Annotated in this window: 51 protein-coding genes, 4 tRNA genes and 1 pseudogene (1 of these 56 running past the window's edge); 32 read left to right on the top strand and 24 right to left on the bottom strand. The window is 48.3% G+C overall.

Features of this window, described 5'->3' with window-relative positions; all coding sequences use genetic code 11:
• From HXW94_RS01945 to HXW94_RS01930, 4 genes are all read right to left on the bottom strand, one after another.
• On the bottom strand, positions 1–83 hold the beginning of the coding sequence (locus HXW94_RS01945) for a potassium channel family protein (protein WP_178365214.1). The gene continues 580 nt to the left of window position 1, outside the view; 83 of the gene's 663 nt are visible here — the first part of the coding sequence; it begins with the start codon at positions 81–83; its stop codon lies beyond the left edge, outside the window.
• Positions 84–97: 14 nt separating this feature from the next.
• Positions 98–1483, bottom strand: coding sequence for a TrkH family potassium uptake protein (locus HXW94_RS01940; RefSeq protein ID WP_178365213.1), 1386 nt, complete (start codon positions 1481–1483; stop codon positions 98–100).
• Between the two features lie 21 nt (positions 1484–1504).
• Positions 1505–1903, bottom strand: coding sequence for an acyl-CoA thioester hydrolase YciA (gene yciA / locus HXW94_RS01935; protein WP_178365212.1), 399 nt, complete (start codon positions 1901–1903; stop codon positions 1505–1507).
• A 77-nt stretch (positions 1904–1980) separates the two neighbouring features.
• A complete protein-coding gene (locus HXW94_RS01930) occupies positions 1981–2214 on the bottom strand; it encodes a hypothetical protein (RefSeq protein WP_246293693.1) in 234 nt (77 codons plus the stop codon).
• A 213-nt stretch (positions 2215–2427) separates the two neighbouring features.
• On the opposite strand from HXW94_RS01930, the gene HXW94_RS01925 reads away from it, so the two are divergent.
• Both HXW94_RS01925 and HXW94_RS01920 read left to right on the top strand, forming a co-directional pair.
• Positions 2428–3849 (top strand): glycine--tRNA ligase, encoded by a 1422-nt coding sequence (locus tag HXW94_RS01925; protein WP_178365211.1) that lies wholly within the window; start codon positions 2428–2430, stop codon positions 3847–3849.
• Between the two features lie 11 nt (positions 3850–3860).
• Complete coding sequence (locus HXW94_RS01920; protein ID WP_178365210.1) at positions 3861–4400, top strand: gamma carbonic anhydrase family protein; 540 nt, start codon at positions 3861–3863, stop codon at positions 4398–4400.
• 148 nt (positions 4401–4548) lie between these two features.
• On the opposite strand, the gene HXW94_RS01915 is transcribed toward HXW94_RS01920, so the two are convergent.
• The 3 genes from HXW94_RS01915 to HXW94_RS01905 form a co-directional block, all read right to left on the bottom strand.
• Positions 4549–5373 carry a CoB--CoM heterodisulfide reductase iron-sulfur subunit B family protein gene (locus HXW94_RS01915; RefSeq protein ID WP_178365209.1) on the bottom strand — a complete coding sequence of 275 codons (825 nt, stop codon included), beginning with the start codon at positions 5371–5373 and terminating at the stop codon, positions 4549–4551.
• Positions 5370–7073, bottom strand: a complete 1704-nt coding sequence (locus HXW94_RS01910) for a 4Fe-4S dicluster domain-containing protein (RefSeq protein WP_178365208.1) — start codon at positions 7071–7073, stop codon at positions 5370–5372. Before HXW94_RS01910 ends, HXW94_RS01915 begins: the two co-directional genes overlap by 4 nt.
• Positions 7074–7221: 148 nt before the next feature.
• Positions 7222–8481 carry a phospholipase A gene (locus HXW94_RS01905; RefSeq protein ID WP_178365207.1) on the bottom strand — a complete coding sequence of 420 codons (1260 nt, stop codon included), beginning with the start codon at positions 8479–8481 and terminating at the stop codon, positions 7222–7224.
• Between the two features lie 115 nt (positions 8482–8596).
• On the opposite strand from HXW94_RS01905, the gene HXW94_RS01900 reads away from it, so the two are divergent.
• Positions 8597–9523, top strand: coding sequence for an HpcH/HpaI aldolase/citrate lyase family protein (locus HXW94_RS01900; RefSeq protein WP_178365206.1), 927 nt, complete (start codon positions 8597–8599; stop codon positions 9521–9523).
• Positions 9524–9594: 71 nt separating this feature from the next.
• On the opposite strand, the gene HXW94_RS01895 is transcribed toward HXW94_RS01900, so the two are convergent.
• The 8 genes and pseudogenes from HXW94_RS01895 to HXW94_RS01860 all read right to left on the bottom strand — a co-directional run bounded on the left by HXW94_RS01895 (position 9595) and on the right by HXW94_RS01860 (position 16034).
• Positions 9595–10761, bottom strand: coding sequence for an MFS transporter (locus HXW94_RS01895; protein WP_246293692.1), 1167 nt, complete (start codon positions 10759–10761; stop codon positions 9595–9597).
• 77 nt (positions 10762–10838) lie between these two features.
• A complete protein-coding gene (iscB, locus tag HXW94_RS01890; RefSeq protein WP_281357786.1) occupies positions 10839–12011 on the bottom strand; it encodes an RNA-guided endonuclease IscB in 1173 nt (390 codons plus the stop codon).
• Between the two features lie 425 nt (positions 12012–12436).
• Positions 12437–12532: pseudogene (locus HXW94_RS01885) on the bottom strand (DUF4277 domain-containing protein); the annotation flags it as partial.
• A gap of 60 nt (positions 12533–12592) precedes the next feature.
• Positions 12593–12814 carry a hypothetical protein gene (locus tag HXW94_RS01880; RefSeq protein WP_178365205.1) on the bottom strand — a complete coding sequence of 74 codons (222 nt, stop codon included), beginning with the start codon at positions 12812–12814 and terminating at the stop codon, positions 12593–12595.
• Entirely contained in the window at positions 12811–13497 is a 687-nt protein-coding gene (locus HXW94_RS01875; protein WP_178365204.1) for a DUF4276 family protein, read from the bottom strand. The genes HXW94_RS01880 and HXW94_RS01875 overlap by 4 nt, the downstream gene beginning before the upstream one ends.
• Positions 13490–14623: an AAA family ATPase gene (locus HXW94_RS01870; RefSeq protein WP_178365203.1), complete on the bottom strand. Its 1134-nt coding sequence runs from the start codon at positions 14621–14623 to the stop codon at positions 13490–13492. Before HXW94_RS01870 ends, HXW94_RS01875 begins: the two co-directional genes overlap by 8 nt.
• A gap of 560 nt (positions 14624–15183) precedes the next feature.
• Positions 15184–15281: transfer RNA gene (locus HXW94_RS01865), tRNA-Sec, on the bottom strand.
• 102 nt (positions 15282–15383) lie between these two features.
• Complete coding sequence (locus HXW94_RS01860; RefSeq protein ID WP_178365202.1) at positions 15384–16034, bottom strand: 5' nucleotidase, NT5C type; 651 nt, start codon at positions 16032–16034, stop codon at positions 15384–15386.
• 340 nt (positions 16035–16374) lie between these two features.
• Between HXW94_RS01860 and HXW94_RS01855 the strand changes: the two genes are divergently transcribed.
• The 8 genes from HXW94_RS01855 to HXW94_RS01820 all read left to right on the top strand — a co-directional run bounded on the left by HXW94_RS01855 (position 16375) and on the right by HXW94_RS01820 (position 22106).
• Positions 16375–17775 (top strand): ATP-binding cassette domain-containing protein, encoded by a 1401-nt coding sequence (locus HXW94_RS01855; RefSeq protein ID WP_178365201.1) that lies wholly within the window; start codon positions 16375–16377, stop codon positions 17773–17775.
• Between the two features lie 108 nt (positions 17776–17883).
• Entirely contained in the window at positions 17884–18240 is a 357-nt protein-coding gene (locus HXW94_RS01850) for a cytochrome c3 family protein (protein WP_178365200.1), read from the top strand.
• 46 nt (positions 18241–18286) lie between these two features.
• Positions 18287–18865 (top strand): lipid-binding SYLF domain-containing protein, encoded by a 579-nt coding sequence (locus tag HXW94_RS01845; protein WP_178365199.1) that lies wholly within the window; start codon positions 18287–18289, stop codon positions 18863–18865.
• A 46-nt stretch (positions 18866–18911) separates the two neighbouring features.
• Positions 18912–19037 (top strand): LexA family protein, encoded by a 126-nt coding sequence (locus HXW94_RS19765; RefSeq protein ID WP_281357785.1) that lies wholly within the window; start codon positions 18912–18914, stop codon positions 19035–19037.
• Positions 19038–19041: 4 nt separating this feature from the next.
• Entirely contained in the window at positions 19042–19836 is a 795-nt protein-coding gene (locus HXW94_RS01835; RefSeq protein WP_178365198.1) for a DUF72 domain-containing protein, read from the top strand.
• A 616-nt stretch (positions 19837–20452) separates the two neighbouring features.
• Positions 20453–21748 carry an ammonium transporter gene (locus HXW94_RS01830; RefSeq protein WP_178365197.1) on the top strand — a complete coding sequence of 432 codons (1296 nt, stop codon included), beginning with the start codon at positions 20453–20455 and terminating at the stop codon, positions 21746–21748.
• Positions 21749–21926: 178 nt separating this feature from the next.
• Positions 21927–22002 (top strand) — tRNA-Phe (locus tag HXW94_RS01825).
• A gap of 26 nt (positions 22003–22028) precedes the next feature.
• Positions 22029–22106 (top strand) — tRNA-Glu (locus HXW94_RS01820).
• A 276-nt stretch (positions 22107–22382) separates the two neighbouring features.
• On the opposite strand, the gene qmoC is transcribed toward HXW94_RS01820, so the two are convergent.
• The 5 genes from qmoC to aprB all read right to left on the bottom strand — a co-directional run bounded on the left by qmoC (position 22383) and on the right by aprB (position 29988).
• A complete protein-coding gene (qmoC, locus tag HXW94_RS01815) occupies positions 22383–23588 on the bottom strand; it encodes a quinone-interacting membrane-bound oxidoreductase complex subunit QmoC (RefSeq protein WP_178365196.1) in 1206 nt (401 codons plus the stop codon).
• A gap of 33 nt (positions 23589–23621) precedes the next feature.
• Complete coding sequence (locus tag HXW94_RS01810) at positions 23622–25958, bottom strand: FAD-dependent oxidoreductase (protein WP_178365195.1); 2337 nt, start codon at positions 25956–25958, stop codon at positions 23622–23624.
• Positions 25959–25964: 6 nt separating this feature from the next.
• Positions 25965–27236, bottom strand: a complete 1272-nt coding sequence (locus HXW94_RS01805; RefSeq protein ID WP_178365194.1) for a CoB--CoM heterodisulfide reductase iron-sulfur subunit A family protein — start codon at positions 27234–27236, stop codon at positions 25965–25967.
• A 301-nt stretch (positions 27237–27537) separates the two neighbouring features.
• A complete protein-coding gene (gene aprA, locus HXW94_RS01800) occupies positions 27538–29499 on the bottom strand; it encodes an adenylyl-sulfate reductase subunit alpha (protein WP_178365193.1) in 1962 nt (653 codons plus the stop codon).
• Positions 29500–29550: 51 nt separating this feature from the next.
• The gene (gene aprB, locus HXW94_RS01795) at positions 29551–29988 is read right to left on the bottom strand and encodes an adenylyl-sulfate reductase subunit beta (RefSeq protein ID WP_178365192.1); all 438 of its coding nucleotides are present in this window, start codon (positions 29986–29988) and stop codon (positions 29551–29553) included.
• Positions 29989–30552: 564 nt separating this feature from the next.
• On the opposite strand from aprB, the gene HXW94_RS01790 reads away from it, so the two are divergent.
• The 3 genes from HXW94_RS01790 to HXW94_RS01780 all read left to right on the top strand — a co-directional run bounded on the left by HXW94_RS01790 (position 30553) and on the right by HXW94_RS01780 (position 33264).
• Complete coding sequence (locus HXW94_RS01790) at positions 30553–31296, top strand: YkgJ family cysteine cluster protein (protein WP_178365191.1); 744 nt, start codon at positions 30553–30555, stop codon at positions 31294–31296.
• Positions 31297–31301: 5 nt separating this feature from the next.
• Positions 31302–32120, top strand: coding sequence for an SDR family NAD(P)-dependent oxidoreductase (locus HXW94_RS01785; RefSeq protein ID WP_178365190.1), 819 nt, complete (start codon positions 31302–31304; stop codon positions 32118–32120).
• Positions 32121–32352: 232 nt separating this feature from the next.
• Positions 32353–33264, top strand: a complete 912-nt coding sequence (locus tag HXW94_RS01780; protein WP_246293691.1) for a LysR substrate-binding domain-containing protein — start codon at positions 32353–32355, stop codon at positions 33262–33264.
• On the opposite strand, the gene HXW94_RS01775 is transcribed toward HXW94_RS01780, so the two are convergent.
• Together HXW94_RS01775 and HXW94_RS01770 are read right to left on the bottom strand one after the other, a co-directional pair.
• Positions 33265–33858 carry a YkgJ family cysteine cluster protein gene (locus tag HXW94_RS01775; RefSeq protein ID WP_178365189.1) on the bottom strand — a complete coding sequence of 198 codons (594 nt, stop codon included), beginning with the start codon at positions 33856–33858 and terminating at the stop codon, positions 33265–33267.
• A 5-nt stretch (positions 33859–33863) separates the two neighbouring features.
• A complete protein-coding gene (locus HXW94_RS01770) occupies positions 33864–34952 on the bottom strand; it encodes a deoxyguanosinetriphosphate triphosphohydrolase (RefSeq protein WP_178365188.1) in 1089 nt (362 codons plus the stop codon).
• Between the two features lie 74 nt (positions 34953–35026).
• Here HXW94_RS01770 and HXW94_RS01765 point away from each other — a divergent pair, with 74 nt between their 5' ends.
• From HXW94_RS01765 to HXW94_RS01680, 18 genes are all read left to right on the top strand, one after another.
• Positions 35027–35551, top strand: a complete 525-nt coding sequence (locus HXW94_RS01765; RefSeq protein ID WP_178365187.1) for a nucleoside deaminase — start codon at positions 35027–35029, stop codon at positions 35549–35551.
• A 124-nt stretch (positions 35552–35675) separates the two neighbouring features.
• Complete coding sequence (gene infC / locus HXW94_RS01760; protein ID WP_178365186.1) at positions 35676–36218, top strand: translation initiation factor IF-3; 543 nt, start codon at positions 35676–35678, stop codon at positions 36216–36218.
• A 288-nt stretch (positions 36219–36506) separates the two neighbouring features.
• A complete protein-coding gene (gene rpmI, locus HXW94_RS01755) occupies positions 36507–36704 on the top strand; it encodes a 50S ribosomal protein L35 (protein ID WP_178365185.1) in 198 nt (65 codons plus the stop codon).
• 84 nt (positions 36705–36788) lie between these two features.
• Positions 36789–37142, top strand: coding sequence for a 50S ribosomal protein L20 (rplT, locus tag HXW94_RS01750; RefSeq protein ID WP_178365184.1), 354 nt, complete (start codon positions 36789–36791; stop codon positions 37140–37142).
• 20 nt (positions 37143–37162) lie between these two features.
• Positions 37163–38170: a phenylalanine--tRNA ligase subunit alpha gene (gene pheS / locus HXW94_RS01745; protein WP_178365183.1), complete on the top strand. Its 1008-nt coding sequence runs from the start codon at positions 37163–37165 to the stop codon at positions 38168–38170.
• A 2-nt stretch (positions 38171–38172) separates the two neighbouring features.
• The gene (gene pheT, locus HXW94_RS01740; RefSeq protein WP_178365182.1) at positions 38173–40623 is read left to right on the top strand and encodes a phenylalanine--tRNA ligase subunit beta; all 2451 of its coding nucleotides are present in this window, start codon (positions 38173–38175) and stop codon (positions 40621–40623) included.
• 91 nt (positions 40624–40714) lie between these two features.
• A tRNA-Gly gene (locus HXW94_RS01735) sits at positions 40715–40790 on the top strand.
• 156 nt (positions 40791–40946) lie between these two features.
• The gene (locus HXW94_RS01730; RefSeq protein WP_246293690.1) at positions 40947–41423 is read left to right on the top strand and encodes a ribosome maturation factor RimP; all 477 of its coding nucleotides are present in this window, start codon (positions 40947–40949) and stop codon (positions 41421–41423) included.
• Between the two features lie 17 nt (positions 41424–41440).
• Positions 41441–42814, top strand: coding sequence for a transcription termination factor NusA (gene nusA, locus HXW94_RS01725; RefSeq protein ID WP_178365181.1), 1374 nt, complete (start codon positions 41441–41443; stop codon positions 42812–42814).
• 72 nt (positions 42815–42886) lie between these two features.
• The gene (gene infB / locus HXW94_RS01720; protein ID WP_178365180.1) at positions 42887–45871 is read left to right on the top strand and encodes a translation initiation factor IF-2; all 2985 of its coding nucleotides are present in this window, start codon (positions 42887–42889) and stop codon (positions 45869–45871) included.
• Between the two features lie 12 nt (positions 45872–45883).
• Positions 45884–46294 carry a 30S ribosome-binding factor RbfA gene (gene rbfA / locus HXW94_RS01715; protein ID WP_178365179.1) on the top strand — a complete coding sequence of 137 codons (411 nt, stop codon included), beginning with the start codon at positions 45884–45886 and terminating at the stop codon, positions 46292–46294.
• A complete protein-coding gene (gene truB, locus HXW94_RS01710) occupies positions 46291–47244 on the top strand; it encodes a tRNA pseudouridine(55) synthase TruB (RefSeq protein ID WP_178365178.1) in 954 nt (317 codons plus the stop codon). Before rbfA ends, truB begins: the two co-directional genes overlap by 4 nt.
• A gap of 152 nt (positions 47245–47396) precedes the next feature.
• Entirely contained in the window at positions 47397–47666 is a 270-nt protein-coding gene (gene rpsO / locus HXW94_RS01705; RefSeq protein ID WP_178365177.1) for a 30S ribosomal protein S15, read from the top strand.
• Between the two features lie 355 nt (positions 47667–48021).
• Positions 48022–50124 carry a polyribonucleotide nucleotidyltransferase gene (gene pnp, locus HXW94_RS01700; RefSeq protein WP_178365176.1) on the top strand — a complete coding sequence of 701 codons (2103 nt, stop codon included), beginning with the start codon at positions 48022–48024 and terminating at the stop codon, positions 50122–50124.
• Positions 50102–50890, top strand: coding sequence for an MBL fold metallo-hydrolase (locus HXW94_RS01695; protein WP_178365175.1), 789 nt, complete (start codon positions 50102–50104; stop codon positions 50888–50890). Before pnp ends, HXW94_RS01695 begins: the two co-directional genes overlap by 23 nt.
• Before the next feature lie 85 nt (positions 50891–50975).
• Positions 50976–52424, top strand: coding sequence for an efflux transporter outer membrane subunit (locus HXW94_RS01690; RefSeq protein WP_178365174.1), 1449 nt, complete (start codon positions 50976–50978; stop codon positions 52422–52424).
• A gap of 3 nt (positions 52425–52427) precedes the next feature.
• A complete protein-coding gene (locus tag HXW94_RS01685; protein WP_178365173.1) occupies positions 52428–53612 on the top strand; it encodes an efflux RND transporter periplasmic adaptor subunit in 1185 nt (394 codons plus the stop codon).
• Entirely contained in the window at positions 53612–56719 is a 3108-nt protein-coding gene (locus HXW94_RS01680; protein ID WP_178365172.1) for an efflux RND transporter permease subunit, read from the top strand. The genes HXW94_RS01685 and HXW94_RS01680 overlap by 1 nt, the downstream gene beginning before the upstream one ends.
• Positions 56720–56814: 95 nt before the next feature.
• Here HXW94_RS01680 and HXW94_RS01675 read toward each other — a convergent pair whose 3' ends face one another.
• Together HXW94_RS01675 and HXW94_RS20265 are read right to left on the bottom strand one after the other, a co-directional pair.
• On the bottom strand, positions 56815–57120 hold the full coding sequence (locus HXW94_RS01675; RefSeq protein ID WP_425484207.1) for a trimeric intracellular cation channel family protein: 306 nt from the start codon (positions 57118–57120) through the stop codon (positions 56815–56817).
• The gene (locus tag HXW94_RS20265; RefSeq protein WP_425484206.1) at positions 57054–57422 is read right to left on the bottom strand and encodes a trimeric intracellular cation channel family protein; all 369 of its coding nucleotides are present in this window, start codon (positions 57420–57422) and stop codon (positions 57054–57056) included. The genes HXW94_RS01675 and HXW94_RS20265 overlap by 67 nt, the downstream gene beginning before the upstream one ends.
• Positions 57423–57671: the final 249 nt, after the last annotated feature.

The following is a 57671-nucleotide window of genomic DNA, read 5'->3' as shown; positions in this document are numbered from 1 at the left end:
ATGACATCATGACCCTTGCGGTATAAATCGGTGGCCAGGTAAAATCCGAAATTTCCCAGACCGATAATCAGAAACTGTTTCATATATAAATCTTTTTTCAACCGATCATTATATTTTCTCGGGCATAGGAAAATTTACTTGGTTTACTTTTTCTGCTTACTGCAATGGCAATACCCATAGGGCCTAAGCGCCCGATGAACATGGTACATATAATAATCAGTTTGCCAAGCCCTGAAAATCCGGGCGTAATACCAGTAGACAGCCCCACTGTGCCAAAGGCACTGACCACTTCATAAAGAATTTCAAGAAAGGAACCCCGGGTCAGATGGTGGGAGACTCCGCCGATTTCCGTTTGCTGGAGCAGCACCGCGCTGATGATAATTACCAGCATACTGATGAGAATCAGGCTCACCGCCTTTGATATACCGGCATCAGATATCCTGCGGTAAAAAATATGGGGATGTTCCTGTCCCCGGAATCTGGAATATCCCAGGATGGCGATGGCGGATATCGTCGTTACCTTGACCCCGCCGCCACAGGAGCCGGGGGCTGTGCCTACAAACATCAGAAGCATGCTGATAAAAAGCGTTTCATTGGCCAGACCGCCGATGTCAAGGGTATTGAATCCGGCTGTACGGGTATTCACGGCCTGGAAAAAAGAGGCCAGAAATTTGGTGTGCAGGGGCAGGTCATTAAGTGTGTTGGACCATTCCAGGACAAAAAACAGCAGCGTGCTGCCCGCCAGCAGGATCAATGTCGCCGTCAGCGTAAGCCGTGTATGCAGACTGAATTTTGACCGGCAGCGTTTTGAAAATGAAAATTTTTGCCGGATTTCCCCCATGACAATAAACCCGATCCCGCCGGTGATAATAAGAAAGCAGATATCAAGGTTGATCAGCCAGTTGCCGCCATACCGGGTAAAACTGTCCGGAAACAGAGAAAATCCCGCGTTGCAGAACGCACTGACCGAATGGAATGCCGCATATCCGATGGCCTTGCCCACAGGGAACCTGTAAAGAAAATCCGGCAGCATCAATGCCGCTCCGATCAGCTCAATGATAAATGTAAAGATCACTATTTCTTTGACCAGTGAATATACATTTTTTCCCTGGCCGTAACTGTAGGTCTCCGAGAGCATCTGCCGGCCGGTCATGCCCACTCGTTTGCCAAGGGTGAGCAGGAACATGGTGGACAAAACCATGATGCCGATGCCGCCGGCCTGGATCAGCGATATGATGACTACTTTTCCGAAAAAGGTAAATGTTGAAGCGGTGTCCACCACGATCAGACCTGTGACGCACACGGCGGAAGCTGATGTGAAAAGTGCATCAATAAAGTCCAAATGTCCTTTTTCAGTTGATGCGGGCAAAAGAAGTAAAATCGCGCCAAGCAGTATCAACAGGGCATAACTGAGCATGGAAATCCGGCCCGGGGACAGAATTTCCCTTTTCCGGTTGGTTTCCCTATGGTGCAGCAACGTCATCTATCTCATATATCGGCTGTTTTATTTTTTAGGAATTTGCCTTTTCTTGTGGTTATTATCAATAGCAACATACACGAATCTGGCTTCCGTAACTTTAAAACGCTCCATACCGCAGGCGTCCAGCAGTATCGGTTTGACCCACACTTCAAGCTTGATTGTAATCGAAGTGTTTCCTATTTTTTCCACGTAACCATAACAACAAAAGATATCTCCCACCTGAATGGGCTCGATAAATTTCATGCCTTCCACAGCAATGGTCACGACACGTCCACACGTAAATTCTTTAGCCAGGATGCTGCCTGCAATATCCATCTGGGACAGGACCCATCCCCCAAAAATATCTCCGTTGGGGTTTGTATCCGCCGGCATTGTCTGGGTTCGAAGAAGCAGGTCACCTTGTGGCTGCTGTTTATCTACCATTAATATAACATCCTTTCGATTTGATTAACGTTTTACTCGATGATCAAGTTTCAGTAATCGTGCGTACGAGGCAGACCTTATCTCTTTTTATATTTTTTTTTGACTTTGAAAAAATCCCATATGGCCCAGGGAATCAATACAGCACTGAGTACCTGGTTGAAAAGCGCATACTCGGCCATTTCAGGGTCTGTATTCAGCCATCCGTCCCAAAAGCACCACAACCCGAATCCGAGCAGCAGGATCGTAAATACGTAAGGGCTCATTTGAGGCGGGGAGGGCGGATGCTTTTTATCCGACATTTTTTCATTCATTACTTTTCTTTCCTTTAATATTAATTGTCGATTAATATCATAGAACCTTTTAGAGAAGAAATAAATATTTCGTAAAAAAACAGTTCAGCAAAATATAAAAATCATGTATATTCAATCTTTTTTTAAACGTAAGAAATTCCAGTGGATTATTATTAAATTATAACGGGCTGACCCAGGACACCATCCGGGCGGTTTGGGAACATGGAGTAAAAAATGGCAAAACCAAAAAAAGAAGCAACATTGATGGACAAAGTAGTTGGACTCTGCAAACGCAGGGGGTTTGTATATCCGGGATCTGAAATTTACGGCGGTCTTGCCAATGCCTGGGATTTCGGTCCTTTGGGGGTGGAACTGCTTAAAAATCTGAAAGAGGCCTGGTGGAAAAAATTTGTCACCGAGCGTATTGATATGGTGGGCCTGGATGCCGCCATCCTCATGAACCCGACCACCTGGGAGGCTTCGGGCCATGTGGGCAGTTTTGCAGATCCGTTGATGGACTGCAAAAAATGTAAATCCCGGGAGCGGGCCGACAAGCTTGTGGAAAACTGGCAGCAGGCCAATGGGTCTGATGAACAGCCCGCCAACTGGGCAGGGGAAAAGACCCCACCCCAGGATATGTTGGATTTTATTAATGCCAAAAAGATTGCCTGTCCCCAGTGCGGCAGCCTTGACTGGACCCTGCCCAAGGCGTTTAACCTGATGTTTAAAACCCAGCAGGGTGTGGTTGAGGGCGAAGGAAAGGATATCTATCTGCGTCCTGAAACCGCCCAGGGGATCTTTGTCAATTTTAAAAATGTCCACACCACTTCACGCAAAAAAATCCCCTTTGGTATTGCCCAGATCGGCAAGGCCTTCAGGAACGAAATTACCCCGGGTAACTTTGTCTTCAGGACCCGTGAATTTGAGCAGATGGAAATTGAATATTTCTGTAAACCAGGCACCGAGCTTGAGTACCATGACTTCTGGAAAACATTCTGCATGGACTGGTACCTGGGCCTGGGCGTTACGCCGGACAATCTTAGATTTCGTGACCATGACGATGCGGAATTGTCTCATTACTCCAATGCCACATCCGATATTGAATACCGGTATCCGTTTGGCTGGGGGGAATTGTGCGGTATCGCGTCCCGGACCAACTATGACTTAAGACAGCATATGGAGTACTCTGCCAAAGATTTGAAGTATTTTGACGAGGCTGCCAAAGAAAAGTACATCCCCTTTGTTATTGAGCCTTCCCTTGGGGTTCAGCGCTCCGCGCTGGTCTTTTTGTGCGACGCCTATGAAGAAGAGGAGATTAAAGAGGGCGATACCCGGGTGGTGTTGCATCTTCACAATCAGTTGGCCCCTGTAAAAATTGCCGTGATGCCCCTGGCCAAAAAAATTGCCGATAATGCAAAGCCTGTCTTTGATACCCTGGTACAGCAACTGGGGCTGAATATGGATTTTGACGTCCAGGGCAGCATCGGCAAGCGCTATCGCCGCCAGGATGAGGCCGGCACCCCCTATTGCGTCACCTTTGATTATGACTCCCTTGACGACAATGCCGTCACCGTCCGGGAGCGGGATTCCATGGACCAGCAGCGAATAAAAATTGATGAGCTTGTTCCCTTTTTCCGGGAAAAATTTACCTATTAACGAGAATTTTTATGACACTGTATTCATACAAGAACATTGTGCCGGACATCCACGACTCCGTTTTTATCGCACCAGGTGCCAAGATTATAGGCGATGTGCAGATCGGCCGGGATTCTTCGGTTTGGTTTCAAACGGTTCTCAGGGGAGATGTCGCTGACATCCGCATTGGTGAACGCACAAATATTCAGGATCTTTGCATGGGTCATGTGGCCAGGAACACCCCGTTGATCATCGGCAACGGCGTTACCATCGGCCATAACTGCTGTGTCCACGGATGCACCATTGGGGACGGCTGCCTGATCGGCATGGGTGCGGTTCTGTTGAACAGAAGCGTGATCGGGGACGGCTGCGTTATTGGCGCCGGTACTCTTGTCCTGGAAGACACAATCATTGAGCCATATTCACTTGTTACAGGGTCACCGGGCAAGGTCAAAAAAGTTTACGAGAACCGGGAAGAGATTGATCAGATGCTGAAAAACGCCTCTGATAACTATGTGGGACATGCCATGGAATTTGGTTCCAACGATCTGTTTTATGAGATTAAAAAATAGAGCGGTAATCCCCTGGCTCTGAAAGGGCAGGGGGTTTATGACCGGTTTCAGGATGTAGGGGCCGGCCCCTGTGCCTGCCCTAACGAGGGCAACCACAGGGGGATTGCCCCTACGAAAAACGGCATATAATAGAATCAAGCCCAGGATGTTATTTTTTTGCGGTCCAATCCTTTTCAAGCCCCATGGCCCGGCCCAGCAATTGGGTCAGGAGTATGGCGGGTATGGGGCTTTTTGATCCCGATTTCAGGATAAGGTCCCGGCCGTATTCATATTGCATATGGCAATAATTGCATGCCGTGCAGATGATATCCGCCCCTTCCTGTTCTGCTGTTTCATATTTTTTCAGAATAAAGTCCCGGGCCAGGGTGCTGTTTTTTTCCAGCAGGGGATTGCCGCAGCATTCCAGGCGTTTGGACCAGTTTACGGTTTCTGCTCCGGTCAGTGCAATAATCCGTTCAAATATTGTCGGTGCATTGGGATGGTCATCGAACCCGGTGATGGTTGAGGGGCGCAGCGCATGACAGCCGTAACTTGCCGCCACTTTTATCCCGTTAAGGGGATGGGCCACGCTTCGCTGGATAATGCCTGTATCCACTTCCCGGTCCAGGAGGGTCAGTATGTGATGGATTTTAACGCCCCCAATATAATGAAGCCCTTCCTTTTCCAGTATCCGGTTGATCATGACGCGTTTTTCGGAATCATTCTGAAAATAATGATCCGCCTGTTTAAGAGATCCGAAACAGCACTTGCACAGGGTCAGTACAGGCAGGTGATGGGCCTGGGCGATGGCCAGGTTACGTATGGCCAGTAAAAGAAAGGCGTCCAGATTTTTTTCTTTAACAGGGTATCCGCAACAGCCAAAATCAAGTTCTTCCACCGCAACATTGAGTCTGGATAAGACCGCTTTGGCCGACCTTGGATGCTGGGGAATGTCAAATCCGGTTCTACATCCTGAAAATAACGCGTATTTCATATTCCAAATTCCTGGTGGTATTCCATGTTTCTAAGTTGATAAAAAATATCCGTAATCCTGACCCCCTGGGGGCAATTTTCCTGACATTTATAGCAGGTCAGGCAATCCCAGACAATGGAGGCATCCTTTGCCAGATCGGTTTGTCCCAGAATAAGGGCATGGATGACCTGGTGGGGTGCTGATCCAAACGCCTGGGTTTCGCCTGTAACCCCTACCACCGGGCATGTGCTGGTACAGGTCAGACAGGTGTAACATTGTGAAAACGTCGCCCCCTGGAGGGAGCTTTTCAAGGATGCAACCACCGGGTTTTCCCCGGGTTTGATTGCCACGGGGGCTTCAAGTCCGGCTTTTTCCGGCTTGCGTTTTTGGCGACGTTCCCTCATCCGGATAACGGGGTCCGGAAGGGACTCCTCCGCCAGCCGCCCCCGGGTCGCCTGCCAGATATCCTGCAGGTTCAGTCCGGCAGGGCAGAGCTGGGAGCATTTGTTGCACATGGTGCAAATAAAACTGCCCTGGGAAAAGGCCTCCTTTAATTCCGGATCCATTGGCCGACCCCATGCCGACTCCCGGATGCGGGTTACACGTTCCGAGGGAAACACCCATGGGTTGTCAAAGATTTCAAATAAAGGTCCCACTGCACAATGGCTGGTGCAGGTGCCGCATTGGGTGCAGGCCGAAAGATCAAAGATTCGGCGGGTGGCCTTGTTTTCATCGCGTTTTATTTGCTGTCCCGCAAGTCCTGAAATCATAAGGCTAACCGGGGTTGTCAGGATATGCAGAAACTTGCTGAAAGGCAGGTAGGCCAAGGCGATAAAACAGCTTAAAAAGTGGATATTCAGTAATAGTACATCCAGGCGGTTTCTGTTGAAAAAACCGGCAGCAGGCTTGATGGCAAGGGAGGCAGGATAGGATACAAAGGCCCACCTTGGGTTGGCATGGCAGGCCGCACAATTGTCTTCATTGATCATTCTCCCAAGTTCTATGATTTCCGGGGTGACCGGGATGGACTCCCCGGGAAAATATACATTATATTCTTCCTGCCATACTGCTTTGAGCGCCGGGAGTTCCTCATCATAATCCATGAAGCCGTATTCCTCCACCATGTCGTTAAACACACCGGAAGAGATGATTTTGGCGGCTTCCAGGCCAAAACCGGATATCATGATGAGTGCAAGCAGGGCGATTGCCAGGTAATCGTGGTGCGTGCTGATCTGTTTCAAACGAAAATGGGTTCTTCTGCGATATATGGCAATGGCTATGCCGCCCATCACCATTACCCCGGCCATATTCCGAAGGGCCATGAAGGGATTCAGGGTGGACATGTAATTTGAGAAAATCACTTCACTGATATAGCCTTCAAGGGCATGGAAAAAAAATAACCACGCAAATCCCCAGTAAATACAGATGTGCATAACCCATTTCAGGCGATTCTGGCGCATCAGCGGCAATTGAAGCACAACATCCAGAATAAGGGTCTTGAAAAAATGAAAAATCCGGGCCGGTGAGACTATGATGCCGAAAAGACCCGCCAAAAAAGCTTTTATTCGGTCTGCAGCAGGGACTTCGGTTCGGGTCGGCCCGATGGTTAACCGGAAAAATCCAATGAGTCTGTAAATGATTCCGATGAGGAATATAGCCAACGCAATAAAAAAACTCCAGGTATAAAGCATTGGACCGGTTAATAAATCATAAAACGCCATTAATTATCTCCCAGTAAAATTTAGGATGATATCCAGGAGCCCCGAATTCGGGTACCAAAGATGTTACATAAATACGACGCAAAAGGCGCACAAAATAATCCAATAGATTATTTTAATCAGTTGGTATTGTCAAATTGGTTTTTTTTAATTACCGGCTCAGGGAAAAACCGACCCGAAAGATTTCTTCTTTTAGGCTGTATGCCTTCAGGCGTTCTGCATATCCGTTAAAATACTGAAAATGCAGGTAGAGATTCAGGCCGTTGTTGAAAAATGAAGTCAATGGATAACTTAAGTCTGCCTGGATGCTGGGCCCTGCTTCTGCCCACCGTGTGTGGGTATTCAGACACAGCCCCATGGGCTTGCCGGCCTGGATCTGCAAATCAAAATACCCTCGATAATCTGCCAGGTCCGGGTTGGATTCATCCTCATTTATCACATATGTCCACAATTTGGGTGCAACGGTCAGGTAGGCCTGGTCAAAAAGTGAAATTTCCATAATCGGCTTGATATATATATAGTTGGTGGACCTGGAATCATCCCCGCTCTTGCCGTTGGACTCATGCTGGAACCCGCCCTGAACACCGAACATTTTAACCCATGGCAACGCTAAATCAATTTTGGGTACCAGGTAAAACAATTCCGGCTTGTAACTGGAATCGGTAAACGGTTTGGACGTTGATTTAAGATCCCAGTAGGCGGTCTGGGTATAGGCCAGATGCAATCCATCTACCAGGGAATTCAATCCCCGGCTGTCAAAGGGCGCATTGAACAGCTTATATTTAAAACTGACCTGGAATTTGCTTTTTTTCAGTCCCGGGTCCACACCGAACAGAAAATAGACCGGCTCATAGGCCGACAGATTTTTCAAAAAGGGCTGGAATTCGTTTTGCTTTACCCCAATGACCAGCTGCCCCTGGCTTGCACTTTCCACTTCCCGGTTTTGTGGTTCAACCGGCGGAACTGCGGCAAATAATACCGGGCTGGATTTGAAATCATCAAGGGTCAGGCTGATCGTCCCGGTCATGTCTTGCGGCAGTTCAAACGCATAGGTCAGCTTGGCAAATCCGCCGGCCGGGAGGGTCACCGTGCCGCCAGGGGCGGTTTCCATACAAATTGCCCTCACGACATGCGTTTGTTCGTTTACACGCAACGTTACCATGACGGAATCATAATCCGTTGTAATGACGTCCGTGGTACCGGCGTTCTGGACAAACAGCGTAAACCGGGTGGGTTGGCCTGCCACGGCATTTTCCCGGGGCGGGACAAGGAATGTAGTTGATGTGCAAGCCCTTGCAGAAGTTAGATGCAGAGCAACTGCATCCAGGGCAAGAACAACAAAAAACACAACCATAAGCCGAGTGGTTTTTAAGGCGTAAGACATGTAACGGTTCCGTAACGGTTTTTTCATGAGCCACAGCTAATTTAAAATACCCGGTTATGTCAAGAAAAATATCTTATTGCGATTGTTTACACCATAAAATATGGATTTGACAATTTCTTTGGTTGCCTGTTAAATTGCCGGTATGAAAAATAAAATAAAAATAGATAAACCCTGCCGGAGTATGATTTCCGTACCCGGACACAAAGGGAAAATGCATGAAAAGGCTGTGGCTTCCAACGTTGACGTCATCATGCTGGACTTAGAAGACAGCGTGCCGGCAGATCAAAAAGAGGCGGCCCGTAAAACGGTTATTAATTCGCTTCTGTCTTTGGATTTTAACAAAAAACGCGTCAATCTTCGCATAAACAGGCTGGATACCCCTTTTGCCTACAAAGATTTGATTCTTGTGAGTGAGGCGGCCTGCGATCATATTGATACCATTGTGGTGCCCAAGGTGAACCATGAGGGGGACATCCATTTTGTGAGCCGGTTGCTGGACGGGGTTGAAACGGCATTGGGCCAAAAAAGGCCGCTCCGGATTCAGGCCTGTATCGAGACGGCCCAGGGACTTTTCCGGATTAAAGAAATTGCCCAGGCTGATTCCAGGCTTTCGTCCCTATCCTTTGGTATTGCCGATTACCAGGCCAGCATTGGTGCCGGTCTGGTCTCTTTGTCTGGCCACGGAGAAAATGAGGAACAGGTTTACCCCGGCCACCGGTGGCATTTTCAGATTAGTCGCATTGTCATGGCTGCCAAGGCCAATGGACTTGTGGCCCTGGATGCCCCCTATGGAAATTTTAGAGATCCCGACGGCCTGAAAAAATCAGCCGACCTGGCCAAGGCACTCGGGTGTGACGGCAAATGGGTGATCCATCCCGACCAGATCGATACGGTCAACCAGGTATTTACCCCTTCAGACGAAGAGATTCAACGGGCCAGGCAGATTCTGGAAGCAGCAGATGATCAGTCCCGGGGCGCTGTGGCGGTGGATGGGCGCATGGTAGACCTTGCCACTATCCGCATTGCACAAAGGGTTTGGGATCAGGCTGTTTTTCTTGGCCGGAATTAACCTTTTCCTCGGAACGGTCGTGCAAAAAATTTTGCGTTGTTCATGAATATGTGTGACTCAATTGGTTTAATTTATTTATAATTCCATAAAAAGACGGTCACGGCAACGCCGCCCAAAAGGATTAAAAGGCTACCGGCGATAAAGACGTAAGATACGCCGATCCAGTCGAGGATGAGTCCGGAAAGGATGGGTGAGACGATGAACCCCAGCCCCCAGGCTGCATCGTTGAGACTCATGATGGATGCCATCCCCATGGTCTGTCCCAGCCGGCCGGTGATGACCAGTCCGCCGGGCAGAGAGAGACCGTTGGCTATTCCCATCAGGATATTGAGTATCAGAATCGGGGTGAATCCGTTAACAAAGGGGATGCCCAGAACCGTTATGCCGGAGGCAAAGGTGCCTGCGATGATCAGGTGTTTGGGGTTGATTCGGTTGGCAAGTCTGCCGCTTATCCGTTGGAGAAAGGCAATCAAAAAGATGTTCATGGTCAAAATGATGCCGACCTGTGAACTGGATAAATCGATCTTCATGGCCAAAATGGGCAGAAATGTATAAACGGATCCCTGGCCGGAAGCGGCAAAAAAACGCATGATAAGGATTCCGGCGGCTGTCCTGTGGGCGATTATTTTTCTGACAGGATATGGTTTGAATCGTTTTATATGACTGAGATGCGATTTGTCCGAAGGGATGAAAACCGCCACCATCAGGGAGGTCATCAAGGCCAGGCCGCCCATGATGTAAAAAGCGGCGTTAAACCCGAGGGTATCCCGGATAATGCCGCCCATGGCCGGGCCGAAACCGAGACCGAGCATAATGGCCATGTTCAATGTTCCCATGTATAGCCCCAGTTTTTGGGGCGGTGCAATGTCCGCAGTCAGGGCCATGGCCACCGGCACCACCAGAAGAGAGGCAGTGCCGTGAAGCAGCCTGATCAGGATCAGGGTTTCCGCATTTTCCGGCAGCACATAAAAAATAGAGAGAACCGCATAGATCAGCAGGCCGGATGCAATGAACCGTTTTCTGCCCCATTTATCCGATATCGATCCGCTGAGCGGGCTTAAAAGGGTTCTGGAAATGTTGAAGCTGGCAACGATGAGTCCGACCAAAAATCCCCCGGCCCCAAGTTCCACTGCGTAAACCGGAATCAAGGGCCAGATGATGCCGAGCCCCATCATCGCCACCCCCACGGCAGCAGACAGGATAAAAAGAATAGCGGATTTTTTCATAAAATGCGGCAAGGAAACCCCTGAGTCTTCAGCTCAGGGGAGGAATTGCCGCCCTCCTTATAATAATTTAGTAGTCCAGGTACCGGACCTTAGCACGTCGTATTGTAGGAATAACCGTCAGATGCATGAAGCAGGCTGCAATATTTCCAGCTAATGCCCTGTACTGTTTTGTCCACTGTTTTAATGTTAAATGATCCGCTTTTTCTGACAGCGACACGCCCGATGTACGTTCCGACCTTTTTACCGGAAGTGACAACCGCCTTGACGATGTCGCCCGTCTGAAACCCTTTGACTTTTTTCTCAGTTGACTTTGCTGTTGTCCGGGGGAATCCAAACTTGTTTACCCTGCACATCTGTCTTGAGCCATGACCGTTTGCTTTTACAATCAACACGGCCTTATCGATCTGAAAAATCTTTTCAGGTGTGCTTTCCCCGACACAGGCCGCATCGAGCCAATGCGTTTTGTGAAGTCCCCTGGTCGTCCGGTTGAATTTTGTCAGACCGCCGGAGCCGGTTTCAACCGGCAGTCCGGTTTTTTTCAAGGTACGGAACAAGTCCCATCGGGTCGCATTGACGGCGCCCGCATCCTTGAGCGGCACTTTGGACTGCTTTTGAATTCGCTTCAACAGTCGCGGTTTCCTTGAAAGGAACTGTTCGAGTGACTTGTTCCCCTTCTTCCTGTTGCACGCCGTACAGGCCAGTGTCAGATTGCTGACTCTGTTGGAACCGCCTTTCGATTTCGGCACGATATGTTCAATCTCCAACGGGATATCTGTTTTTCCGCAGTAGTAGGCACACGTTCTGTCCCATTTTTCCAGAAGGTATTCCCGTACCTCATACCCCATGAGTTCCCCCTGCTGATACGCGACACCTGATATTTCGGGATTCTGTATTTTCTGCATGTCAAACCGAACCAACTCCATTGAAATTGCCTGAATATTGCAAAACCGGCACAACCGGTTGACCCAAGTTTCGATATTGTGAACCCGGCTTTTTAATGAAGGCGGCAGCCATCCTTCCGCCCTGGTCCGGTTATCAAAGCGCGGTTTTCGGTATCGTGTTTTCCGGTTTCTCCGGGATCTTCTGATGGCTCGTCTTGATTCCAGATTATTTTTGATCTGCTGGCCTCGATGTTTCAGTTCCATGGCAAAAACAATCTCTCCGGAATCGTCGTTAATCACGGCAATTCCGGTCTCTCTACTGCCCGGATCAATCTTGATCCGCAATGGGTTTGATGCCACGTCCAAGACGTTCTCTTTCAAAATGAATGACGTTGATCAGAATTTAATTATAAAAGCTGCAGGAAGTAAAGTGCCATTGTCTGAGATTTATTGGGGTGTTGAGTTTTAAACAAGGATAGACTCACTTGTGAGTGAATGGAAACGGTATAATTGCAAAGAATTTGCTCAGTAATTTCTTTAATATCAGCCTTGAAGTTCTCAAATCGGTATTTCGGGAATGTTTACTGTCTTTATAATTGTGAAAAGGTTTGCAAGGGCACTCAGAGAAAGAAAAAACAAAACGACGTAGCACCTTATTTTCCAAAATTTAAGATTTGCTTGATTTTCTTTAATCATATCTTCAGCTTCTTGGAATCTTTTTTCGGCCTCCCGACATCGTGTTTCAACTTCAGAGTTTCTGATAATTCCGCCTTGACATTTTCAATGCAGCCTTTTTAAAATATTTAAAAGTGTGGTGTCAATGTCATAGGCCGCTGGGTAAACCCTAATCCATTGATAATCATACCGGCAATGGCTTCTCCTGTGGATATATTCTCTTTGTCATCTTCTCACAGGACGATATGGTGCCTGTTTCCAAACTTAGGCAATAATACCATGAAATACTAGTGACTATAAATGAGAAAACGTTCGGAGCTGGGCCGGGCTTTCTCAATGAGATACTTTACATGCAGTTCTTCAATTTCTGATTTTACCCGATGGATGCTATATTCACCCTCAAAGATCCTCAAGAAGAATTCAGCATCGCCGGACTCATCAATCAACACAGCAACGGTGTGCTGCTCATATATGTCCTGCAGGTCTTTTTTTAACCATTGGTCGATCATTGGCAACCTCTCTGGATCTCTTCAAACGTTGTCAGCCACGCATCAAAAAGAGGACATGCGCTTCGAATTTTTTCTATGCCGATCTCTTTGGCAATGGTTATGCCCATGGTGGTTTTTAGAAACTTCCCATTGTCTGACCAGGCATCCAGGCGCTTGGAAGGAGCCGTCCGGGGATTATTGTTGATTTCTTCAGGAGAGCCGCACGCTGAAATAACCGTGGCCACGTTAGATTCATCGACCCCCAGTTGTCCGGCAAGAATCCCGGCATCGCTGAAAAGCAGTGCCTCAAATTCATGCACTGCGACAAAAGGTATAAATCTGCGTTCTGCCTGCTGGTCAGAAAAAAGCGAGATAACCTGTGCCCTGGTCGCCTCATTGATCGTCCCGGCAATTTGCGCAGGGAGCGCATTCGGGGGCACCAGATCAAGTCCAGGCCATTCTTTGGTGCCATAGTAATCAATAAAAGTCGTAACATAGGTGTCATCACGTTGTTTTAGATGGTTTTCCAGATCCCGCCGGACACGGGAGAAACGGACATCCCCGCCCTTTTGTCCGGGCTTTGATACCTGTGTGGCACGCATCCCTATATTTTTATGCCCGATATAGGGTGCTAAAATCCGCTCAATAAAAATTTGCTCTGTCCTGCCCTCCACAATGGCAATCACCTCAATGTAATTACTCATACACCGGCCCCCCGGCAATAACGTTCTTTGACCAGAGTTCGCCCACGGAGTAATCGTCCAGCCATGCTGAAAAGTCTTTTTCCTTAAGCCGTTCAAAAGTTGATGCACCATCCTGACGGTTTATCACGATGATATCTTCAATACCAAATTGATCGATAAGCGCAGGAGACTGGGTTGCCACAATAACTTGGGTTTGTTTTGAGGCCGCCTGTATCAGTTCAGCAAGCACCACGATTGCGGCCGGATGCAGGCCCAATTCGGGTTCATCAATGATAATGGTTGAAGGCGGGCTTGGTTGCAACAGTGCCGTGGCAAGGCAGATAAAGCGGATAGAACCGTCCGAAAGATGATAGGGCTGCATGGGAAAGTCCGACCCTTTCTGGGACCAGCTCAGGCGAACCTTTTCCGCTTCACCAAGTCTCTGCACATCCAGCCGGAAGTCATCAAAAAAAGGAATGACCAAACGGACCGCATCAACAATTTTTTTATAATAGCCGGCAAAGTAATCATCATTTTTAAGGTGCAACAGGAACGGTGCAATATTTGCCTCATCTCCCCTTAGTTTATGATAATCTTCCACAATCTCCGAACGGCGCATGGGGGAACGATCTCCGGTGTCATGAAAATGATAAACCATCCAATTGGAGATGGATTCATAAACGAAATGCCCTACGCCGTTCCATTCACCATTCATAGATTTTTCATTACGCATATCATACAAGCGGCTTTCTTTGGACGGGCCGCCATAAGGGCGCCAGTTTGTATTTATATATTTGCGTTCTTCACTGATCAGGAATTCCTCATCTGCCGTTGGGGTAAGCTCAAACTTGTATGAATTAGAACCGTCGGAAAAACTGCTGAGAGACGCAAACTCAAACTCCATATTGATTGATTGAGTGACTTTAGGACCGTTAAAAAGAAAATTATCAGCGCCCCCGCGTTCAAGAATAAATTTGCTGAAATTTTTTTGTGTCATGGCCATCAACATGCGGAAAATCTGGACAAAGTTACTCTTCCCTGCACCATTGGCACCAATGATCACATTCAGGTCACCCAGTTTGAATTCATTGAGTTCCTTAATGGATTTGAAGCCTTTTACTGTTAATTTATCTAATGCGCCCCTCATTCTCAACTCTCCATTATCAATTATCAATTGAAACTTACCAGTCTAAAGTCTAAAGTGGACCCCATGTCAAGACCGATTTTCTCTTTTTTTAAGCTACATTCTCGACAGTCGTAAGTTCTCTGGATTTAAATACCAAAATATATCAATAGGTTATAAAATTTATGGCTTTTTTAACAAAATTTTTTGGCATTCTGTGCCAACGTCATGCCAACTTTTATGCCAAATCCGGAAGAAAACAGGTTGAAGTTTTATGCGCATAAATAACAAATACCATAAAAACAGCTATATACAACCTATGAGAACTTACGACTGTCGGAAAAAGTTTTACAAAAAACATCGTCCAATCGCCTTTTGTCGTCCAAGTCATATGATTTCAAGTGGTTATGTGGGATTTTGCCAAAATTGAGGTTTTCCACAATTTTTAATTTGGCCGGACTTTAGAAAAAACAGCCAAAAAACTGGCTGGAAATCTGGGCTGTAGAAATAAGAGCGGAAAACTTTTTTGGCACTATTTGGGATAGGGTTTTCAAGAGCTAACTAGTTGAACTTATAAATAAAAATGGCGGAAGCACATGGGAATCGAACCCACCCGGGACGGTATTAGCGCCCCACATCGGATTTGAAGTCCGAGGGCCCCACCAGTGAGCCGCGTGCTTCCGGAGACTATATAAAGTATTAGTTCGGTGTTTGTCAATTTGTTTTAAAATGCTGTCTAAAAATTAAGGATTGCAGCCGATTCATCCCAACAAATATGCGCATTTCAGATGTTTGTTTTCTTTCCGGCATTACATTCTTCAAGCATCGGTTTTTTGACCATGGGGTGAATTTCGTTCCAGGACATACACCGAAACAAGTTGTCATGTCTAGTACACTTCCGGTTCCAGGGCTTATGGACCAATGCTGTGTGTACCCCCATGTCACGGGCCAGGAACATGGCCATCTCCGGGGAATCTTCCACGGCCAGATCGTAATTCATCATAGATAGCTCCTGTTTTGAAATGGCCAGGGACATGTCATTTCCGGGGCGGTTGTATTTATCCACCATGATGAATCCCCTGAAAGGCACATCATGCCTTTTAAGCCAGGCCAGGGTCGCTTCTTGGGCCGAGGTGGGACGTCCTGTTACAATATCAATGATGTGCCCCATATCCACCCAGGTCTTCAGGGTTTGAACCGCCCCTTCCACCGGCTTAAATTCCATGAGAAAATCAGTCTGATGAACCAGGTCGAAAAAATATTGAAACTCATTATCCGTCAGCTGAAAACAATGTTTTAAGTCAAAACCGGTCAAGTCTTCAAGCGTCACGGTCTTACCGAACTCGTGGGCCACAACATCCGGATACGTTTCCGTGGTTCGGGATACGACATCATCCACATCCACATAGATCTTCTTGGATTGAAAACCGTTCACCTGTATACCCTTTTCTGTTACATATTCAACTTGTCATTATCTTTCTTTCAAGGTTTTTAGCAGAATATCAGATGTTTTGCAAAATTAATTGCTCAAAAGAGTGTTACAACTTTTACTATAAAAACAATTAAATATAGAGTATAAGAATTTCCAGTACCCAGTACCGAACAGCCCGCCCAAAGGGCGCTAATTTAAGAGTATAGGAATTTCCATTTCCCAGTACCCAGTACCCAGTACCCAGCACCCAGCACCCAGCACCCAGCACCTAACAGCCCGCCCAAAGGGCGCTAATTTAAAATTCCAGCTTGATGAAATGCCGGGAACCTGATTCAATAGGCCCATGAAAATTGCAAATATAAAAACACCTGATTTAAATATCCCTTTTTTTGAAGCGTTACCCGGCCAGTTCTGGTGCATTCTGGGCCAAAATCGGTCCGGGATTGACAATTTTTTTAATCTATTGTCTCCAGGCCACGCAAAAATTCCGGATGCTGAAATCTGCCTGCCCAAAGAGATGGGAATTTTTTCCTTTGCAGGTCAGCAGGAGGTATTTGAACAGGAACTCAAAAATGACGATACCGATTTTATGGACTGTCTGGACCCGGGCACGTTGGCCCGGGACTTTATTCATGATCCGGATAAATACACAGATATGATCCGCGCCTTTGACATGGATCATGTCCTGGACCAGGGGTATCGGCAGTTATCTACGGGCCAGACAAGAAAATTGCTGCTATTGTCCAGGATCTCATCGGGTAGTCAATGGCTGTTGATACAGTCCCCTTTTGACGGCCTGGACAAGGCGGGGTGCGGACAGCTTGATCTGGCACTGGATCATTGCAGGGTTTGCGGAATGGGTATTTTGGCGTTTGTTTATGATTCCGGAGATATCCCCGCCGGCGCCACCCACATTGCGGTTATTGAAAATGGGCACATACCCCTTAAAGGCGCTCGACAGGACATATTAACCAGGCTTTCTGAATTGCGGGGGCAGATCAATTTTTCAGCAGACATCAATGATCTAAAATCTGCAAAAAGCGCTTTTTCCCAAGATGTTGTCTCCGGAGAAACGCCGCATTCAAAGGAATTGGTCAAACTTGAGGATGGGCATGCAGGGTATTCGGGCAAGTCTGTTTTTTCTCATCTTGACTTGTGCATCACCCCGGGCGACCATACCCTGGTGTCAGGTCCTAACGGTTGCGGCAAATCAACCCTGCTGCAGGTGATCACAGGCGATCATCCTGCTTGTTACAGGAATCGGTTGTGGATATTCGGCATCCGCCGGGGTACCGGGGAGTCCATCTGGGAACTGAAAAAAAGGATGGGCATTGTCAGCACCGATCTTCACCGCAACTATCGGGTGGCCGGCAGCGTCCTGGACTGTGTGATCTCCGGTCTTTATGACACCATTGGCCTGTACCGGCGTCCCGGGCCTGAAGACGAAAAAAAAGCCATGGCCTGGCTGGAACGTATCTGGCTGGCAGATAGAGCAAAAATCCCTTTCCGTACCCTTTCCTATGCAGATCAGCGCCTGGCGCTTATTGCCCGGGCACTGATAAAACTGCCCGATCTTCTGGTTCTGGACGAACCCACCCATGGGCTGGATCGGGCGAATCGCAATGCTGTTCTGGATTTTTTAGGTCAGGTGGCCACGGAAGAATTAAGCACCATTTTATACGTCAGTCACAGGGAAGATGAATTCAGGGACTTTTTTGTCTCCCACCTTCGTATGGGAAATTAGGGGGTGAAAGATAGTTCACGAAGTTCGCTTTTCTTGGTTTTTTCCAAACATCTGTGGTAATAATTTGATCAGATTTTTCAATCCGATAACGTCTAAAAGGACAAAAAAATGAACAAAAAAGTGATCACAATATGTCTTGTCGCCTGCAGTATTGTTGCAGGACTCTTGTTAATCCCGGTATCCGGCATAGTGGCCCAGGATAACGGCCGCGCTCAACTGACCCTGAATGGCGGGCGCCAAGGCCCGGTCCCCTTTAATCATCAACTTCACCAGGCCATTGTTGAGGAGTGCGCCGTTTGTCACAAGGATTTTGGGAAAAAAACGGGGGCTTTGGATGAGGCAAAGAAAACAGGTGCGCTTAAAGCAAAACAGGTGATGTATAAAACCTGTATGGCCTGTCATCGAGCAAAAAAGAGAGCCGGGGAAAAATTCGGTCCCATCAGTTGCAGTGCCTGCCACGCTTGACAGGCGTGCCGGAGATACCACCTCAACCTTTAAAGGAGCGTGTCTAATGAAAGCCACAAAAGCTTCTATTATTATACTGACAGGTCTTCTATCCCTTTGTTTTACAATCCCGGTATTTGCGGATTCATACACCAGTGCGATTCGTGTGTTTAAGAAGGCCAAGGCGGTCCAGCCCTTTTTTAATAACTGCTATGGATATGCGGTATTCCCCACAGTAGGCAAGGGCGGCATTGTTGTCGGAGGCGCATATGGCCAAGGCCGGGTTTATCAGGGTGGTCTGATCACCGGCACTGCCACCATTTCCAAAATTACCGTTGGGTTTCAGCTGGGCGGACAGGCCTTTTCCGAAATCATTTTTTTCCAGGACAAACGCGCCTATGATGAATTTACCGACGGGGCATATGAATTTGATGCCTCGATTTCAGCCGTAGTGGTTACAGCAGGGATCCAGGCCAAGGCCGGCAGTCAAGGCGGCAGCGCCGGGGCCAGTGCCGGTCCGGCCACAGGCGTTCAGGCAGAAATCGGATATTATAAAGGGATGGCTGTATTTATCCACGCCAAAGGCGGCCTGATGTATGAAGCCGCTATTGGCGGGCAGAGATTTGACGTAAGACTTTTCAAGTAACAGGCATGGGACGGCCTGATTTATCAAAATTTATACTCAACCCACAATGAAAATTGAGCTGCGTCCGGAAAACCCCGCTTTCAGGCCTCAGACCTATGGTTTTGACGATATCATGATCCAGGGAAAGGTGATCGGCATTATCCGCTCCGTCCAGGTTATGGGAGGGGAATAAGCCGGTGGATCGATTGTGTGCAGGTACCAGCGGTTACTCTTATGCGGAATGGGTGGAAGCTGGGGTTTATCCGGCGGGTACCCATGCGGCCGGCATGTTGCCGGCGTATGCCGGGATGTTTAAGGCCACAGAACTTAACTACACCTGGTACCAGATGCCCAAGGCCCGATCCCTGGCGCGAATGGCAGCCCAGGTGCCTGAAGGGTTCAAATTCAGCGTCAAGCTCACCCGTACCATGACTCATGAGGTGGATAAAACCGGATGGATCCGGGAGGTGCTGACGTTCCGCCAGGGCATTGCCCCCCTGGAAACCACGGATCGCCTTTTGTGTGTATTGGTCCAGCTGCCGCCTTATTTCACGCGCACTCCGGAACGCCGAAGCTACCTGGCAGCCTTGCTGGATGAGCTTGCAGGCCTGCCCGTAGCCGTTGAATTCCGGCATCCTTCCTGGGTCCATGACAAGGTATTTTATGAATTTGAACGGCGGGCAATCACCCTGGTGACCGTAGATGGTCCGGATCTGCCCAACCTGTTCCCAAGGCTGGATATTGTAACCAACCGCCGGCTTTTCTACCTGCGGCTGCACGGCAGAAACAGCCAGGGCTGGCGCTCCGGCAAGATGCAAAAACAATTTGACTACAATTACAGCGAAACCGAACTAAAGGCCCTTGCCGAAACCATTTCCAACACCCTTGATTCTGCCGCAGACACAGGCGCCGTCTTTTTCAACAACCACGTCAGGGGGCAGGCGCCCAATAACTGCCGGCGACTGCTCAAGATACTCGGTGCCCACCCATGAGACCCCGGTTCATCATTCATTTGAACATTGCGGATTTTGCCGCCCCTTGGACAGGGCCTGATCTTTTTGACCTCGTCTGTATTTACTTTCCGGCCAAGTGGAAAATGAATAGTAGCAATCAGATTAACGGTCAGACAGATGCGTTGCATTTAATATAAAAATACAATTATGTGTTTTAAGAGTATAGGAATTCCCCAGCACCCAGCACCCAGCACCCACTACCCACTACCTACCAGCCCGCCCAAAGAGCGCTAATTTAAAGACCGCTCTTTCTCTCAAGATCTGAATTCATCCCTGATATAGTTTAGACTTCGGATATCTGAATTATACTTAGGATATATCTATGAAAAAACATTTTTGTCGTATATCTTGGTTTTTTATTTACATTTTTGCAATTTAAAAATTTTTATTTTTTATGGTAACTTGCTGGGTTGCATTTTATTGTCCTTTAATTTCAAATTTTTAGATTTATATGGTTACGTATATTTACTGGATTGGTCTAATATTTGCTTTATTTAAGAAATAATAAATTGATTAGTATGTATTTGCAAAAATTTTATTTTTTGCCGAGTACCGAAGTTAACCATTATCTTTATTAACCCGAAAAAAGGAAAATATGATGTTTAGACACTGTGTACTTATTGTTGGTTTTATCCTGTTAAAGGTATGTCCAGCCCTGGCCGGAGAAGGCACCATTGATTCCGGAGATACCGCATGGGTAACCATGTCTACAGCCCTTGTCATGATGATGACACCGGCTGGTCTGGCCCTGTTTTATGGCGGTATGTCACGATACAAAAATTTGCTGAACACCATTGCCATGACCCTTGTGGCGTATTGCCTGGCATCGGTGGTCTGGGTGGCCTGGGGATATTCGCTGGCCTTTGGAGAAAGCAACTCTCTTTTCATCGGCAATTTGAGTCATCTGTTTTTATCCGGCATTGACATTAATTCGGTATCAGGCTCCATTCCCACCCTGATTTTTGTTCTGTTCCAGTTGACCTTTGCCTGCATTTCCATTGCCATCGTATTAGGTGCTGTCGTGGACAGGATGAAATTTTCTTCATGGATAATATTTACCATCCTGTGGGTGACATTTGTTTATGCACCTGTATGCAACTGGGCATGGGGTGGGGGATGGATGCATCACATTGGTGCCCTGGATTTTGCCGGCGGCAATGTTGTTCACATCAATGCCGGTGTATCAGGCCTGGTTCTGGCTTTGGTCCTAGGTAAACGCAATGGCTACGGAAAAGACGTCATGATTCCCTCGTCGGTGGCATTTACTGCCCTGGGTGCAGGGCTTCTGTGGTTTGGGTGGTTTGGCTTCAATGCAGGCAGTGAACTGGCAGCCGACGGCGTAGCCGCATCCGCATTCATGGTCACCAACACGGCCGCATCCATTGCAGGGCTTGCCTGGTTGTTCGCTGAGTGGAAGATCTCAGGAAAGCCCACGGTTCTCGGACTTGCTTCCGGCGCTGTGGCCGGCTTAGTGGGTATCACACCGGCAGCAGGATTTGTTTCCCTTGGCGGTGCATTTGTCATTGGCGCAGTTGCCGGCGTTTTAGGATATATAGGTGTTGCCGTCATTAAGCAGAGACTTGGATATGACGACTCCCTTGATGCCTTCGGAATCCATGGCATTTGCGGCATCTGGGGTGCCCTGGCTACCGGCCTTTTTGCCACACCGGCAGTGACGGAAGGGGCGGTGGGTCTTTTTTACGGCAATACAAAACAGTTGGGCATCCAGCTTCTCTCCGTTATCGGCACCGCAGCCTTTGCAGCCATTGCCACACTGATCGTTATTTATATTACCAAGGCTCTCACCGGCGGGATCAGGGTGGATCCGGAAGATGAACTATCCGGTCTTGATAATGCCATTCACGGCGAACGCGGTTTTGAGATTGAATAAAGACAATAAGATTACGGGTAAAGTGTAAGGGCGCCATTCATGGCCCTTACATCGTCCCAAGTAAAACGTAGCAAGATGCAAAAGCCCCGGAATGTTCTTTTCCGGCCTTTTGCTGTCAAGACGCTTTAAAAAAGTATTGACATAAATTTAAAATTCGATTAGAGTTCATGGCTCATGGGCCCAGGTAGCTCAGTCGGTAGAGCAGGGGACTGAAAATCCCCGTGTCAGCAGTTCAATTCTGTTCCTGGGCACCATTTACATTACATATATTGGCATACACGTCCCCATCGTCTAGCCCGGTCCAGGACACAGGCCTTTCACGCCTGCGACAGGGGTTCGAATCCCCTTGGGGACGCCACTTAAAAATAAAAGCTTTCGGCATTTTGCCGGAAGCTTTTTTGGTTTGTGGACACAAAAATTTTGGTGTTATTCTTTCACAGCCCTTTTAAGGAGGACCTTGATCATTCTTTCGGCCACGTATTAGGAAGGGGCAGATTCCATATCTGCCCTGTTCGGGGCGGATATGGAATCCGCCCCTATAGTTTGGACCAAACAATCCGGGAGGTTCAGTTTTAGAAATAAAAAAAGGGCTGGTTAAAAACCAGCCCCTTTAATCAATTATACAGCTTAAATGCTATTTTCTGTTGGCGTAATCTGCATAGCCCATGGCAACCGTACGGTAGACAATGTGGGCCAATTTTGAATACGGCAGAAATGCAAACAAATTGAAAATGGCAATCAGATGAATCCAGTAAAAGAAGTAAGAAAGCCATGCAACTTCAGCCAGGCGTGTCATCTCCGCGAGCATACCGGAAACGCCTAAGGCAAAGACAATACCAAGAATGAACCAGTCTTTATACGTTGTGACCTGTTCCTTATTGGTAAGTCTGCTCTTGATCATCAAGCCTGACCCGATGACCAGGGCAACACCTGCGATATTGGCAAGCCATTTAATGGGGTTAAGCTGGGGATAAGGTCCGGCATAACCGCCTACGTAAAGCATGATGCCGCATACTGCAGTTACAATAAAAAGGCCGATAAAGGCAAAAAGTACCATCATATGCGGGGTGGCACGCTCTTTATTGGTTCCGCACTGGGTGAATTTGTCATGTTTTAATATCATGGGTATGACATTTTTAATAGACATTAAAAGCGCTTTGTAATCAAGGCTGGTCTTGTCTGTTTTGCCTTCAAGTACCGCATTGTCATGAACATCGACAATGAAACGTTTCAAGCCAAGAAAGAAGACAACTGTCACAAAAATAGACAAGGGAACAAAGGTCATATCCACAAACCAGGTGGATACAAAGTTGGCATGGGCGATAACATGTTCTGCGCCTTCATGGGCATGGGACCAGTGAAGACGTCCACCAAGGGCATCGCCGAACAGGAAATGGAAAATTTTTTCCATGGTGCCGCCGAAGCCCATTGTGATAATGGCAAGCAGCGCAAACCAGGCCGCCGGGATCCCAAGCATAAGCGGCAGTTTGGACGGATCGTTCACGGCCTTGGCAAGAGATTTTGGGGTTGCGTATTCAGTAATGGCGGCAGAGCGGACCGCGGCCAGTACATCACCTGGGGCTGCACCCCGGGGACACATATCCGTGCAGTCACCGCAATTGTGGCACAGCCAGATGTCTCCGTTGCTGATCAGTTTGTCTTTAAGACCCCATGAAGCAGCAATCATTTCCTTTCTGGGGAAGGGGCTGTTTTCAGGTGCGATGGGGCAGGCCACGGAACATGTGGCGCATTGGTAACATTTTTTCAGGGTTTCTCCACCAAGACCTCTGATTTCAGCAATGAATTCCAGATCTGGTTGGGGAATATAATTGGCACTCATAGTAGATACCTCCATTAAGTTTGTATGCCGCGATTAGAAACCTTTGAACGGGTTCGGGCCAAGTGCGTCCACTTCTTCAACAAAGTCGTTGATGATCTGAGGCAGTTTGTCATATTCATCAATGGCGACTTCCACAAATGCCACACGTTCTTCTTCAAGGGCCAGTGACGCGAGTGCATCACCGATTTTTTTCACACGGACTTCAGCAAGTTCTGAACCTTTGACAAAATGGCACTGGTAATCATCGCCGTGCTTACAGCCGATGAGGATAACGCCGTCAAGACCCTGGGCCAAGGCGTCCTTAATCCAGATGGTGTTCACGGAACCCAGGCAGCGAACCGGAATCACCCGGACGTCAGGAGAGTAGTCCACGCGGTTCATGCCTACCATGTCAAATGCAGGGTATGCATCATTTTCACATACCAGGGCCAGAAAACGCAGGGGCGGTTCACTGTAATCGTCCTCAGACGGAACACTGATGGCCTTGACCTGGGAACCGATACTGTCAATGGTATAATCGGCAAACGAGATAATCCGTTCGGGACAGGCACCCATGCAGGTACCGCAACGGCGGCAGCGGGTGGGATTGGCTTTTGGGGTTCCTCTCTCATCATCATCCAGGGCGCCGAAGGGGCATTCAACGGTGCAGCGTTTGCACTGTGTGCATCTCTGGAAGAAAAAGTCAGGATAAGTCAAGTCACCGGAACGGGGGTGAACCGCCATGCCGCGGTTAGCGCTTTCAATACATTGAATCGCTTTCAGTGCTGCACCGGTTGCGTCTTCCATGGACTCTTCAATAGTCATGGCCCGACGGACGGTACCCGCAGCGTAAATACCGGTTCTCTGGGTTTCATAGGGAAAGCAGATATAATTTGAATCCGCATACTGGCCGAAAATATCGTTATCCCTGAAGCCGGGACCCTGGCGGTAGGCCAGGTTGATAACCGGGTCGTCCTTGGTGACCGGAACCATACCGCTTGCCACAACAACCAGGTCGGCTTTAAGCACCAGATTGTCACCCAGCAGGGTGTTTTGGGCTGTTACCATCAGTTCTGAACTCATGGCTGTAACATCGGTGACGGCACCCTTGGTCATGAAAATACCGTCATCCTGCTGCATGGCTTTGTAGAAATATTCCTGCAGACCTGGGGTTCTCATGTGCTGGTAAATGACATAGGCCTTGCCGTCAGCATAGTCTTCCCTGACATAACGGGCTTGTTTTAAAGCCACCATGGAGGTTACGGAACCGGTGTATTCAAAATCGCTGTCGTCTTCATCTTTTCCGGCAGACTGGATAAATACAACTCTTTTGGCTTCCTTGCCGTCGGAGGGACGCAGAATTTTGCCCTTGGCGGCAATCATTTCAAATTCGTGATTGGTGATCACATCAGGATTTCCCACAGACAGATGCGCGTATGCCTCGCCTTCAAGGACATCAGGCCGCCAGCCCGCAGCCAGAACAACTGCGCCGTAAAGTTCTCCGTCCGGGTCAAGGGAAAGGATGTCTTCTTTGCCTTCATTGTATTTCAGATATTTTTCATGGGCAGCGTCGGCATCCAGTTCTTTGCCGCTTTCATCCACCAGCTCTTCAGGGGGCAGCGGAAAGGGGACGTCAAAGGGAATTTTTTCATCGGGTTTTTTGATGGTTACCGTGAACTCACCGGGCTGACCGGCAATACGTGCCACAAGGCTGTTGGTTCTTACATCTATGTTGGTGTTACCCTCAACTTCCTGGACAAGTGCGTCAACCACCGGCGCCTGAAGCGTTTCAAAGGGTAGCTGAACAGGGGTCTGGTTGCGAAGCTTGGCTGCATACCCGCCAATGGCTGCCTCTTTTTCTACGATGGTAACCTCATAACCGGCTTTGGCTGCATCAAGTGCTGCAGACATACCGGTTACGCCACCACCGATAACCAGCACCTTTTTGGAAAAGGACTCTGTCTGGTAAGGCTCTGGTAGATCAACCTTTTCCAGGCGGATCATACCCATTTTAATATAATCTTCAGCCTTCATTTGAACCCGGTCAAAGTGTTCGCCATCATCTTTCTGGTCTTCGGCCAGGGCAGGATAAGTTTCCCGGGAATGGGGCCATACCACGCCTTCTCTTAAGTTGGCCCGTTCAATAATGCATCCGGGGAAGTTAAATACATCAAAGTTCACTCGGCGGGAACAAGCGCCGATAACCATGGCGTTGACCTTGCCTTCGTCAATATCCTTTTGAATAAGTTCAACACCTGCTTTGGAGCACAGGAATGGATGGGTGGTGCAGTTGAGACCCTCTTCCTCAGGGACACCTGTTAACGCTTCCATGTCAAGTGTATCACCGATACCACAGCCTGTGCATATATATACGCCGTATTTTTTATCCATGGTTTGTTACCTCCTCAGAGTCTGAATGGCTTTAAGGGCCATGCCGGTTGCATTCTGGTTGGATGTCACAACATCGGCCGGTTTATTGGCACACCCTGCTGCAAACAGGCCGCCTTTGGAAAAATCATTGATAATAAAGCCTTCTTCATCAAAGGTCAGATCAGCTGTGGGCTTATCAATGGCACAGGTAGGCTGCATTCCGGTGGCCAGCACCAACATATCAACGGTTTGCCTGATTTTGTCCCCGGAGATGGTATCTTCGGCCACGAGATTTATGTTGCCGGTACCGCTCTCTTCACTGACTTCGGCAACCTTTCCTTTTACGAAAAATACGTTTTCATCTTCTTTGAGTTTGGCATAGAAGTTTTCGTATTTTCTGCCTGGGGTCCGCAGGTCAATGTAATAGATGTAAATTTTTGCATCGGGATATTGCTCTCTGATATATGTGGCATGTTTTAAGGATGCCATGCAGCAGATATATGAGCAGTAGGGCAGATGATTTTCATCCCTGGAACCTGCACATTGGGCAAAGGCAATGGTTTCCGGTGCCTTGTCGTCGGACGGGCGGATGATTTTACCTTCAGTGGGGCCGTTGGAAGAGGCTAAACGTTCCAGCATCATGTTGGTGATGATGTTCTGGTAGCGGCCAAAACCAAGATTGTCTATGCGGGTGGCATCATAGGGCTGCCATCCGGTGGCAAATACAACGGCACCGACCTTCAGGTCAAATGTGCTTTCCTGCATTGAAAAATCAACGGCGTTGTATTTGCAGGCTTCCTTGACCTTTTCCCGGTCTTCCGTGCCCATGGCAGGATCCATGACATACCGTTGGGGATAGGCCATGTTGTGGGGCAGGTATGCGGCTTTGCGCCGATCCATGCCAAAGTTGAATTCATTGCTGATTTCAGTTTCGCACACCTTTTCACATTCACCACAGCAGGTGCAGTTGCTGTTCACATAACGGGGTGAAGTTTTTACGGTGACGGTGTAATCCCCGGGCGTGCCGTCAACGTTCTGTACCTCGGAAAGTGTGTAAACCTTGATGCTGTTGTTGTCTTTGAGGCGTCTGTAATTGATTTCAAGGCCGCATGTAGGCGGGCAGAGTTTAGGGAAGTAGTGTTTAAGCTGGGAAACTCTTCCGCCAAGGGATGCTTCCTTCTCAATCAGGAAGACTTCGTAGCCCACTTCGGCAGCTTCCAAAGCGGTTGTCAGACCGCTGATTCCACCACCAACCACCATAATGCTTCCACTTACCGGGGCTGAATTTTCTGTAGTCATGCTGTCCCTCCGTGCATTTAAGTTGTGTAGTTGTGTTGTGTATAGGTTCAAAATCTTTGTATGCCGGATCCTGACAAAACCAATTATATCCGGTTTAAGCCCGGGGCCGGCATCCTGTTCTCCTTATTTGCAAGAGTGCAAATTAACAATACTGCAAATTACCCTATAAATCGTTTGCTTGCAACCTTGCAAAAAAGGAGACAGGGCCGGACAGGCATAATCTGAAAAACCTCCAGGCACCGGTAAGCCGGCACCTGGAGGTTCATATCAAGACATCCTTAGGTTAAAACGTCTTACCCTACTAGTCGGAGATAATTTTATGGTAGGGTTCTTTTTTCAGGGTCCACTCGTTGGTCTTCTTATCATAAGAAGAGTTAACAAAGCAGAACCATTCTTCGTCATTCTGGCCCATGAAGTCGCCTCTGTAGTAGAAGCCGGGGAAGCGGGATTCTTCACGGAACTGGATGTGACGGGTATGCGCCTGAACAGTGTAGAGACGATGGATAATTTCCCATGCTCTAAGCAGTTCATGCAGGTCGCCGGCAGCAATTTTCTCAAGGTCTTCACGGAACATTTCGAACAGGTCCATGAGAACTTCAAGGGATTTGCCGTTGGTCATGTACATAGAACCTGTACCAGCACCATACTCATTGGTCATTTTCATCAGACGCATAGCCATGCCTGCAGGTTTGCAGTATTTGGGGTTAACGTCTGTAGCTGTGGTGTATTCGCAGTTATCCAGGTAGTTGTATACCGGATAGTAAACCATGTCGACCAGTTCCTGATCAGTTTCAGCAAAACCGGTAACCTTGTCGCCTTCGGCTTTCAGGTACTGAAGCATGGATTTTGCAATGATACGGCCTTCTGCATGGGAACCGGAGGAGAACTTATGACCGGAGCAACCAACGCCGTCACCGGCAGTGAACAGACCGCGACATGTGGTCATTCTGTTGTAACCCCATTTGTAGGAATCAGGTACCCAGTCTTCTTCCGGACCGGAACACCAGATGCCGCAGCAACCGGAGTGAGACCCCAGCAGGTACGGTTCGGTGGGCATAATTTCTGAGTCTTTTTTCTCGGGCTCAGTGTTGGTAGCACACCACAGACCAGCCTGACCAACGGACATGTCAAGGAAATCTTCCCAAGCTTCTGACTCAAGATGTTTCAGCTCTTTTTTGTCCATGGTTTCACCAAGCGCAGCAAGGGCTTTGGTGGTTTCCATGATGATGGGACCACGGCCTTCTTTGTATTCTTTCATCATCAGATGGTTACGCAGACAGGTCGGTGTTACGGCAGCCGTTCCGTAAGGCGCATATTTTTCAAGCTCTTTTTTGGTTTCTTCGTTACCGGCATAGAATTCACCAAGGCCGTTAACGACTTTTGCTTTAAACAGCAGGAACCATGCACCAACAGGGCCGTAACCATCTTTAAAACGGGCCGGGGTGAAACGGTTTTCCATCATGGACAGTTCAGCACCGGCTCTAAGCGCCATGGTGTAGGTGGAACCGGCATTCCATACGGGATACCATGCACGGCCTTTACCTTCAGCAACGGAACGGGGCTGGTAGATGTTGACCGCGCCACCGCAGGCAACCATGATAACTTTTGCGTTGATGATGTAAACTTTGTTTTCACGTACGGAGAAACCAACCGCACCGGCAGCTCTTTTGGGATCATCTTTGTCGTTGAGAATTTCAACGATGAAAACCCTTTCCAGGATATTTTCGTCACCAAGGGCTTTTTTACCGGCTTCAGCAACGATTCTCTTGTAGGATTCACCGTTGATCATGATCTGCCATTTACCGGTACGAACGGGCGTAGCACCCTCTTTCAGGGTACCCATTTTCTGGCCTTTTTTACCGTCCATGTTTTTACCGTCATCGGTTTTTTTCCAGATGGGAAGTCCCCATTCTTCAAACAGATGTACGGAATCATCAACGTGACGGCCAAGGTCAAAGATCAAGTCTTCACGAACAATACCCATCAGGTCATTACGAACCATGCGGACATAATCCTCAGGTTTGTTTTCACCGATGTAGGTGTTGATGGCGGACAGACCCTGGGCAACAGCGCCGGACCGTTCAAGAGCGGCTTTGTCAACGAGCAGGATTTTGGTGTCGTCATCAGCCCATTTTTTGATTTCAAATGCAGTACCGCAGGCAGCCATACCACCGCCGATGATCAGCACATCAACGTCTCTTTTTTCTACCTCTGGCTCTCTGACAATTTTAAGTTCACCAGCAGGTTTGTTAGGTAATGCCATTATATACCTCCAAAAAAAATTTATAAGTATCAGAAATTAAGTTTAAGCAACCTATGCCAGCTCGGTGGGAGCAACCAGTTCATAACCGTCTGCTTCCTGAGTGGAAAGCAGGCCGGAACTCAGGTCTTTACCCTTCAGATCTTCATAAGCATTGGCTTCGCCTTCGGGAGTGGTTCTGATGGGGAATTTAAAGCGTTTTACAACGCCGTTTCTGAACTTACAGGTCCACATAATGTCCTCAGTACCCATCATGGGCTGTACGGAAGCGCCCATGGGTACGAAGTCAGAGTAACCTCTTACTTCAATGGCCTGGGAGGGGCATATTTTTACGCAAGAGTAGCATTCCCAGCACTGATCCGGTTCTTGGTTGTAAGCTTTCATTTCATTCGCATCCAGAACCATCAGGTCATTGGGGCAGATGTACATGCATGCGGTTTTGTCCCCGCCTTTACAGCCGTCACATTTTTCTGCGATTACAAAAGATGGCATTTAAAATACCTCCATAAATGTAGGTTAATCATAATTGCACAAATATCGTTGTGCGATAATTTGTATCTATCCAGATTAAGGCCTGTCAAAAAATTCAAAAGGCCTGTAATTTAAAACACTTGGCTCCCGAGAGGATAGGCTGAGTCCATTTCAAATTTCATTCAATAAGCCTTTTCCTCAGAACAAATGATATGGGAATAACACCCTGACAAGGTCTGTGTCAAGAAAATTAAAAAAAAATGATTTAATGATTTCTTCAATTTTTTTGAATGATTATTGTTTCGACAATATATATGCTTGGTGAGGCGCTAAAACACTATATCTTGTGAATGCATGCATTAAAATCATCTGGAAAAATTGGTTGTATCCTGTTAGGTTACCTGCCGGTTTATTAGAAACCGGAGACAAGATACAAGAAACAAGAGAACGAAGCACCTGTGGCGCCTATTTCAGCCCTGTATTGTTGGTGTCTTTAGTTTCATTGTTTGTTGTGGGCTTGCAGTCCATGTCGGTTTATATTGATCCGGTATCTACCGTAATTTTAAAATCATAAAGGAAAAAATAATGAATGATGAAATGTTGCCTGTGGCCTTGGATGATCTTATGCAATTCAACTGCAGTTCGGATAACCCTTGCTTTAATCAATGCTGCAGGGATTTGAATCAGGTATTGACGCCCTATGATATTCTGAGAATGAAAAATGCCGTAAATCTGCCGTCCCGACAGTTTCTGCGGGAATATACATCCCGGCATACCGGGCCCGGCTCCGGTTTGCCGGTGCTTACCTTTAAGACCAATCCAGCTACCGGTCATGCCTGCCCTTTTGTTACGGATTCAGGCTGTGCCGTATATAATGACCGCCCTGCATCATGCCGCATGTATCCCTTGGCCCGGGCCATTGTAAAGGACAGAGCCACCGGGAAGAATGTCGAGTATTTTGCCTTGATTGAAGAAGCGCACTGCAAAGGATTTGGTGATCAAAGTAACAAAACGGTGGCCCAGTGGCTCAACAGCCAGGATGTGGACGAGCATAACGCGCAAAATGATAAAATTCTTGAACTGATCAGCCTTAAAAACCAGATCCGGCCCGGAAAACTTGAAAGCGCTGAAGAAGATATTTTTTACATGGCTTTATATGATCTGGATAATTTTAAAATTGAGATTCAGGAGAAAGGACTTCTTGCTTCAATGGACCTGCCCGGAGAATATGTGGAAAAGATTGTGGCTGATGATTTAAGTTTGCTTGATTTCGGTATTGCCTGGATAAAATACCAGTTATTCGGCAAAGATTTGGAGATTCAGGACTGAAAATTATGGAAATCAACGGAAAAACGGCGCTGGTGCTTGGGGCGGTCAAGGGGATTGGCAAAGGTATTGGTCTTGACCTTGCCCGGCAGGGGGCAAATCTTATCCTCACCCGCCATGACTGGCCGGATGCCTTCTGTGATATGGCGGCGGAGTTTAAAAATACAGGCGCTCAACACCATATAATAAATGCTGATCTGCGTAAAATCGATGACATAGACCGCTTGGCAACGTTTATAAAAGAGCGGTATGGACGTCTGGATATTCTGGTGAACAATATTGAACGTGGTGGATGGCCTACGGTTCACGGGGCATATGTTGAAACGCAGTGGGATCTGGAGATTGAAACAACGCTTAAAGCCAAACGTTGGATTTTTGAAGCGGTGTTCCCTTTGATGAAGGCCGGTGATGATGCCATTGTCATTAATATTTCTTCTGTTGCGGCCATAACCGGAAGATCCGGCCCTGCTGCCCTGGTTTTCAATGAGGGATATTCAGCCGCCAACCGTGGGATTCGCATACTTACCGAAACATGGGCCCGGATGGGGGCACCTTCGGTGCGGGTGAATGAATTAATGCTGGGTATTTTTGAAACCCGCCATGCCCAGGGTACCCGGGGGTGGCGGGAGGTACTGACGGATGCGGAAAAACGTTCCCTGGTAGACCATACCCTGACAGGTCGGACCGGCCGGATTTCCGATGTTGTCAACGCTGTAAATTTTATTATCAAAGATGCCCCTTATATGACCGGCGCCACCCTGCGTATAGATGGTGGATTTGTTCTGGGCGGTGCATCAGTACCCCCTATGCCCCAGGGTATCGTTTGATCTTGCTTGTCTAATCCTTTCCAGTGTCTTTTGTTTTTGAGGCTGGAATGTGTATTTAAAAAATTGATTATTATGTTCAATTTTTTTTAATATGTGCTTTGGGTCAGTCCATCGACGTGGTATAGTCGCCACCGTATGCGACAGATTCTTAAACGCTTGTTTCAATTTTTAAGGATCTGTGTGCAATACCTGATCATTGAGTAATATCCTTGTCAAACAGGTCTATGGAGGTATGCGATTGACATTAAGGCAACTTGAACTATTTCTTGCGCTTGTGAAAACACCCCATTTAAGTCAGGTGGCCAACGATTTCGGTTTGACCCAGTCGGCGGTATCCATGTCCATAAAGTCACTTGAAGAGACACTCGGAAAACTATTGTTCGACCGTATCCACAAACGTCTGGTGGTCAATGAAAACGGGCGCTATTTTTTCAGGATGGTGGAACCCCTTGTTTTTGGCCTGCGGGAAAGCGAGTCCATGTTCAGGGATCAGGACCTGGTGGGAGATATCAAGGTGGGTGCCAGTTCATCCATTGCCAACTATATCCTGCCTCAGATTATTTATGAGTTTGCCGAGCTGTATGAAGGGGTTCGTGTAGAAAAAATAACCGGCAATACCATAGAGATCGGCAAGCTTATTGAAGACGGTGATGTGGATATCGGGTTTGTTGAAGCCGACTACAACAGCACCGAAATCGAGCGGGAGGTGTTGGGCCTTGATGAACTCTATGTGGTGACGGGTGATCCGGACCTTGTTCGCGACGAAGATTACTGCATGGACGCGCTTTTATCAAAACGCTGGATTCTCCGGGAGGAGGGGTCCGGTACCCGGGAGGTTTTCCTTTATCATATAGAAAAGTACAAGAAACGATTTAAGCCTTTTCTTGAGGTAGGTCATACGGAAGCTGTGAAATCGGTGCTTGGAAATAAGGGGACGGTAAGTTGCCTGTCCAGGATTTCCGTAATGAACGAGTTGTTGTCCGGTCAGTTGTTTCGTCTGAAAATAAAAGATTTTAAATTTTCCCGGTCCTTTTATACCATCTGGCATAAAAATAAATATTTTTCATCGGTTCTTCAGGCGTTTCTATATTATACAAAGGAGCGTTATAAGGCGGTGTATGAAAATCAGGTTCATGCCCATTAACTAAGGCCCATAATCAAAAGATTCTGAATCCACAAAGATTTGGGCAATGGTTTTTTTAATTTTTCCGGTTTTACCTGTCAGCTGCCTGAAGTTCATTTCAATGATCGCCATCTGTTTATAAAAGGGGGTCCGGTCAAAAGGGATATATTCATGGCCGTCAAATTTTCCGGCATCACAACCCGGTCCTTTTATAACATTAAATCCGGGTTTGTGAAGCTCATGGGGCAGTCCGTGCAATCGGCAGATCATTGGCCGGAAGTTGTAAAGGCTGCACATATTCTTTTTCAGCAGGGGGCAGGGGATTTTTTGGGATGCCGGCCGGCTGTGATTATTTGCAGGGCCGGAAAAGGTTTGACGGCAGTAGTCACGGCTGAGCGCTAACACCTGCATTTGGTCTTTACGGGGTAATGTCTGCAATCCAAATTCTAGAAAAGATGCTTCTGCATGGGTGTGGTGAAAAAAAAGGGACAGACAGCAGTTGTCTGTACAGCCGTTGCATTGAAATCCATATTGTTGTGCAACCTGATTCCATGCGTTATCCATGTCTTGGTAAAGCTGGATCAGGGGTGAAAAATATTCCGGGGTATTTGTCATGGGTCTTATACCAGTGGGTTAGGAAAAAACAGATGCGCGTATAATTTAAGTGCGTACCGGTCTGTCATGGAGGCAATGACATCACACACCGAGCGTTTCAGTTTATTTTTTGTCGAATCCCATGGGGCCATTTCCATTTTTTCCAGTTCTTTTTGCATTTCGTCGGGATTTTCCATGAAGTAGTTGTAAAGACCGATAATTACTTTTTTGGCCTTCACAAATTCTCCATGAACCGCCGGGGAGCGATAGACTTTTTCAAAGAGAAATTTTCTTAGGATTGTCATGGCTTCCATGGTTTCCTCACCCATGCTTAAAATGATTTCTCCATTTTGGGGTCCGCTGTTGTAAACCAACTGCTCCATCATTGTAGATGCGCGGGCGGAGTGAGTTGTACCAAGCTTTCGGGTGCAGATGTCAGGCACCTCATCCCTGGAGATGACCTTACCCCGCAAGGCATCATCAAGGTCATGGTTCAGGTAGGCAATGATGTCGGCAACCCGTACGATTCGCCCTTCAATGGTAGACGCGGTTTGACCGGGCGTAGCTGGAATAATATTGCCGAATCCTTTCGAATGTTTAAGGATACCATCTCTGACCTGGGTGGTAAGGTTCAGACCTTTTCCTCTGTTTTCCAGCACATCGACCACCCTTAAACTCTGATCGGCATGGGTAAAGCCCGAGGCGTGTACCTGTATCAGGGCCGTTTCTCCGGCATGACCAAAAGGCGTATGTCCTAAATCATGGCCAAGGGCAACCGCTTCGGCAAGATCCTCGTTCAGGCGCATGGCCCGGGCAATATTCCTTGCCGTTTCAGAAACCTCAAGGGTGTGAGTAAGCCGGGTCCGGTAATGGTCTCCTAACGGCGATAGAAACACCTGGGTTTTGTATTTCAAACGCCTGAAGGCATTGGAGTATACAATTCGGTCCCGGTCCAGCTGAAAAGGGGTTCTGATGTTGCCGGGGGTAAGTTCAGGGTGTCGGCGTTCACCGCTGGTGCTGGGGGTGCCGTATCTTGACAGGAACTTGTGCTCCCGTTGCTGGAAGGTTTCCCGGATACTGGGATTCTGTTTTATTTTGGCGTTTATTGTATTCATCAAAATAGTATTGAAATAAAATAAAAATAAAATTAAATACAGCTTTTAATAAAAAAATCAAGAAAAGGAGTGTTTTGGATTATTCTTTTTTTATGGAACAGGCCCTTGAACAAGCCCGTAAAGCCTTTAATCAGGGGCAATTTCCTGTTGGGTGTGTGATTGTTCAAGATGATCAGGTGATTGCCTCGGGTGCCAGGACCGGCACATCGGGGGATCTATCTTTTTTCAGTGAAATTGATCACGCCGAAATACGTGCGCTTAAGGCCCTTGAATCTTCGGATGTCCGGTTTATCCCGGAACGGGCTGTGCTGTTCTGTACCATGGAGCCCTGCCTGATGTGCTTTGCCGCAACTATTCTGGCCGGTATCCGGACCCTGGTATTTGCCTATGAAGATGTAATGGGAGGAGGGACCGGCCTGGACAGACAGCATCTGACGCCGTTATATAGAGATGCGCAGATTACGATCGTTCCCCATGTGCTGCGTAAAAAAAGCCTTGATCTTTTTCATAATTTTTTTAATAAAGAGACTAACTTATACTGGAAAGACAGCCTTCTGGCGTCATATACACTTGATCAATGGCGTCAGTCGGGGCTATAAACGTCCCATAATGTTGTTCTCGATCATCGAGTGTTAAGAATAAAATAAATAATTATTGATTTGTATGATTATTCTGGCTATACTTCTAAGGTTATGCTTGTTGTATTGACATGATTATAATTTTGTGCTTCGGCGGGAGGTAAAAATATCTAAGCGAGTTAAGCAGGATCAGACAAGAGTGAATAAGGGGATCAGAGCTACTGAGGTGCGGGTTATCGGCTCTGATGGTGAACAGATAGGGGTGCTGCCTATTGCTGAGGCGTTGCGTATTGCCCAGAACGATGATTTGGATTTGGTTGAAGTGTCTCCGGATGCCAGGCCGCCTGTCTGCAAAATAATGGATCATGGAAAGTATAAGTACGAGCTGACTAAGAAAAAACAGGAAGCTAAAAGGAAACAGAAGAGTGTTCAGATCAAGGAGATCAAGGTCCGTCCTAAAACAGGCGATCATGATCTTGAAACCAAGGTCCGGCACATAGAAAAATTTATTGCCAACGGTGATAAAGTAAAAATAACCCTGGTTTTCAGGGGGCGTGAGTTTCTGCTCAAGGAGCAGGCCAGCGTCATTCTGGAAAAAATAGTGGAAATGACCAAAGACTTTTCCCAGGTGGAACAGTTTCCTAAATTTGAAGGGCGGGTCATTACCATGTTGCTTGGTCCTAAATAAGGACCCCGGGCAAGAATCAGGCAATACGATCTTTGTGCCGAATTTTTATTTGTATTCAAGGTGGGATTTAGGGAAAATATTGAGACATGTCTCCTTAAATTCCAGCGGCAACTACGGATAAAAACAAGCAAAAAAAAGATTTATTTTTGTCGATTTCCTTACACTGGTAATTTGTTGTTTAGCATATTCTTCCGGTGCGATAGGGATTTTATGTATGGGTGGTGTATTATAAATATATACCATCTTTAGCTTTTTATAATCTAGTGTGAACCTTTAGGAGATTCAGTAATGCCAAAAATTAAGACATGCCGTGCGGCTGCCAAGCGGTTTGAAAAAACCGGATCAGGTAAATACAAGTTCCGCAAATCCCATGCCAGCCATATTTTAACCAAAAAGACCACCAAGCGGAAAAGAAGTCTTCGTCAGCCCCAGATTGTTGCAGGCTCTGATATGAAAGCGGTCCGCCGGATGCTGCCTCATGGTTAACCGGACCAGGTAGCGTTTTTTATATTGACATGGAAGCCGGCCAATGTCGCGGTTGGCTGATGGTACATAAGGAGTGTAGAAGAGATGAGAGTTAAAAGAGGATTTAAAGCAAGAAGGCGCCGCAATAAGGTGCTTAAGCTGGCTAAAGGTTTCAGGGGCGGCAGAAGTAAGCTTTACAGAACTGCCGCAGATGCGGTAGACAAATCATTAATGTATGCCTATAGGGACCGTCGGACAAGAAAACGGGATTTTAGAAAATTGTGGATCGTACGTATCAATGCCGGCGCACGGATGAATGAACTGTCTTATTCCCGGTTCATGAATGGACTCAAGCTTGCCGGCAGTGAATTGGACAGAAAAGTCCTGGCTGATATGGCCGTATCTGATCCTGCCGGGTTTTCCCAGCTGGCTTCCCAGGCGTCTGCCAAATTGAATTAAAGCCTATTTTCGGGGGAACCTTGCAAAACAATCTCCAAGACATTGAAAAACAGGCCCTGGACCAAATCAGCGCAGCAGATTCAAAGGAGGTCCTTGAGTCGATTTCTGTTTATTTTTTGGGCCGTAAAGGCTTGCTCACGGCTTTTTTGCGCAATATCCCATCCCTCCCGGTGGATGAACGCCCTGCTGCAGGAAAAAACGGCAACCTGCTGAAGATAAAGCTTGAAAAAGCGATAAAACAGGCCCGATCCGGCTTGGAAGCTGATGCTGCAGGTGATGCTGAAGGTATTGATATTACCCTGCCCGGGCGTATGTTGAAAAAAGGTGCCTTGCACCCCGTCACCCAGGTGATAGACGAGATTTGCGGCATTTTTTTGCGCCTGGGATTTGATATTGCCGAAGGTCCGGAAGTTGAGACCGATTATTATAACTTCGAGGCCCTGAATATTCCCCCATATCATCCGGCAAGGGATATGCAGGATACTTTTTATGTGTCTGAAAATATCGTTTTGAGAACCCATACGTCAGGTTCTCAGCCCCGGGTGATGGAAAAACACGAGCCGCCTGTGCGCATTATATCCCCGGGCAAGGTATTTCGCTGTGACTCGGATTTAACCCATACCCCGATGTTTCATCAGGTGGAAGGTCTGATGGTGGATAAAAACGTCTCTTTTGGGGATCTTAAAGGGATTCTGACTACTTTTGTTCATCAGTTTTTTGATAAGGATACATCGTTACGGTTCAGGCCTAGTTTCTTTCCTTTTACCGAACCCAGTGCCGAAGTGGATATTCGCTGTGTCATGTGCAAGGGCGAAGGGTGTCGGGTGTGTTCGAATACCGGATGGATTGAAATTCTAGGGGCCGGTATGGTCCACCCGGCTGTGTTTGAAAATGTCGGTTATGATACCCAAAAATATACAGGATTTGCCTTTGGCCTTGGTATGGAACGGGTTGCCATGCTCAAATACGGAATTGATGATATCAGAAAATATTTCGAAAACGATATGCGTTTTCTAGGGCAGTTTTAATTATGAAAGTCAGTTTAAGCTGGTTGCGTGAATATATTCCCATTGATCTTGATCCCCAGGAAATATCCGACAGATTGACCATGGCCGGTCTTGAAGTGGATGGGGTGGAAAATCTTTATGATTACCTGGACAATGTGGTTGTGGGCCGGGTTGTAGAGACAAGGCAGCATCCCGATGCTGACAAACTTACCTGCTGTACCGTGGATATTGGAAAAGAAGCGCTTTATCCCATTGTCTGTGGCGCACCCAATGTCAGGGAAGGTATGTATGTTGCTTGTGCCCTGCCGGGGGCCGTGCTGCCCGGTGATTTCAAAATCAAGAAAAGCAAGCTGCGGGGTGAGCCGTCTCACGGTATGCTGTGTTCGGCTGCGGAACTGATGCTTGCCGATGACGCATCCGGTATTATGGATCTTGACGGCGAGTTTGTTGCCGGGACGCCCCTTGAATCGGCCTTGAAACTGGCTGATGCTGTTTTTGAGATTGATCTGACCCCTAACCGGCCGGACTGTTTGAGTCTTATCGGGGTAGCCAGGGAAATCGGGGCGTTTACAGAGCCCCGAAACAAGGTTACCCTGCCGGATGTGACGTTCCCGGAGGACCGGATGGATCCCCGGGATATCCACGATTTTGTTGCTGTAGAAATTGAAGCCCCTCAATTATGCCCAAGATATACTGCAGGCATGCTTTTTGATGTTACGGTCGGTCCTTCTCCACTTTGGTTAAAGCAACGCCTTGAAGCTGTCGGGCTTGCTTCTGTCAATAACGTAGTGGATATCACCAATTATGTGATGATGGAAACCGGGCAGCCCTTACATGCCTTTGATTATGATAATATCGCCAAAAGCAAAATTATTGTAAGAACAGCCGGAAAACCGGGCGATACATCGCTTGAATTTACAACACTTGATTCGAAAACCCACAAGCTTGACCCTGAAATGCTTATGATCTGTGACGGGGAAAAACCTGTCGGCATTGCCGGTGTCATGGGCGGTGAGAATTCTGAAATTACGGATGCAACGACCCGGGTGCTGGTGGAGAGTGCCTATTTTAATCCCGTGTCCATCCGGCGTACCGCCAAAAGGACGGGGATTGCCTCGGATGCCTCCCATCGGTTTGAACGCGGTGTGGATCCGGAAGGCACCGTATTTGCCTTGAAAAGGGCTGTCTCATTAATGGCTCCGTTATGTTCAGCGACAATTGCCTCGGGAATTATTGACGAAAATCCTGTCAAGGCCCAGTCTGTTGCCATTGACTTAAGCCCCAAAGCCTTGAATGTGCGGCTGGGGACTTCGTTTTCCGCAGATGAGATGGCACGGATTTTAGCGTCCGTGGAATTTGGTGTAAATAAAAAGGATGATGGTGATCTGCAGGTTCGTGTTCCCGCTTTCAGGGTTGATGTGACGCGCCCCGAGGACCTTTCCGAGGAAGTGGCCCGGTTGTGGGGGTATAATAAAATTGAAACCAGCTATCCTTTGGTCAAGGCACAGGGCCGGTCTCTTGCCGGTCGTCTGGTGCTGCGCAGCAAAATCCGCCAGGCCATGACCGGATTTGGATTTTGCGAAGCCATCAATTATAATTTTATCCGTAAAGATGCCTGTACACGTATGGGTATTAAAGATACGGACAAAAGAACCCGGATGGTTGAGATTTTAAATCCCATTTCCGACCAGATGGCAGTCCTCAGAACATCATTGGTACCTGGGTTGCTGGAATCCATGGCCAGAAACACGGCCCAACAAGTGGATACGCTTCAATTGTTTGAAATCGGCAAAGTTTTCTATGACAAGGCGCCGGGGGCGCAGCCCGATGAAGTAGAGATGCTTGGCGGGTTGATTACCGGAAGCCGTTGCGACCAGACCTGGTATTCCAAAAAAGAAGCTGTTGATTTCTTTGATCTTAAAGGTGTTGTGCAGGGATTGCTGGAATCATTTCATATTTCAGGTGTTCTTTATGAAAGACCCGATGCCGGGGTCTGTCCCTATTTTGAGCCGGGATATGGTGCCAAGGTGGTCAAAGACGGTCTGACTCTTGGTACGCTTGGTAAAATCGCATCAGCAGTGGGGGCGGCTTTTGGGTTAAAACAGGATGTATATCTTTTTGAGCTGGAGATGGATCGTTTTGAAAAAGCGGTTCCCAAATCCATCCAGGCGGTTGGGCTGCCCAAATTTCCTTCAATTTCCAGGGATATGACCTTTATTGTGTCAAAGCGTGTTGAGGCTGGTGCCATGATGGGTACTATTTCAACTTTTGCCCAAAAGCAGGGCTTGATTGAAGATTATTTTCTTTTTGATGTATTTGAAGGCCGGAATATTGATGACAATAAAAAGTCCTTGTCATTCAGGATCGTCTACCGCTCTGCATCAAAAACATTGACGGAAAAAAACATTAAAAAGATCCATGATCAGCTATCCCGGAAACTTATTGATGATTTTAATGCGGGGCTGCCTGGATAATTTTAAGGCCGCAGCTCAATTGATAATTTCGGGTTAATTATTAATGGTGTTGACAAATTTAATGCACCCTGTTATATTTAGATGCTAAGATGCGGGCATAACTCAGTTGGTAGAGTGCAAGCTTCCCAAGCTTGATGTCGCGAGTTCGAGCCTCGTTGCCCGCTCCAAGTCAAATTGGTATGGGCTGGCAGGTTTGTTCCACTTGTTTAGGGGAAAGATATGATCTGAACCTGATATTTTGGTGACGGTTTTGAGTATTTTAGTATCGGGAACGGGCATCTGCCCGTTTTTGTATTTGTGGAAAAAGGACAATTGCTGCAGGAATGGCATTTATAAACATCAAAAAACCCGGTGTCGTTGAACAACAGATTCAGGCCGTAGCCGATCCCCTGGTTGATTCTTTGGGGTTGGAATTGGTACATATTGAATGTGTTGTTCATAATCGGCAGAAATTTGTCAGAATTTATATTGATAAACCCAAAGGGGTTGGCCTGAATGATTGCGTGGCCGTCAGTCGGGAACTTGGGGATCTGATTGATATCCATATAGAGGATATCGGCCCTTATCGACTGGAAGTATCATCCCCCGGCCTCAATCGCCCTTTGAAGACAAAGGCGGATTTTATCAGGTTTCAGGGTGAACGAATTAAAATTGAAACCCATGATGTCATGGAGGGAAGAAGAAAATTCACCGGGATTCTTGAGAAGACAAATGATGATTCTGTAACGATTGCAGTTGACGGCAAGTCCTTTGATATTTCCGGAACCAATATCATGAGAGCAATTCTTGCGGGTCAGTAAAATGGAGAGCATTTAACATGTTTATTGCAGACATAAAAAGGGTGATCGATCAAGTAAGCCGAGAAAAGGGTATTGATGCTGAAATACTTATTAATACCTTGAAAGAGGCCATTGTTTCTGCCGCCAGAAAAAAGATTGGCCCAAGGGCGGATATCGAAGTCCATTATGATGAAAAAAGCGGAGATGTTGAAGTTTTCCATTTTAAAGAGGTTGTTGAGGAGGTTGAGTATTCTGACAGTGAACTGACCCTGGAGGAAGGGCTTGAATTTGACCCTGAATGTGAAATTGGTGACTCTTTAGGCATTCGAATCGATACCGAGGAGTTTGGTCGTATTGCGGCCCAATCTGCCAAGCAGGTGATCATACAGAAAATGCGGGAAGCAGAACGCAATGCCGTATATGAGAAATTTATCCATAAAAAAGGCAAAATAATCAACGGCATTGTCCAGCGATTTGACAGGGGTGCCATCATTGTCAACCTGGGTCAGGCCGAAGCTGTATTGCGCCCAAGAGAGCAAATGCCCAAGGAAAACTATAAACGGGGGGACCGGATCCGTGCTTATGTCCTTGATGTATTGGAGGAATCCAAAGGTGCCCAGGTGATTTTATCTCGGACCCATCCGGAGTTTTTGGTTGAATTGTTTAAAACTGAAGTGCCGGAGGTGTCTGAGGGCATTGTTTCCATTCGAGGTGCCGCACGCGTGCCCGGCGTAAGGGCAAAAATTGCCGTCTCCTCCATTGATTCCGATGTAGACCCCGTAGGGGCCTGTGTGGGTATTAAAGGTAACCGGGTTCAGAGTATTGTTCAGGAGCTGCGGGGCGAAAAAATTGACATTGTACAGTGGAGTCCGGATGTTGCACGGTTTGTCTGCAATGCTTTGTCCCCGGCTGAAATTGCAAGGGTTATTATCGATGAAGACAATCAGTCCATGGAGGTGATTGTCAATGATGAATATCTCTCCATTGCGATCGGTAAAGGGGGACAGAATGTATCCCTTGCCTGTGAGATCACCGGCTGGCATCTTGAAGTCACCAGCGAAGAGGCTTACAGCCAGGAGGTTAAGGAGGGATACGACAGTTTGATGAAACTGTCCACAGTGGGCCTGCCGGCCGCAGAGTTGCTGTTTAAGGCGGGTTATGCTTCGTTTCTGGATATCATGGATGCCATACCTGAAGATATTGCGGCCTTTTTAGATATTTCCGTGGAAGACGCCCAGGCAATGATAGAAGAAGCCGGACGTTTAATGGAAGATGAGCGGGGAAAAGCCCGGGAGGAACTGCTGCAACCTGACCCTTTCAAGGATACCGACACTTATATGGATAACAATGCCGGTGAAGGAGAGACGTTTGCTGATGTCGAAGATGAATGGGTTGAGAAATCAGATGAATAAGGATTGTTGCATCGGTAACGCGGAGAACGAATTTCAAAAGAATCAACTATAGAGGATTACTGGGGGCAACGAATGGCCAAGGTCAGGGTATACGAGTTAGCTAAAGATCTGAACATGACAAACAAGCAGCTTCTTGAAAAGCTTAAAGAGCTGAAAATAGATGCTAAAAGCCATATGAGTGCTCTGGGTAACAGTGACGTCGCGGCTGTCAGACAGAATTTATCGGGTAAAAAGAAACACGCCCATGAAGACAAAGATCGCCCTTCGGTGATCCGCAGGCGCAGGGCGAAGACGGCATCCCAGACTGATGAATTGGAAAGGGATGAAGATATGGACGATTCAATTGTATCCGAAGAACCGACTGTACAAGACCCTGCTGATCAGGAAGATGCACGGGAACCTGAACGTGTTGCCGTTGCAGACGCACAGCCGGAAGAACCGGGTACCCGAGACCGTAAAGATGCGCCGAAATCTAAAAAAGAGAAAGATGTAAAGCGGCCGGCCAGAAAAGTTGTATCCAAAAGCAGCGAACCCGCCAAAATTATCAAGCCCGCCAAGGTTGAAAAACCGCCGAAACCTGAGCCCGAAGAGGTATCTGCCGATGTTGAAAAAACGATTCAAAAGGCCCCCGTTGAACAAGAAACGGTTGTAGCACAGCAGAAAGAAGAGAAGGCGGAAACGCCTGAGACCCCTGAGGTGTCCGCTGAATTGGCAGATAAAAACAAAGAAGATACATCTGAATCTGCAGATTCCCGGGAGGATAAATCACTGCAGGAGACAGTGAGCGGTGAGCGGAAAGCGGTTCAGGAACAAAAACAGAAACCGGCGCAACCCGTTGGGGAGGACGCCTCGGAAGAGGGCAATAGTCAGGGCAAACGTAAAAAGAAAAAGAAGAAAACAGCCCCAGCCAAGATCGTCAGGGTGGCGGATCCCATGATTTTGGAAAATATAAAACGCATGAAAGCTGAAGAGCATCATTCCGGCACTGCAAAGGATCATGGGCGCCCGGTCCGCAAGCCGTCGGAACCGGAACCGGAAACTGCATCTTTGGATGTCCCGGACCAGAGCCTTGTTATGCCGTCTGCAGCGCCCAATGACCGTAAGCGGGGAAAACATCGGGATGAGCCTCAACCCCCTGATGCTGCCGTGTCCAAAAGAAAGCGCCGTAAGAAAAAATCTGTGGTGGAGGGTAATGACCTCTACCGGGGCCGAAGCGGTCGGAAGAAAAAAGGCAAAAAAGATTCAAAAAGTAAAAAAGGTACATTTCAAAAAACCCAGATTACAACGCCCAAGGCAATTAAACGGCGCGTAAAAATAGATGAGGCAATTGAACTGGCAGAGCTTGCCAAGCGTATGGGCATCAAAGCCAACGAAATGATTGCCAAACTCATGGGTATGGGCGTAATGGCCACGGTGAATCAAACCATTGATTATGATACTGCTTCCCTTGTAGCCGCGGAATTTGATTTTGAAGTTGAAAAGGCAAGCTTCGAAGAGGAAGCGCTGCTTAATGTCGTGCCGGAAGAAGAAGACAAAAGCGCTTTGGAAACGTGCCCCCCTGTGGTTACAATCATGGGGCATGTTGATCATGGTAAAACTTCATTGCTGGACGTGATCCGCAAATCCAAGATCACAAGCGGCGAGGCCGGCGGCATTACCCAGCACATTGGTGCATACAATGTGGAAACCGCCAACGGTGGACGGATCACCTTTCTTGATACGCCGGGTCATGCGGCATTTACCGCCATGCGTTCCCGGGGCGCCCAGGTTACGGATATTGTTATTCTGGTGGTGGCAGCCGATGATGGTGTCATGCCCCAGACCGTTGAGGCCATCAATCATGCCAAGGCGGCAGGCGTACCTGTGGTGGTGGCTGTGAACAAAATGGACAAGGCGGGTGCTGACCCGGATCGTATTATGCGTGAGCTGGCCGAACACGATCTGCTGGCCGAGGATTGGGGCGGTAATGTTATTTTTGTGAAGGTCTCCGCAAAAAGCGGTGAGGGTATTGATGAGCTGCTGGAAATGGTGCTGCTCCAGGCAGAAGTCCTGGAACTGCGCGCCAACGCGGATCGAAAAGCCATGGGCTATGTGGTGGAATCCCGTCTGGATATCGGCCGTGGTGCTGTGGCCACGGTACTGGTAAAACAGGGTACGTTAAAGGATGGTGATCCCATTGTATGCGGTCTTCATTCCGGCCATATCCGGGCCATGATTGATGACTCCGGAAACAGGGTTGAATCGGCAGGACCCTCCACCCCTGTGGAGATTGTGGGTCTGGCCGGCGTGCCTGATGCCGGTGATGAATTTGTAGCGGTGGCGTCAGACAAGGATGCCAAACAAATTGCGGCCCACCGTATGCAGAAACAGCGGGCCAAGGAACTGGCTAAGAAGAGCCGGGCCAACCTGCAGAAAATGTTTGAAAATCTTGGTACAGCGGAAATCAAAGAGCTTAAGCTTATTGTTAAGGCTGATGTCCAGGGTTCCATTGAGGCGCTTAATGATTCCCTTAAAGATCTGGCTAAGGAAGAGGTGGATGTTAAAATTGTTCATTCCGGCGTAGGCACCATCAATGAGTCGGATGTGTCCCTGGCTGCGGTCTCCGATGCCATTATCATCGGGTTTAATGTCCGGCCCACACCCCAGATCCGTAAGCTGGCCAAAGATGAAAATGTGGATATGCGGTTTTATGACATCATTTATGATGTGATCAATGATATCAAAGCGGCCCTTGACGGCATGATGCCTTCCACCTTTCAGGAAAATATCATTGGCCGGGCCGAGGTTCGCGACACCTTTGTGGTTCCCAAAATCGGAACCATTGCCGGGTGCGGTATTACAGAAGGCAAGGTGGTGCGCGGTAAAAAGGTCCGCCTGCTGCGTGACGGTATTATAAAATGTGATACGGAGCTGTCTTCCCTGCGCAGGTTCAAGGATGATGTTAAGGAAGTTGAACAGGGATATGAATGTGGTATCGGTCTTGAAAAGTATAATGATATCAAGGTGGGTGATGCCATTGAATGTTATGAAGTGGAAGAAATTAAATACCAGGGATAGCAGGATTGGTCTATGAAACCCTATGCACGTGCCGAGCGGGTCTCCATAAAGATTCAGCAGGCCATAACAGAACTTTTGTCCAAAAAAATGCAGGACCCCAGAATAGAGATGGCAACGATTTCCGGTGTGAGAATGTCCCCGGATCTGAGCCTGGCCTATGTTTATGTCACGGTATTCGGGGATAAAAAAAGAATCCGTGACGCCCTTGAAGGGTTTCGGAAATCAAAGGGGTTTATTAAGAAACGAATTGCCCCGAAACTGGGCCTGCGGATCATGCCGGAACTGCGTTTTATCCATGATGACTCCTTTGATGAGGCGGCCCGTCTGGATGCCCTGATTGATCAAGCCCCCAAGGGGGAAAACCGAGACGCGGATGATATGTCCGATACTCCTGACGGGACTTCCGGCGATCCTGCTGAATGAAAAACGGCATTCTTGTTGTTAATAAACCCAAAGGCATCTCTTCGGCCGGGGTAGTCAGCCGGCTCAAGCGGCTGCTCAAGGTAAAAAAAATCGGGCATACAGGAACCCTGGATCCCTTTGCCACAGGAGTACTGCCCATTGTCGTGGGCCAGGCCACCCGGATTTCAAAATATTTTTTAAAAGGCGTTAAAGGGTACTATGCCCAAGTGACCCTTGGCATCGAAACCGACACGTGTGATTGCACCGGTACGGTTACCCACACGGCGCCTTCCGGTCGCCTTGCTGCCATGGATTTAAATCGGGTCAAAGATGTTGTGGCAGGTTTTATGGGTCCCCAGGAACAAATCCCGCCGGCTTATTCGGCCCTGAAGCATAAAGGCCGGCCTCTGTATAAACTGGCCCGCCAGGGACAAATGATTAAGAAACCACCCCGGCCTATTGAAATTATGGCTATCAATATGGAAAATTTTCGCATAGATGCAAATGGCCATCCGGTTTTTGACATGCCGGTGACATGCTCAGGGGGCACCTATATTCGCAGCCTGGCCCATGATATCGGGAAGGCATTGGGATGCGGTGCCCATTTATCGGCATTACAGCGTACCCGGGCCGGTCAGTTTAACATTGAACATGCTGTGGACCTTGACCACGTTGAAAAGATGTCCCCCCGGGATATAGAGGCCCGGTTTATTTCCATGTCCCAGTGCCTGGCGTTCCTTCCGGCCATCGTTGCAGACAGTGAAACAGCCGGAAAGGTCAAATATGGCCGGCCCCTGCCTGTGGCAGAAATTCCCATACCCGATGCCTTGCCCATGGCCGGTGATAAAAATGACTCCCAAAACAATGTTTCGGATATCCGGGTACTGGATTCCGATGATAACCTGCTGGCCATCGTGACTCCGGATAGATCCGGGCAAACATACAAATATTGTTGCGTTTTTAACGCTTAACTGGTAAAAAATACGAAACGATCCCTTCGATGTTTGGGTAGTTCATCTGCCGTTGTTCTGAATGGAATATTGGATAAAAGGCAATTTACGTGAACTGCTTATATATTTTATGGCATCGGATTTTAATTTATTCCAAATAAAGGAGTGTTACCGTGGTACTGCTTGCAGAAAATAAAGAGGAGATGATTGAAAAATTCAAGCTCCATGAGTCCGACACCGGTTCACCTGAAGTTCAGGTGGCTATTTTAACGCATCGGATCAGCTATCTGACCGATCATTTGAAGAGCCATAAAAAAGACCACCATTCAAGACGGGGGCTTTTAATTCTGGTCGGTCGACGCAGAAGTCTTCTGGACTATCTCAAGGAAAAAGATATTAACAGATATCGGTCATTGATTGAGAAGCTCGGACTTAGAAGATAATAGGCCTTAGGGACTCGGGGTACTAAATGCTACAGCTTTTGCGCCGGGTCCTTTAAGCTGGCAGCTGGTTTTGTTTTCAGCAGGGCGGTAAAAGACAGGAATGGCTTTTATATAAGTTCGCATCTTTGCTATCAAACCAACCGTGGGATTCATTGAGGTGTTTGATGGTAAATATGCGAGTTTATTATATATAAACTTTCCTTTTCCTTATGCCGCCCATTTTTTTAGTGTCCATCCGGACATCGAGTTTTTGTCCAGATTGTAGGCGTTTGCTTTTATTGCCACCTTGCGTTTGGATAAGGTTTTTATTTTCGGATAATCACTATCCCCAATTTTTAGTTTATCAGGAGAAATTATGGAAAAAGTTGTTTCAGCCGATATCGGCGGCAAAGAATTAACGATTAGTACAGGAAAAATTGCCAAGCAGGCCTCCGGGTCTGTGATGGTGAAGTATGGCGAAACCCTGGTGCTTGTAACGGCGGTGGCTGCCAAAGACCCCAAAGAGGACATCAGCTTTCTGCCCTTGTCCGTTGAATACCAGGAAAAAATTTATGCGGCCGGCAGAATTCCGGGGAACTATTTCAGACGGGAAATCGGCAGGCCTTCGGAACATGAAACCTTAAATGCCCGTCTCATTGACCGGCCCATCCGGCCTTTGTTTGAAGATGGCTATAATTTTGAAACCCAGGTGATCGCAACCGTGATGTCTACGGATAAATTGTGCGAACCGGGCATTCTTGCCATGATCGGGGCTTCTGCTGCCCTTGAAATTTCAGATATCCCTTTTAGCGGGCCCATTGCCGGCGTTAAGGTGGGGCGGGTCAACGGACAGTTGATTGCCAACCCCACACCTGCACAAATGGAAAAAAGTGACATTGATCTGACCGTGGCCGGTTCCAAAACCGGCGTGGTTATGGTGGAAGGCGGTGCTGACATCATATCTGAGACGGATATGCTGGATGCCGTTTTTTTTGGCCATGAAGCCATGCAGCCTGCCATTGCCCTGCAGGAAGAGTTAAAAAGCACCGTGGGAAAGGCCAAGCGCGAATTCATTCCAGCGGAAAAGGATGAAGCACTTGCCGCCAAGGTTCAGGACTGGGCTTGGGACAAGATTCATGAAACGGTTCAGATTAAAACCAAAATTGAGCGCCAGAACGCCTTGCGTGCGCTCAAGGATGAGGCGGTTGCCCGGTTTGAACCTGAATATCCGGACAAAGTTAAAGAGGTTAAGGAAGTTTTCGGCAAAACCGTTAAAAAAGTGTCCCGGGATATTGTTCTCAAGGAAAATAAACGCATTGACGGCCGCGCCTTTGATGAGATTCGCCGGATCACCTGCGACGTGGGCTGCCTGCCCCGCCCCCATGGCTCGGCCCTGTTCACCCGGGGTGAAACACAGGTTCTGGGCGTACTCACGCTGGGCTCCGGGCTGGATGAACAGCGCTTGGAGACCCTGGACTCCAATCAGGAGACCCGGGCATTTATGCTTCATTATAACTTTCCGCCATTTTCCGTTGGTGAGGTGAGACGCCCGGGCGGTCCGTCCCGCAGGGATATCGGTCACGGGAATTTGGCCCACAGGGCATTGAGCCCGGTCATCCCCCCCCATGATGAATTCGAATATACCATTCGCCTGGTGGGCGAAGTCATGGAATCCAACGGGTCCTCTTCCATGGGAACCGTATGTTCCGGGTGCCTGGCGCTGATGGATGGCGGTGTGCCCATTAAAGCCCCGGTATCGGGCATTGCCATGGGTCTGGTTTCCGACGAAAATAACACGGTTGTCCTTTCCGATATCCTTGGAGACGAGGACCATTTTGGAGACATGGACTTCAAGGTTGCCGGTACTAAGGACGGTATTACCGCACTGCAGATGGACATTAAAATTAAAGAATTGTCCAGACAGATTATGGAAACCGCTTTGAATCAGGCCAATGGCGGTCGCCTGCATATTCTGCAGAAAATGCTGGATACCCTGGATCAAGCAAGGGCGGAGATATCTCCCCGGGCGCCCAAGATTGTATCCGTCCAGATCAATAAGGACAAGATTCGGGATATCATCGGCCCGGGCGGTAAGGTGATCCGGGCACTGCAGGCCGATACCAACACCACCATTGAGGTGGACGATGACGGCATTGTAAAGATTGCCGCTGAAAATGAAGACGATTCCGCCAAGGCCGTGGCCATGGTCAAGGATATTGCCATGGATCCGGAGATCGGTGCCATTTATGAAGGCGCCGTGGTAAAAATTACCGACTTTGGCGCCTTTGTAAATATCAAGTCCGGCACGGACGGTTTGGTCCACATTTCGGAATTGGCAGATTACCGGGTTAAGAAAGTCACCGATGTGCTCAAGGAAGGCGAAGTGATCAAGGTCAAGGTGCTGGATATCACCCGGGACGGAAAAATCAAGCTTTCCTATAAAGCTGCTAAAAAAGATGCAGAAGAAGCCGGAAAATAGCTCTTTTTGTCTATGTCCCCTTGCCAGCGGCAGCAAGGGGAATGCCATATTCGTATCCACACCGGATACGGCCGTACTTGTTGATGCAGGGCTTTCAGGCATAGAAATCCAGCGTCGAATGGCTGCCGTAGGCCGGACGCCCGATGACCTGAAAGCCATTATCATCACCCACGAACACACCGATCACGTTAAAGGGGCAGGGGTGTTGAGCCGCAGGTTTAATATTCCTGTCTATGTGACCTCCGACACCTTTAATGCCTGCAAGGGGTTAGGCAAAATCGACCGGATTAATTTTTTTGAATGCGGGTCTGCCTTTGACATCGGATCCCTGGCAGTTAATCCTTTTTCCATCAGCCATGATGCCTGTGATCCTGCAGGCCTTACCTTGAAACACCAGGGGAAAAAAATCGGTATTGCCACGGACCTTGGGATAATCACAAATCTTGTGCGAACCCATTTAAGCCGGGCCAATGCCCTTTATATTGAAGCCAACCATGACCCGGACATGCTGATGACAGGTCCCTATCCCTGGCATTTGAAGCAGCGAATCCAGTCGCGAACCGGTCATATTTCCAACCAGAATGCAAGGGATCTGGTGGCGCAAATTTGTCACAAGGATCTTGACCATGTGGTGCTTGCCCACTTAAGCGAGGAGAATAATTGTCCTGAAAAGGCTGCCATAGAGATATCTAAAAATCTTGATCCCTTGTCCACGACGCTGTCTGTTGCAGGACCGGACCAACCCGGTGAAATGATCTGGCTATAGCTCAAAGGCCATGGTATATTTCTGTCTGCCAATAATTTTTAAGTGATATTGGATCATCAAGTGATAAACAGCGGATTGTAAAATAATGCGTTATACTCTGATTTCCATTGTATTGATGTCGGTTTTTTTTATTGCCGGCTGCAATCTGATTTCCCCTGATCCTGCGGCTGTGATGCCCGTTGATATCCCTGACGCTTATGTTCATACGTCCGGTATTGACACGCCCCAGAACGGCAAAGAAAATATGGATGGCGGGTGGTGGCATCAGTTTGGGGTCGATGAACTGAGCCGGCTGATTCAAACAGGCCTTGGTGCCAATTATGATTTAAACGTGCTTAAAGCCCGGGCTGATCAGGCCCTGGCAAATGTGAAGCGCGAAACATCAAATCTTGGCCCGACCCTTCATTATTCCCTTGGCGGCCAACAAAATTACGCCCAATCTAAAACCAGCGATCAGTCTCGCTCTTCGAACCATGATCACAGCTATTCGGCTTCCCTGGCTGCGGGATATACCCTGGACCTGTGGGGTAAAAATCGTGCCGATGTCAATGCACGTGAGCTGGAATACCTGGCGGCATGCCAGGATTTGGCAAACGGGGCACTGACCCTGTCCACGGATATTGCCGATACCTGGGTGGATATTGTGTCCGTGCGGACCCGTATGCAAGTGCTTGCCCGACAGATCGAAGCCAACCGGATGACGCTGACACTGCAGGAATTGCGCTTTATCAACGGCATGGCCACGGCCCTGGATGTCTCCCAGCAGCGGCAAGCCCTGGCCCAGGTGCGTTCTGCCATGCCCTTGCTTGAAAAAGAGGAAAAGCAACTGATCAATGCCCTGGGCCTGTATTTAGGCCGGACACCCGGGACCCCTGCGGCGGTGTCCACCACGGATCTTCCCCAAACCTTTCTGGTACCCCAGCCCGGCATACCCGCCGACCTGCTCGAAAACAGGGCCGATATCCGGGCCGCCCGGATGCGCCTTGAAGCAGCCGCCCTGGATGTGGAAGCGGCCAAGGCCGATCTGTTGCCGGAGCTGACCCTGTCCGGCTCAGCTGCATTTTCCAGCGGTAGTTTGGATCTGCTCTTCCAGAACTGGGTGGTCAGCCTGGGCGCTGCCCTGGCAGGCCCCCTGCTGGACAGCGGGGCGCGCAAAGCCGAAATTGAACGCACCCGGGCCGTGGTCCGTGAAGAAATTAATACCTATGCCCAAACCGTTGCCAATGCCATCCGCGAGGTGGAGGATGCCCTGGTGGCCATTGACCGTCAGAAAGCCTATATCGACCTTTTAGAGCAGCAGCTGGCAGCCGTTAGGGTGACCATGCAAAACGCCCGGATTCAGTACCTGAACGGACAGAGCAGTTACCTGAATTATCTTTCGGCCTGGGCGACCATGGAAAATCTGGAACGTCAGCTGGTCAGCGAGAAGGCAACCTATGTCAAAGAACGGATTGCACTTTACAACGTAACAGGCCGGCGGGGTGCTTTTTTTAAAGAGACCCCGGCACAAGATAAAAAGACCGGAGGCAATTAATTTATGCGTCAGACTGCATCACAGAGATCTTTGGGGGTAACCCTTTTGAAAATTATTTTGCCGGTATGCCTGATTGCCCTGGGGGGTGCTGGATTTTGGTACTACAAATCAAAAGCAGTGAAATTCAAACGTAAACCTGCTGTGAAAACCGTGCCGGTGGTGGATGTCATAAAAGTGAATTCCGATCGGTTTATCGCACAGATCCGGGCCATGGGCACGGTCCGGCCGGACAGGGAAGTGGTCATTAAATCCCAGGTGGCCGGTACGGTCATCCAGGTAGCCCCGGAATTCGTCCAGGGGGGATTGATTCCTGAAGGACAAACCATGGTCCGAATTGATCCGGCGGACTATGAGCTGGCCGTGAACAAGGCCCAAAATGCTCTGGCCCGGGCCCAGGCTGATTTTGAAATAGAAAAGGGCCAACAGCAGATTGCAAGGGAAGAACTCAAGCTCATGGCCGAAATGTCCCCCAACGAGATCCGGGAGACCGGTCTGGTGCTCAGAAAACCCCAGCTTGAAAAGGCCAGGGCTGTCGTGGCCAGTGCTGAAAGCGATCTTGAAGCCGCACGCCTGGACCTGGAACGAACCAGGATTTTAGCGCCCTTCCATGCCCTGGTGCGCTCCAAAGCGGTGGATGCCGGTGCCATGACCGCAGCCCAGGGAACCCTTGCCACCCTGGTGGATGTGACCTGTTACCAGGTGGAAGTTCAGGTTCCCCTGGACCGCCTGGACCGGATTCGCGTCCATGACACCCAAGGCAGTCCGGCCCGTATCCGTTCCCTTTATGCGGGCCGGGCGTGGCAGGGACGGGTCGTGCGGACCACCGGGGCGGTTACCGAACAAAGCCGCATGGCGGGCGTCATTATCCGGGTGGATGATCCCCTGGGGCTCGGGCCTGCCGAGGGGCGTCCGGCCATGCTGCTGGATGACCATGTGGAGGCGGTTATTGAAGGCCAGGCCTTTGACAATGTGTTTTCCCTGCCCCGGAACCTGGTCCAGGAGAATTCGAGTTTATGGATTTATAATGACGGGCGCCTGGAGATCCGCAAGGTGGCTCCCGTGTGGATTGAAAATGACCGGGTGTTTATCCAGTCCGGTCTCTCCCCGGGTGACCTTGTGATCCAATCTGATCTTTCCGCACCCGTGCCGGGCATGGCCTTGACCCTTGCGTCGCAGGAGCGCCGATAATGTCTGAACACAATCCCGGGTCTCCCGGTTCTGCAGAACACGGTCCAAAGGGTCCCATCGCCTGGATGGCCGGTAATACGGTGGCCGCCAATCTGCTCATGGCGGTTTTTCTTGTGGGCGGTCTTTTCATGGCCTTTAATATCAAACAGGAGGTGTTCCCCGAATTCGCCCTGGATACGGTGAGTATTTCAGTGGCCTATCCCGGGGCCAGTCCCGAAGAGGTGGAATCCGGCATTATCCTGGCCCTGGAAGAGGCGGTGCGGGATCTTGAAGGCATTGATGAGATTACATCCAAGGCGTTGGAAGGGCGTGCATCGGTCACCATAGAAGCGCTGGACGGGGCGGATGTCACCCAGTTGTGGCAGGAGATTAAAAGTGAGGTGGACCGGATTAACACCTTTCCGGATGAAGCCGAAGACCCGGTGGTTACCATCACCTCCCGGCAGCGGGAAGTGTTGCGCCTGGCCCTTCACGGGAATGCGCCGGAAACCACCATGCGCGACCTTGCCGACGTTATCAGGGACAGGTTTTTGTCTGATCCTGGAATCACCCAGGTGTCGTTGGAAGGCGTCAGGGAACGGGAGATCCTGGTGGAAATTTCCACCAATACCCTGCGGCGTTACGGCATGACCCTGTCTGATGTGGCCGATGCCGTCTCCACGGCTTCGGTGGAGCTGGGCGGCGGGGCCATCAAATCCGGGGGCGGTGATATCCTGCTGCGCATTAAATCCCGCAAAGACTATGCCCGGCAATATGAAAAATTGCCCATCCTCACCCGGGAGAACGGGTCCCAGCTGTTGTTATCGGATATTGCCACGGTAAGCGAAGGGTTTGAGGATTCGGATACCTGGGCCTCATTTAATGGTAAACGGGCTGTGACCATTGCTGTTTACCGGGTGGGAAAACAGACCCCCACGCAGGTGGCTGAGGCCGCCAAAAAGATGCTTAAAATAATTAATGCGGACCTGCCCCAGGGGGTTCAATTAAGCATTGTCAGAAATATGTCCAAAATTTTTGACCAACGGGCGAATCTTTTATTGCGCAACGCATATATGGGGCTTGGTCTGGTGTTCTTGTGTCTGGCCCTGTTCCTTGAAATCCGTCTGGCCTTCTGGGTCAGCCTGGGTATTCCCATTTCATTTTTAGGGTCTTTTATTTTTTTGTCCCCCGCCAGTTTTACCATCAATATGGTAAGCATGTTTGCCTTTATCGTTACGTTGGGCATTGTGGTGGACGATGCCGTGGTGGTAGGAGAAAATATTTATTATTGCCGCCGCCAGGGCATGGGCGCTCTGGAGGCCTCCATCCAGGGCGCAAAAAGCATTGCCGTTCCTGTGGTTTTTTCGGTGATCACCAATATGGTCACGTTTATGCCCATTATGTTCATCCCGGGCATTATGGGGAAAATATTTAAAACCATGCCCCTGGTGGTGGTGGCCGTATTTGGTGTCTCCTTAATCGAAAGTCTGTTTATCCTGCCGGCCCATTTAAGCCATGGCAGCCGTCCCTTGTTTTTTCCATTGAATCATCTTGAAACGTGGCAGGCAAGATTTTCTGAAAAATTTGAAACCATTGTCAAATCCGGGTATGGCAGGGTGCTGTCTGTCGTGCTTTCCTGGCGGTATACGATCTTTGCCCTGGGGCTTGCCCTGCTGCTGATCACCTTCGGATATGTGAGGTCCGGGAATATGGGCATGGTCCTGTTTCCCAAGGTGGAATCCGATTACGCCTTTTGCGAGATTTACCTGCCCTATGGCACGCCTGAAAGCAAGGTGCGGCAAGTGGAAAACCACCTGGTGGCATCGGCCCAAGAGACTGTGGATGAAAATGGAAAGCAGGATTTGTCCACAGGGATTTTTTCCCAGGTCAGTGAGAACCGTATCCAGATGAGGATTTATCTGACGGATCCTGAAGTGCGTCCGATCCCGACCGCCGAGGTGACCCGGATCTGGCGGGAAAAAACCGGCGCTCTTTCCGGGGTGGAGACCATCGCCTTTGAAGCCAACCGGGGGGGGCCCGGTTCCGGCAAGGCCCTGACCATTGCCCTGAGCCACCGGGATGCGGATACGCTGAACCGGGCCGGTGAGGACCTTGCCCTGCGTCTGGGCGAGTACCCCATGGTTTCGGACATTGATGACGGATCTGCCCAGGGAAAACGGCAGTTTGATATCATCCTGACCCCGGCCGGCCACCGCATGGGGCTGACCCCGAAAAGCATTGCCGGCAAAATTCGAAATGCGTACCAGGGCATTGAAGCGGTGAAAAACCAGCGGGGAAGAAATGAGGTCACGGTAAGGGTGCGGCTGGCCGGAGACGAACGCATTTCCGAAACCGCATTTGAAAATTATGTAATCAATGCCCCAAACGGGGAGATTATGCTCAGGGATGCCGTTAAAACCATCAAGGGGCGGGCCTATACCGAAATCAGCCGGAGCAACGGGCGGCGGGAAATTCAGGTTTCAGCCAATGTGACCCCCCAGTCAATGTCCGAGAATATTATCCGGGATATGAAGCAGGAAATTTTGCCGTCACTCGTGAAAGGGTATCCGGGCCTGTCATACGAATTCAAGGGCAAACAGGCAGATATCAAGGAGAGTGTCGGCGCCTTGGTCAAAGGCCTGGGCCTGGCATTATTCTGTGTATTTGCGCTGCTGGCCGTTCCGTTTAAAAGTTATTTTCAGCCGTTGATCATCATGCTCTGCATTCCCTTTGGCATTATCGGGGCTGTGGCCGGCCATATTATCATGGGGTATTCCCTTTCCGTTATGAGTTTGTTCGGCATTGTGGCCATGTCAGGTGTGGTGGTCAATGACTCTTTGGTGCTTATTGATTTTGCCAACCGGCTGGTGCGCGGGGGGATGCCTGTGGTGGACGCGGTCAGGGCCGCCGGCATACAGCGGTTCCGGCCCATTCTGTTGACAACCTTAACCACATGTGGCGGTCTGGCGCCGATTATCACGGAAACGTCCCGCCAGGCAAAGTTTCTGATTCCCATGGCCATTTCCCTTGGATTCGGCATTTTGTTTGCCACGTTAATTACCCTGGGGCTTGTGCCTTGTCTTTACCTGATACTGGAGGATATCAAAGACTTTTTTAAATCTGGTTGAACTGAAAAACCAGCAGATCGCTGCCCCATTTCACTGGGGAGAATGGTTTACTTTTTCCATAATCTTTCCTGCAAAACGCAACATCAGAACATAAATCACTTAAAGCGTGGTAATTCCCATCCTTTCCGGACACTTAGTGAACGGATTGTAAAGATAACACCTGCGGTTATTAGCGCATTAAAAGGCTCAGGTACATTCAGGAATAGAAAAAGCATAAAGAGAATACCTCCAGCCAAACACGCTGTCGCATATATTTCTTTATGAAAAATCAGAGGAATTTCATTACAAAGCACATCACGGATAATTCCACCCATAACAGCTGTCAAAATACCCATCATAACCGCAAGGGGCGGATGAATACCGGCATGTACGCCTTTTTGAATACCAATAATAGTAAACACACTGATTCCGATCGTATCGAAAAAAAAAGAGCCTTGGGAAACTGTAATATTGTTTTGGTAAATAAAAACGTAAGCGAAACAGAAACGATAATAATGTAAAAATAAGCAGGGTTTTGAAGCCATGAAACAGGCGTGTTACCAATCATCATATCACGCGTAGTCCCCCCACCGATAGCCGTGACAAACCCCAGAAACAAAGCACCAAATAAATCAAGTTTTTTTTCAGCAGCAGCGAGTCCTCCCGAAACTGCAAAAGCAAATGTTCCTAAATAATCAAATAATATGATTAATACGTCTGTCATGTTTAAACATTAGACATTATACCGATTTTGGCTAAGTACCTGATCTTATTAGATTCTTAAAAATGAGTTTCCAGATGAAATCAATGGGTTATGAAAAATCGGTATAATGTCTATTTAATAACGGGCGCATTCCCATTTTCCCGGTTAGCGTAGGCAGATTATCCGGAAATACTGAAAATATAGTGTTTGTTTAATAATGCATATAAAAACAATTAGTTGTATCCGGAAAGAGACCCTGCAATCCCATTT

The organism is Desulfobacter latus (assembly GCF_013389365.1).
Classification (GTDB): Bacteria; Desulfobacterota; Desulfobacteria; order Desulfobacterales; family Desulfobacteraceae; genus Desulfobacter; species Desulfobacter latus.
The sequence above is the reverse complement of the archived record's forward strand: the minus strand, read 5'-3'. Positions and strand labels throughout refer to the sequence as shown.

Bases quoted from the DNA above. Each gene is read 5' to 3' on its own strand.
- aprB (WP_178365192.1), bottom strand. From the start codon at position 29,988: ATGCCATCTTTTGTAATCGCAGAAAAATGTGACGGCTGTAAAGGCGGG.
- pheT (WP_178365182.1), top strand. From the start codon at position 38,173: ATGAAAGTCAGTTTAAGCTGGTTGCGTGAATATATTCCCATTGATCTT.
- HXW94_RS01915 (WP_178365209.1), bottom strand. From the start codon at position 5,373: ATGAAATACGCGTTATTTTCAGGATGTAGAACCGGATTTGACATTCCC.
- HXW94_RS01930 (WP_246293693.1), bottom strand. From the start codon at position 2,214: ATGAATGAAAAAATGTCGGATAAAAAGCATCCGCCCTCCCCGCCTCAA.
- rplT (WP_178365184.1), top strand. From the start codon at position 36,789: ATGAGAGTTAAAAGAGGATTTAAAGCAAGAAGGCGCCGCAATAAGGTG.
- HXW94_RS01845 (WP_178365199.1), top strand. From the start codon at position 18,287: ATGAAAGCCACAAAAGCTTCTATTATTATACTGACAGGTCTTCTATCC.
- HXW94_RS01925 (WP_178365211.1), top strand. From the start codon at position 2,428: ATGGCAAAACCAAAAAAAGAAGCAACATTGATGGACAAAGTAGTTGGA.
- HXW94_RS01785 (WP_178365190.1), top strand. From the start codon at position 31,302: ATGGAAATCAACGGAAAAACGGCGCTGGTGCTTGGGGCGGTCAAGGGG.
- HXW94_RS01855 (WP_178365201.1), top strand. From the start codon at position 16,375: ATGAAAATTGCAAATATAAAAACACCTGATTTAAATATCCCTTTTTTT.
- infB (WP_178365180.1), top strand. From the start codon at position 42,887: ATGGCCAAGGTCAGGGTATACGAGTTAGCTAAAGATCTGAACATGACA.
- HXW94_RS01900 (WP_178365206.1), top strand. From the start codon at position 8,597: ATGAAAAATAAAATAAAAATAGATAAACCCTGCCGGAGTATGATTTCC.
- HXW94_RS01690 (WP_178365174.1), top strand. From the start codon at position 50,976: ATGCGTTATACTCTGATTTCCATTGTATTGATGTCGGTTTTTTTTATT.
- HXW94_RS01780 (WP_246293691.1), top strand. From the start codon at position 32,353: ATGCGATTGACATTAAGGCAACTTGAACTATTTCTTGCGCTTGTGAAA.
- HXW94_RS01870 (WP_178365203.1), bottom strand. From the start codon at position 14,623: ATGAGGGGCGCATTAGATAAATTAACAGTAAAAGGCTTCAAATCCATT.
- aprA (WP_178365193.1), bottom strand. From the start codon at position 29,499: ATGGCATTACCTAACAAACCTGCTGGTGAACTTAAAATTGTCAGAGAG.
- HXW94_RS01940 (WP_178365213.1), bottom strand. From the start codon at position 1,483: ATGACGTTGCTGCACCATAGGGAAACCAACCGGAAAAGGGAAATTCTG.
- HXW94_RS01775 (WP_178365189.1), bottom strand. From the start codon at position 33,858: ATGACAAATACCCCGGAATATTTTTCACCCCTGATCCAGCTTTACCAA.
- pnp (WP_178365176.1), top strand. From the start codon at position 48,022: ATGGAAAAAGTTGTTTCAGCCGATATCGGCGGCAAAGAATTAACGATT.
- HXW94_RS01905 (WP_178365207.1), bottom strand. From the start codon at position 8,481: ATGAAAAAACCGTTACGGAACCGTTACATGTCTTACGCCTTAAAAACC.
- HXW94_RS01910 (WP_178365208.1), bottom strand. From the start codon at position 7,073: ATGGCGTTTTATGATTTATTAACCGGTCCAATGCTTTATACCTGGAGT.
- HXW94_RS01805 (WP_178365194.1), bottom strand. From the start codon at position 27,236: ATGACTACAGAAAATTCAGCCCCGGTAAGTGGAAGCATTATGGTGGTT.
- HXW94_RS01830 (WP_178365197.1), top strand. From the start codon at position 20,453: ATGATGTTTAGACACTGTGTACTTATTGTTGGTTTTATCCTGTTAAAG.
- HXW94_RS01680 (WP_178365172.1), top strand. From the start codon at position 53,612: ATGTCTGAACACAATCCCGGGTCTCCCGGTTCTGCAGAACACGGTCCA.
- rbfA (WP_178365179.1), top strand. From the start codon at position 45,884: ATGAAACCCTATGCACGTGCCGAGCGGGTCTCCATAAAGATTCAGCAG.
- HXW94_RS01880 (WP_178365205.1), bottom strand. From the start codon at position 12,814: ATGATCGACCAATGGTTAAAAAAAGACCTGCAGGACATATATGAGCAG.
- HXW94_RS01920 (WP_178365210.1), top strand. From the start codon at position 3,861: ATGACACTGTATTCATACAAGAACATTGTGCCGGACATCCACGACTCC.
- HXW94_RS01810 (WP_178365195.1), bottom strand. From the start codon at position 25,958: ATGGATAAAAAATACGGCGTATATATATGCACAGGCTGTGGTATCGGT.
- HXW94_RS01875 (WP_178365204.1), bottom strand. From the start codon at position 13,497: ATGAGTAATTACATTGAGGTGATTGCCATTGTGGAGGGCAGGACAGAG.
- HXW94_RS19765 (WP_281357785.1), top strand. From the start codon at position 18,912: ATGAAAATTGAGCTGCGTCCGGAAAACCCCGCTTTCAGGCCTCAGACC.
- rpmI (WP_178365185.1), top strand. From the start codon at position 36,507: ATGCCAAAAATTAAGACATGCCGTGCGGCTGCCAAGCGGTTTGAAAAA.
- nusA (WP_178365181.1), top strand. From the start codon at position 41,441: ATGTTTATTGCAGACATAAAAAGGGTGATCGATCAAGTAAGCCGAGAA.
- HXW94_RS01730 (WP_246293690.1), top strand. From the start codon at position 40,947: ATGGCATTTATAAACATCAAAAAACCCGGTGTCGTTGAACAACAGATT.
- yciA (WP_178365212.1), bottom strand. From the start codon at position 1,903: ATGGTAGATAAACAGCAGCCACAAGGTGACCTGCTTCTTCGAACCCAG.
- HXW94_RS01685 (WP_178365173.1), top strand. From the start codon at position 52,428: ATGCGTCAGACTGCATCACAGAGATCTTTGGGGGTAACCCTTTTGAAA.
- truB (WP_178365178.1), top strand. From the start codon at position 46,291: ATGAAAAACGGCATTCTTGTTGTTAATAAACCCAAAGGCATCTCTTCG.
- HXW94_RS01850 (WP_178365200.1), top strand. From the start codon at position 17,884: ATGAACAAAAAAGTGATCACAATATGTCTTGTCGCCTGCAGTATTGTT.
- qmoC (WP_178365196.1), bottom strand. From the start codon at position 23,588: ATGAGTGCCAATTATATTCCCCAACCAGATCTGGAATTCATTGCTGAA.
- HXW94_RS20265 (WP_425484206.1), bottom strand. From the start codon at position 57,422: ATGACAGACGTATTAATCATATTATTTGATTATTTAGGAACATTTGCT.
- HXW94_RS01695 (WP_178365175.1), top strand. From the start codon at position 50,102: ATGCAGAAGAAGCCGGAAAATAGCTCTTTTTGTCTATGTCCCCTTGCC.
- HXW94_RS01790 (WP_178365191.1), top strand. From the start codon at position 30,553: ATGAATGATGAAATGTTGCCTGTGGCCTTGGATGATCTTATGCAATTC.
- HXW94_RS01770 (WP_178365188.1), bottom strand. From the start codon at position 34,952: ATGAATACAATAAACGCCAAAATAAAACAGAATCCCAGTATCCGGGAA.